The organism is Escherichia sp. E4702, assembly GCF_963883545.1.
In the GTDB taxonomy this organism is placed as follows: Bacteria; Pseudomonadota; Gammaproteobacteria; order Enterobacterales; family Enterobacteriaceae; genus Escherichia.
The window spans coordinates 1-54,147 of sequence record NZ_CAWORF010000036.1 but is presented as its reverse complement, the minus strand read 5'-3'; the positions used below and the strand labels follow the sequence as shown (position 1 = coordinate 54,147).

Here is a 54,147-nt window from a genome sequence, read left to right as displayed (position 1 = left end):
CAGCATAATCAACAGTACGAGCGCAGCGGTACTGATGATAAAGGTGTAGCATAGATATTTACTCGGCGATTTCAGGATCTTATCTGAAATCATGCCACCAATCGGTCCACCAATCATTTTCAGACAGTATTGGTTAATGATGCCGTAAGCCCCCACCAGCGCAACGGGCAATAGATAGATGTTTTTCAGGAATGGAATGAAGAATGTCAGGCCACAGTAAACCGCGTAAACGAAGAAGACGTTGAAAGCGATAAGCCAGATAGTTTTGTCTTTCAGCACCGAGGTCATACTGGTGTTTTGCGATGCTCCGTCTTCTTTTTTCACCTCAACGGACGGTGCCTCTTCTTTGTCATTCAGGACAAAGAAAATAATAATGCCTACGGCAATCACAATAAGGGAATAGAACCAGATACCCGCTTTAAAGCCCAATAAGCCACTGCCAAACCAGGTAAATACTGCCAACGCAGAAAATGCCACCACAGTATCGACAATGCCACGCCCTGTTTCGAAGAAGCCAAACAAACGACCTTGTTGTTCGCTATTGCCCAATCGACTTACCGACTTGAGCAAGACAGGCCAGTTCATCATGTCGCAGGTAACGCCAAATAGCGCCCAGACAAAGAGGATGCCCCAATACCCCGGCATTGTCGTCAAATAAACACCCAGTAATCCCGTCGCAATGAGGGAGAATGACATGGTGTATCTGCGCGGTAGTTTATCGGCAAAATAAATAGACAGAAAAAAGCCCACTGTGGTGACAAATGAGTTTACCGACATAGCATTACCAATTTGACCATTAGTCAAATGGAAATATTCCTGCATCGGGATATAAAACGCATCTTTCAGCGACGGTAATTTATAAATTGTACCGCCACACAGTGTTAATAGACTAAATAACGCCCATTTCTTTTTCGTGAGCATAACATCCCCTAAGCGATTTTTAAAATCACTGTTTTAAAGGCAATAAGATATCGACCATTCTTATGGAATGGTTTTATTAACTGCGTATGAGTTAAAACTTATTAGTGGTTCAGAAGATGGCTTGCCTCTTGTTTGATTTGTTGTAGTACGTTACGCACATGATTTATCTGATTAATCGCATCTTCTTTTTCTTTACGTAACCGCGCATCCAGTAAATGATTTTCTGGTAGTGGTGTTTCACTCATCTGGCGATAAGGGATCCACGGATTATCATCTTCGTCTTCAAAGCGGAACGCCGGAGCATAATAATCAACCTCTTCTTCCAGGCCATATGCCGTCACCTGCGGCTCATCATCGCCCAGGCAGATAAGGTGCGTTAATAACGCTTTGAATGGCATATCTCCCTGACCTGAAATACAGGCTTTATGGCCCAGACCACCCTGTTCTTTAACAATCAATGCATCTTTGATATGCACCTGGGTAATATGTGGCGCCATCGTTTTTAAAGCGTCGATGGGATGCTCATTTGCATTGATCATGTTCGCAAAATCAAACAGTAAGGAAAGAGACTCCATCTCACTTTCTTTGACCAGCGACACCAGCTCATGGCTTTTTAAATCTTCATGCTGCTCGATCGTAAAGGTCAGGCCGCTGTCCTGATACGTTTCCCGTACATAGGCAATGTCGTTAGCGATGATCGATAATACGTCGCGCAAATTACCTTCATAACGTGGATAAAAACGTACGGACGATGCCCCAGTTTTCAACGCGATGGCGACGGCTTCGTCAATAGATGCCTTATCTGAGGCGCTGGTTTCAATATGAATATCAAGGTTCAGACGGCGGGCTTTATCACCAAAGGCAGAGAGTTCTTTATCGTCCATATTGCCAAGAGAAAAACGCTCGCCATCCAGAACATGAATTTTGACGCCCCGCAGATTATTTTCACTCGCGATATCAAGTAAATCAGCAGGCAATACTCTTTCCAGCCGCATATTTAAATGAAAGGCATAAGCATGTAAATAAAGAGGAAGAGTATCGACACGTTGTAGAATCTTTCTTGCGTTATTTGTTGTCACCATAAAACACCTACAGATTAATGATGAGGTCTACGGCCTCAAATCGCCAATATTCAATATCTATCTGGACAATATTGCCTTGCTGGTCGGCGCGATGCTTTTCAATTAAGATCGCTGGCATACCCGCAGAACCGCCAAGATACTTGCTGATATCGCCCGGCATTCTGACGGGTTTGAAAATCAATTTTTTTACTACCGTCTCTTTTTGGTAGCACTTTTCCCAGACTGCAGAAAATGAGTGGTTTTCAAGTTGTTCAATAAAACCTGGGGCAACTTCAGGATTAATATATGTTTCGTGATAGAAAACTTTATGTCCTTCCAGCGCCCCCCAGCCGGTAATACGATAGAGTTCGGTTGATGGCGTCACTGCAATCAGTGGCGCAAGCGTCTGGGGAATGTCGCTGGTACGGCTTTTCTCGGTAAACCCCCAGGAAGGTTCCCGCCCTTGCTCAATTGCGGCCCGCTGAAAGCTCGCCGACAGCTCCGGGCTGTAATTAAATCTCGGCTGAGTCACGAACCACCCTTTACGATCCTTTCGGAAGATTTTGGATTCTGCCTCGAGGTTCAGCAACGCCTGGCGCAGCGTCATACGTTTAATGCCCAGCAGCTCTCCCAGCTCTCTTTCTGAAGGGAGTTTTCCACCCGGCGTAGTGATGCCATCTTTTAACCACCGATCCAGTTTCTCTTTTGCATTTTCTACGGTGGATTGATTTCCCGTCATTGTTTAATCCTTTTGGTTTAAACCAGATGAGGCATCTTACGCTTACGCCAAAAAAGAAAGCAATTAACGGCGTATGACTTTGCAGATAATTGTGACAAAGCTCTCTATTGACGTAACCACAGACTTATAAGGGAGATACTCGCATTGGTGAGTGCTCACGACAGGCAAAAAAAAACCTGCCATCGCTGGCAGGTTTTTTATGACTAAAAAACGAAATTAATCGTCTTTCGGTGCGCGGTTAGCGCGACGACGATCGTTTTCCGTCAGGTGACGTTTACGAATACGGATAGAGGTCGGAGTCACTTCTACCAGTTCGTCATCATCGATGAACTCCAGAGCTTGTTCCAGAGTCATGCGGATAGGCGGAACCAGAACAACGGCTTCGTCAGTACCGGAAGCACGCATGTTGGTCAGTTTCTTACCGGTCAGGCAGTTTACAGTCAGGTCGTTAGAGCGGCTGTGAATACCGATAATCTGACCTTCGTAAACTTCTGCACCGTGACCGAGGAACAGCTTACCGCGATCCTGCAGACCAAACAGCGCGAACGCTACCGCTTTACCCTGACCGTTAGAGATCAGTACGCCGTTCTGACGCTGACCTACTTCACCCGGACGAACGTCGTCGTAGTGGCTGAAGGTGGAGTACAGCAGACCTGTACCGGAAGTCATGGTCATGAACTCAGAACGGAAGCCAATCAGACCACGGCTTGGGATCACGTAGTCGAGACGTACGCGGCCTTTACCGTCTGGATTCATGTTTTTCAGGTCGCCTTTACGTTCGCCCAGCGCCTGCATCACAGAACCCTGATGCTGTTCTTCAACGTCCAGAGTCACGTTTTCATACGGCTCTTGTTTACGACCGTCGATTTCACGGAAGATAACTTTCGGACGGGATACCGCCAGTTCGAAACCTTCACGACGCATGTTTTCGATCAGAACAGACAGGTGCAGTTCGCCACGACCAGAAACGCGGAACGCATCGGCGTCTTCGGTTTCTTCTACGCGCAGCGCAACGTTGTGTACCAGTTCTTTGTTCAGACGATCCAGGATCTGACGAGACGTTACGAACTTACCTTCTTTACCGCAGAACGGCGAGGTGTTAACGCAGAAGAACATAGAAACGGTCGGCTCATCAACGGAGAGTGCCGGCAGCGCTTCAACGTTTTGCGTGTCGCAAACGGTGTCAGAAATGTTCAGTTCGCCCAGGCCCGTGATCGCCACGATATCGCCAGCTTCCGCCAGATCGGTTTCGATACGTTCCAGACCGAGGTGGCCCAGCACTTTACCGACTTTAGCGTTGCGGGTTTTGCCTTCGCTATCGATGATAGTAACTTGCTGGTTCGGCTTCACTTTACCGCGCTTGATGCGGCCAATGCCGATAACACCAACATAGCTGTTGTAATCGAGCTGAGAAATCTGCATCTGGAACGGACCGTCAAGGTCAACGTCCGGCGCAGGAACGTGGTCAATAATCGCCTGATACAGCGGGGTCATGTCTTCCGCCATATCTTCGTGGTCCAGACCCGCGATACCGTTCAGCGCAGAAGCGTAAACGATCGGGAAGTCCAGCTGCTCGTCGGTCGCGTCGAGGTTTACGAACAGGTCGAATACCTGATCCACAACCCAGTCAGGACGCGCGCCAGGGCGGTCAACTTTGTTGATAACAACAATCGGCTTCAGGCCGTAAGCAAACGCTTTTTTGGTTACGAAGCGCGTTTGCGGCATCGGGCCGTCAAATGCGTCAACCACCAGCAGCACTGAGTCTACCATGGACATTACACGTTCAACTTCACCACCGAAGTCGGCGTGCCCCGGGGTATCAACGATATTGATACGGTAATCATTCCATTTGATAGCGGTGTTTTTCGCGAGGATGGTAATCCCACGCTCTTTCTCCAAATCGTTGGAGTCCATCACGCGCTCTTGGGTTTCGGCACGAGAGTCGAACGTACCGGATTGTTGGAGCAGCTTGTCTACCAGGGTGGTTTTACCATGGTCGACGTGCGCGATGATGGCGATATTACGCAATTTTTCGATCACAACTTTGCCTCAGGCATTAGAAATAGCGCGTTATTGTACACGGATTAATCGCACTACAAAACAGGATCACAAACATCCTCCGCAAACAAGTATTGCAGAGTCCCTTTGTGATCGCTTTCACGGAGCATAAAAAGGGTTATCCAAAGGTCATTGCACCAACATGGTGCTTAATGTTTCCATTGAAGCACTATATTGGTGCAACATTCACATCATGGTGCAGCCCTTTTGCACGATGTTAAGCATGATAACGCCTTTTAGGGGCAATTTAAAAGTTGGCACAGTTTTCGCTTTATCTTTTTTACGGCGACACGGCCAAAATAATTGCAGATTTCGTTACCACGACGACAATGACCAATCCAGGAGAGTTAAAGTATGTCCGCTGAACACGTACTGACGATGCTGAACGAGCACGAAGTGAAGTTTGTTGATTTGCGCTTCACCGATACCAAAGGTAAAGAACAGCACGTCACTATCCCTGCTCATCAGGTGAATGCTGAATTCTTCGAAGAAGGCAAAATGTTTGACGGCTCCTCGATTGGCGGCTGGAAAGGCATTAACGAATCCGACATGGTGCTGATGCCAGACGCATCCACTGCAGTGATTGACCCGTTCTTCGCCGACTCCACCCTGATTATCCGTTGCGACATCCTTGAACCTGGCACCCTGCAAGGCTATGACCGTGACCCGCGCTCTATTGCGAAGCGCGCCGAAGATTACCTGCGTTCCACTGGCATTGCCGACACCGTACTGTTCGGGCCAGAACCTGAATTCTTCCTGTTCGATGACATCCGTTTCGGATCATCTATCTCCGGTTCTCACGTTGCTATCGACGATATCGAAGGCGCATGGAACTCCTCCACCCAATACGAAGGTGGTAACAAAGGTCACCGTCCGGCAGTGAAAGGCGGTTACTTCCCGGTGCCTCCGGTAGATTCTGCTCAGGATATCCGTTCTGAAATGTGTCTGGTGATGGAACAGATGGGTCTGGTGGTTGAAGCCCATCACCACGAAGTAGCGACTGCGGGTCAGAACGAAGTGGCTACCCGCTTCAATACCATGACCAAAAAAGCTGACGAAATTCAGATCTACAAATATGTTGTGCACAACGTAGCGCACCGCTTCGGCAAAACCGCGACCTTTATGCCAAAACCGATGTTCGGTGATAACGGCTCCGGTATGCACTGCCACATGTCGCTGTCTAAAAACGGCGTTAACCTGTTCGCGGGCGACAAATACGCAGGTCTGTCTGAACAGGCGCTGTACTACATTGGCGGCGTAATCAAACACGCTAAAGCAATTAACGCCCTGGCAAACCCGACCACCAACTCTTACAAGCGTCTGGTCCCGGGCTACGAAGCACCGGTAATGCTGGCTTACTCTGCGCGTAACCGTTCTGCGTCTATCCGTATTCCGGTGGTTTCTTCTCCGAAAGCGCGTCGTATCGAAGTGCGTTTCCCGGACCCGGCGGCTAACCCGTACCTGTGCTTTGCTGCCCTGCTGATGGCCGGTCTTGATGGCATCAAAAACAAGATCCATCCGGGCGAAGCCATGGACAAAAACCTGTATGACCTGCCGCCAGAAGAAGCGAAAGAGATCCCACAGGTTGCAGGCTCTCTGGAAGAAGCACTGAACGAACTGGATCTGGACCGCGAGTTCCTGAAAGCCGGTGGCGTGTTCACTGATGAAGCGATCGATGCGTACATCGCTCTGCGTCGCGAAGAAGATGACCGCGTGCGTATGACTCCGCATCCGGTAGAGTTTGAGCTGTACTACAGCGTCTAATAGTTGAAGTTGTACTACCCGGCGCGAACAACGCCGGGATTTAGTTGCCGTGGAAACTTTCAGCCCATCTCTGCATGGGCTTTTTTCTCCGTAACTTCTGTGATGCTTCGCGCTTTTTATCCGTAAAAAGCTATAATGCACTAAAATGGTGCAACCTGTTCAGGAGACTGCTTTATGGCAACAGGCACGCAGCCCGATGCTGGGCAGATCCTCAACTCGCTGATTAACAGTATTTTGTTAATTGATGACAACCTGGCGATCCATTACGCCAACCCCGCCGCGCAACAACTGCTCGCCCAAAGCTCCCGCAAATTGTTTGGTACACCGTTACCGGAACTATTGAGCTACTTCTCATTAAATATCGAGCTGATGCAAGAAAGTCTGGAGGCGGGGCAAGGTTTTACCGATAACGAAGTGACGCTGGTCATCGACGGTCGCTCGCATATCCTTTCTGTGACGGCTCAGCGCATGCCAGACGGCATGATCCTGCTGGAGATGGCACCGATGGATAACCAGCGCCGCTTAAGTCAGGAACAGCTACAGCACGCCCAGCAGGTTGCTGCCCGTGATTTAGTGCGCGGCCTGGCGCATGAGATTAAAAATCCGCTTGGCGGTTTACGTGGCGCGGCGCAGCTGCTCAGCAAAGCGTTACCTGACCCGTCGCTGCTGGAATATACCAAAGTGATTATCGAACAGGCGGACCGGCTGCGAAATCTGGTCGACCGTCTGTTGGGGCCGCAGCTGCCCGGTACGCGCGTTACCGAAAGTATTCACAAAGTGGCTGAACGCGTGGTGACGCTGGTGTCGATGGAACTGCCGGACAACGTGCGGTTGATTCGTGATTACGACCCCAGCCTGCCGGAACTGGCGCACGACCCGGATCAAATTGAGCAAGTGCTGCTGAATATTGTGCGCAATGCGCTACAGGCGCTGGGGCCGGAAGGTGGTGAAATCATTCTGCGTACCCGCACCGCGTTTCAACTGACCTTACACGGCGAACGCTATCGGCTGGCGGCGCGGATTGATGTGGAAGACAACGGGCCGGGCATTCCGCCTCATTTGCAGGATACGCTGTTTTACCCGATGGTCAGCGGCCGCGAAGGTGGCACCGGGCTTGGCTTATCCATCGCCCGTAATTTGATTGATCAGCATTCAGGCAAAATTGAATTTACCAGTTGGCCAGGTCATACCGAGTTCTCGGTTTACCTGCCTATCAGGAAATAAAGGTGACGTTTATGCAACGAGGGATAGTCTGGGTAGTCGATGACGATAGTTCCATCCGTTGGGTGCTTGAACGTGCGCTCGCTGGGGCAGGTTTAACCTGTACGACGTTTGAGAACGGCGCGGAGGTGCTGGAAGCACTGGCGAGCAAAACGCCGGATGTGCTGCTTTCAGATATCCGTATGCCGGGAATGGACGGGCTGGCGCTGCTCAAGCAGATTAAACAGCGCCATCCGATGCTTCCGGTCATCATTATGACCGCACATTCCGATCTGGATGCTGCCGTCAGCGCCTATCAACAAGGGGCGTTTGATTATCTGCCTAAACCGTTTGATATCGACGAAGCCGTGGCGCTGGTTGAGCGCGCCATCAGTCATTACCAGGAACAGCAGCAGCCGCGTAATGTTCAGCTTAACGGCCCAACGACCGATATCATCGGCGAAGCGCCAGCCATGCAGGACGTGTTCCGTATTATCGGTCGGCTTTCGCGCTCTTCCATTAGCGTGCTGATCAACGGCGAATCCGGCACTGGTAAAGAACTGGTTGCTCATGCCCTGCATCGCCACAGCCCGCGAGCCAAAGCGCCGTTTATCGCGCTCAATATGGCTGCTATCCCGAAGGATTTGATCGAATCAGAACTGTTCGGTCACGAGAAAGGCGCGTTTACCGGCGCGAATACCATTCGTCAGGGGCGTTTTGAACAGGCCGATGGCGGCACGTTATTTCTCGATGAAATTGGCGATATGCCGCTGGATGTGCAGACGCGTTTGCTGCGCGTGCTGGCAGACGGTCAGTTTTATCGCGTTGGCGGCTATGCGCCGGTGAAAGTGGATGTGCGGATTATTGCTGCCACTCACCAGAATCTCGAACAGCGGGTGCAGGAAGGCAAGTTCCGTGAGGATTTGTTCCACCGCCTGAACGTTATCCGTGTTCATCTGCCGCCGCTGCGTGAGCGTCGGGAAGATATTCCCCGTCTGGCACGCCATTTTTTACAAGTTGCCGCTCGCGAGCTGGGCGTAGAGGCAAAGTTGCTGCATCCGGAAACTGAAGCCGCTCTGACGCGTCTGGCGTGGCCAGGCAACGTGCGCCAGCTGGAAAACACCTGCCGCTGGCTAACGGTAATGGCTGCCGGACAGGAAGTGTTGATTCAGGATTTGCCTGGCGAACTGTTTGAATCAACCGTACCGGAAAGCACTTCACAAATGCAGCCGGACAGTTGGGCAACGCTGTTAGCACAGTGGGCAGACAGAGCGCTACGTTCCGGTCATCAAAACTTGCTGTCTGAAGCGCAACCAGAGTTGGAGCGGACGTTACTGACTACCGCGTTGCGACATACGCAGGGGCATAAACAGGAAGCAGCGCGCTTGCTTGGCTGGGGGCGTAACACCCTGACGCGTAAGTTAAAAGAGCTGGGAATGGAGTGATTCTGGCTCGCCATGTAAAGATTGATTATTGAGCGCAAATTGCTGTTATTTTGCGCTTTACTGTTCCGGTAAGTTCAGTATGATCATGCCCGAAAAACGGGGGGAGTGTCATTATGCTGGAATCAATAATTAATCTGCTATCAAGTGGCGCAGTTAACAGCCACACGCCGCAAACTGCCGTTGCTGCCGTGCTGTGTGCCGCAATGATTGGGCTGTTTAGCTGAGTTTCAGATTGCTGATGAAGTGCTCTTTGTTCATGCCGGATGCGGCGTGAACGCCTTATCCGGCCTACAAAAGCAATAATTTCAACAGGTTTTGCAGGCCTGATAAGCGTAGCGCATCAGGCAATCTTGTTCTCAGCACATTGATGGCGCTCTCGTTTTCTACCTTATAAACGAAGCGCCATTCACTATTTAAATCACCCGTGAGAACTGCTGCATTCGCGCTTTCTGGCGCAGATAAGTATCAAAGCACATGCAAATGTTGCGGATCAGCAAGCGACCTTTCGCCGTCACCTGAATCCCCTTCTCATCCACATCCACCAGCCCATCTTTTGCTAATGGGGCCAGCAGCTTGAGATCTTCCGCAAAGTAATCAGCGAAGTGCAAATCCCACTGTTGCTCAATGGGGGCGTAATCCAGACGGAAGTTGCAGATGAGCGACTTAATCACATCGCGGCGAATACAGTCATCACGCGTTAGCGCAATACCACGCCACAGCGCATTACCTTGTTCATCCACCTGCTGATAGTACTGCTTCAACTCTTTCTGGTTCTGCGCGTAGCAGTCACCAATCATGCTGATGGCGGAAACGCCCATCCCCAACAGATCGGTATCGCCCTGGGTGGTGTAGCCCTGGAAGTTACGATGCAGCACGCCTTCACGCTGGGCCACCGCCAGCTCGTCATCCGGGCGAGCAAAGTGATCCATACCGATAAACTGATAGCCCGATTGTGTCAGGAAGGCGATGGTTTCCTGCAGAATATCGAGTTTTTGTTGCGGACTCGGCAAGTCAGCATCTTTGATTTTGCGCTGGGCGGCAAAAATAGTTGGCAGATGCGCGTAGTTAAAGACGCTCAGACGGTCAGGGTTCAGTTCCGCCACGCGTTTCAGGGTAAAAGCGAAACTCTCCGGCGTCTGTTTCGGCAGGCCGTAAATCAGGTCAATGTTGGTGGAGGTAAAGCCAATCTCACGCGCATGGTTAAGCAGCGCAAAGATGAACTCTTCATCCTGCTCGCGGTTAACCAGACGCTGTACTTCTTTGTTGAAGTCCTGCACGCCCATGCTCAGGCGATTAAAGCCTTCCGCGCGTAAATGATCCAGTACATCCAGTTCGATTTCGCGCGGATCGACTTCGATCGAGATTTCCGCATCGGCATTGAACTGGAAGTTTTCGCGCAACAGCTTCATCAGGCGGCTGATTTGCGCTTTATTCAGGTATGTTGGCGTTCCACCGCCCCAGTGCAGCTGGCTCACCTTGCGCCCGGCAAAAAGCGGAGCACGATGAACGATTTCTTGCTCAAGCACGTCCAGATACTGGTCGGCCTTGTGCTGCTGGCGAGTCACAATCTTGTTGCAACCGCAGAAGTAGCAAAGTTTGTGGCAGAACGGAATATGTACGTAGAGAGATAAGGGACGCTCTGGGTAGCGCGCCACGGCTTGTAAAAACGCCTGTTCACCGAAGTCTTCTGAAAACTCCAGCGCGGTCGGGTACGAGGTGTATCGTGGCCCGGAATAGTTATATTTCTGGATCAGGGCCAGGTCCCAGTCGATTTGCTGTACAGACATGCTCACTCCTTCCGATGGCGTCTCTGGCGGCTACGGCGTACCGGCGGATGCCCGTTTCGGGTCATCAGCCGGTTGCGCAGCCACTTTTGTCGCCGCGACAACCGCTGTAGTTTAACGAATAACCACACCAGATAACATATAACCGGAAGGGTTATCAGCAGAACGGGAAGGCCCACGGCGGCAATCCGTTAGTTGCCCCGCAGCAGACGCATCATGTCTTCTTGCTTCTCGTCTTCTTCCTCTTCTTCGTCGTCGTCATAAGAGAGGCCGAGTTTCTGCATCAGCTCATCAATACGATCCAGCTTGGCATCTACCCAGGATTGCTCTTCGGCACTCAGGGTTTCGCCTGCTTCCAGACGTTCCAGCAGCGCATCCAGACGCTCATCCGTCTCCAGTAACTCCAACTCCGCCTGCGGTGAAAGCATAGGTTTCTCACTCTTCGGTTTGTGCTGTTTGGTGACTTTTTCAGTCACGCCCAATGGAATAGGGGTTTTACTGCCAATACGTGGATCTTTCGGTGCATTCTGGCCTTTGCTACCCGAAGTAGTGCTACCGCCCGCTGCGCGGCTGCCTGGTGCATGACCACGACGTTTTTTCTGGCGCTTGCGATCACGAGCTTCCTGATTCAGCTCTTCGCGGGTTTTACGACGCGCTTTTGCATGACCTTTGCTGCGTGAGTTTGAAGATGATGGTTTCATATCAATTCGTCTTTTAGCCGTTTTATTTAGTATAGATTTGCGGCGGAATCTAACAGAAAGCAAGCAAAGAAAAAAGGCGACAGATTACTCTGTCGCCTTTTTTCCTGACTCACAACCCTTAACGGGTCTTACAATCCTTGCAGGCCGCCAACACACCCTGTTTTTCCATTAGCCGGAACATTCCGTGTTGATTCCATTTCCCTTTAGTGACGTCTCCGGACGTTTGTCTTCCTGACAATCCTCTGTCTTCGCCTCCTGGCGCTCCTGACCCTCATCCTGAGTCATCGTTCCTGTTAGCGTCCTCGCTCTATGGGTGCTACTTTACGCTTCTGTGTTAAACAAACAATAAACTATCATCAGTATTTACTCATTTTCAGATTATTGTATAAAACTAATCACATGATTTATTTAGCCTATTTGACATGCGTCGCAGAAATTTCTCTTCGATTTCTCATAAAAACAATCGGCAATGTCTCACAAAGTACATGGTATTTACTTACACCGTTCACGCCGAAAAATCCGTCTTTTATTGTGGTTCAGGTATAATCGCCGCAAAGCTTTGACTGACGGAGACGACCGCTTTGACTAATTTGAATTATCAACAGACGCATTTTGTGATGAGTGCGCCTGATATTCGCCACTTACCTTCCGATACCGGGATCGAAGTGGCTTTTGCAGGCCGTTCCAACGCAGGTAAATCCAGCGCGCTGAACACGCTGACTAACCAGAAAAGCCTGGCGCGTACCTCGAAAACACCAGGACGTACCCAGCTTATCAACCTGTTTGAAGTGGCTGAGGGCAAACGTCTGGTCGACTTGCCTGGCTATGGCTACGCGGAAGTTCCTGAAGAGATGAAGCGCAAATGGCAGCGCGCGCTCGGTGAGTACCTCGAAAAACGTCAGAGTCTACAAGGCCTGGTCGTGCTGATGGATATTCGCCATCCGCTGAAAGATCTCGACCAGCAGATGATTGAGTGGGCGGTGGACAGCAATATCGCCGTACTGGTGTTGCTGACCAAAGCGGATAAACTGGCGAGCGGTGCACGTAAAGCGCAATTGAATATGGTGCGTGAAGCAGTGCTGGCGTTTAACGGTGATGTGCAGGTAGAGACATTCTCTTCTCTGAAGAAGCAAGGTGTGGATAAGCTGCGGCAGAAACTGGATACCTGGTTCAGCGAGATGCAGCCTGTAGAAGAAACGCAGGGCGGCGAATAATTTTCTAGCCCTTACGCATGTGCCGGATATCGCGTATCTGGCACATAAAATCATGCAAATTCAATGAGCTATTTTTCTACCGTAGGCCTGTTAAGCACAACGTATCCGGCAATACGGATCTTTTCTTTCGCACAATAAAAAACGCCCCAGTCATTACTGACTGGGGCGGCTAAAAAATTCAGCCAAATCCGATTACGTGAAGTAAAAGGTCTGAAAGATAGAACATCTTACCTCTGTACCCTACGCGACTAACTTTACTCTTTTTTGTTCAGTTCAGAAAGCACTTTTTGTAATTTTTTTTCAGTTGTTGCATAGGAATTTCTAATACCCATCACAAATCGTGGCTGGTTATGTTGCTTAGTTACGAAAAAAAGGCTTGTTAAGGCAAATCTTAGTGCGCCTGATCCCAGTTTTCGCCACTACCCACTTCCACCAGCAACGGCACATCCAGGCGGGTACAGTTTTCCATCAACTGATGGATTTTCTTCGCTACCGCATCGACATCATCTTTATGAACTTCAAACACCAGTTCATCGTGTACCTGCATGATCATACGCACGCGCGGTTGCTCTTCCTGTAGCCAGGCATCAACGGCAATCATAGCCCGTTTGATGATATCCGCAGCGGTTCCCTGCATTGGTGCGTTAATGGCTGCACGTTCAGCCGCAGCACGGCGTGCACCGTTGCTGGATTTGATATCCGGCAGATAAAGGCGACGTCCGTCCAGGGTTTCAACGTATCCCTGCTCTTTCGCCTGAGCACGAGTGCGTTCCATATACTCCAGTACGCCTGGGTAGCGTTCGAAGTAAAGGTCCATGTACTTCTGTGCTTCTTTACGTGGAATGTTCAATTGCCGTGCCAGACCGAAAGCACTCATGCCATAAATCAGACCAAAGTTGATCGCTTTCGCGCTACGGCGTTGTTCGCTGGTGACAGTTTCCAGTGGCAAACCAAACACTTCTGCAGCCGTTGCCCGGTGGATATCTTTTCCTTCTGCAAATGCGGTCAGCAAGCCTTTGTCTCGTGAAAGATGCGCCATAATGCGCAGTTCAATCTGCGAGTAGTCCGCCGAGACAATCACGTAATCCTGCGGCGCAATAAACGCCTGGCGGATACGGCGGCCTTCTTCGTTACGCACCGGAATGTTTTGCAGGTTAGGATCGGTTGAGGATAAACGCCCCGTTGCAGTTACTGCCTGGTGATAGGAAGTATGCACGCGCCCGGTTTTCGGGTTGATCATCAGCGGCAGCTTGTCGGTGTAGGTCGATTTCAGCTTCGCCAGACCACGATACTCCAGAATCACTTTTGGCAACGGATAGTCCAGTGCCAGCTCTTCCAGTACCTCTTCCGACGTTGACGGCGCACCGCCCGGCGTTTTCTTCAGCGGTTTAATACCCTGTTTTTCAAAAAGAATAGTTTGCAGTTGCTTGGTGGAAGAAAGGTTAAATTCTTCACCTGCAATTTCATGCGCTTTCTTTTCCAGCTCAGCCAGACGCAGGGTGAGTTCTTCAGAATGATTGTGCAGCACTTTCGGGTCAATCTTCACACCGTTACGTTCGATGCGCGAAAGTACCGGTACCAGCGGCATTTCGATGTTTTCGAAGACGTTTAGTGGCCCTTTGTGTTTTTGCAGATCCGGCCACATTTTCAGATGCAGCTGCAAGGTGACATCTGCATCTTCGGCGGCGTAACGTCCGGCCTCTTCGAGGGCAATCTGGTTAAAGGTCAGTTGATTTTTGCCTTTACCAGCAATCTCTTCAAAAGTGATGGTTTTATGTTTCAACCAACGTTCCGCGAGGCTGTCCATATCGTGGCGACCGGCAACGCTGTTGAGAATGTAGGACTCGAGCATGGTATCAAAGGCAATCCCCCGCAGCTCAATGCCGTAATTCGCCAGAATACCGCGATCGTATTTCAGGTTTTGCCCGACCTTCAGCGCCTTTTCATCTTCCAGCAGCGGCTTTAGCAGCTCGAGTGCACGCTCGCGGGAGATCTGATCGGGCGCATCAAGATAATCATGAGCAACCGGAATATAGGCCGCTACGCCTGGCTCGATAGCAAAAGAAAGCCCTACCAGGTTGGCTGAGATGTTATCGAGGCTGTCGGTTTCGGTATCAAACGCAAATACAGGCGCTTTTTCCAGCTTCGTAATCCATGCTTTTAGAGTTTCTTCGTCCAGAATAGTGACGTAGTTATCGTAAGAAATCGCTGTTGCAGTCACTTCGGGTGTTTCGTCGACAACAATGGTTTCCTGCGGCTTCGCAGCTGGTTTTGCCCCTTTGGCCTGTAACCATTTGCCCGCTTCGACATCAGCAGTCCAACGCTTGAACTCATACTTTTTGAACAGCCCCAACAACTCTTCAGCCGCCGGTTGTTGTACTTCCAGTTGTTCGCAGGTCAGTTCCAGTTCAACGTCGGTTTTAATCGTCGCCAGCTGGTAAGAGAGATAGGCCACCTCTTTATTTTGCTCAAGCTTCGCCGCCATTGTTTTCGCGCCACGGAAGCTCAATCCAGCAATTTTTTCCGGCTCGGCATACAGCGTATCCAGGCCGCCAAGACCTTGTAGCAGCGCCTGCGCGGTTTTTTCGCCGACGCCCGGTACGCCAGGAATGTTATCAGAGGAGTCGCCCATCAGCGCGAGGAAGTCGATGATCAGTTCTGGCGGTACGCCGTACTTATTCACCACCTCTTCCGGGCCGAGGATGGTATTCGTCATGGTGTTGATAAGCGTAATATTTGGCGTCACCAGCTGCGCCATATCTTTATCACCGGTGCTGATCAATACCGGACGCCCGGCTTTTTCGGCTTCGCGCGCCAGAGTACCGATAACGTCGTCTGCTTCTACGCCAGAAACGGCCAGCAGAGGCAGCCCCATCGCTTTTACCATAGTGTGCAGGGGTTCGATCTGCGCGCGCAAATCGTCCGGCATTGGCGGGCGATGTGATTTGTAATGTTCAAACAGTTCATCACGAAAGGTTTTTCCCTTGGCGTCAAAGACCACCGCTGCATGCGTCGGTTGGTATTGCATGATCAGACTACGCAGCATGTTGAGGACACCGTACATCGCACCGGTTGGCTCGCCTGCGCTGTTAGTCAGCGGCGGAAACGCGTGATATGCGCGATAAAGATAAGATGAACCATCTACAAGGATTAGTGGGTTTTGGGGGATCTGAACCATAATGTCCGTGCCTGTTTATCAGATTATGCGTAAAGGATGCCACAGACAGGATGAAAACATGAGTTTTTCACCGCTTTTCGTGAAAATCTTTTGTAGATCTTCTGGATCGCTCGCAAATCGTCATGTGGATAACTTTGTGTATAAATTATTTACATCACTTTTAATTTATTATCATGCTTGTTACAGCATTATATTTGTTGTTGTTTTTCATAAAGTTAAAAATAAAAACATTGCTGGTGATTGAGTAATAGGGATTTTTTCTAATGTGGATAGATATGAATTATTTTTCTATCTAAGGATCATCCGTTATTTGGGCCGTTTTCTGCTAAAATCTGCGCCTTGCGCTTCTTTAGCGCACTGTCTATGGCTAACCTTTTGAATAATTTAATTATGACGAGAATACTCGCTGCGATAACACTTTTGGTGAGTATCGTATTGACCATTTTGGTCACCATTTTTTGTTCTGTCCCGATCATCATTGCCGGGATCGTAAAACTATTGTTACCTGTGCCAGTGATTTGGCGAAAGGTATCACTTTTTTGTGATTTTATGATGTATTGCTGGTGTGAAGGATTAGCGCTATTACTGCACCTTAACCCACACCTGCAATGGGAAGTTCGCGGACTGGAAGAGCTAAGTAAAAAGAACTGGTATCTGCTTATTTGTAACCACCGCAGTTGGGCTGATATTGTTGTACTGTGCGTGTTGTTTCGTAAGCATATTCCAATGAACAAATATTTTCTCAAGCAGCAACTGGCCTGGGTGCCTTTCCTTGGCCTGGCATGCTGGGCGCTGGATATGCCATTTATGAAGCGCTATTCCCGCGCTTATTTGATACGTCATCCGGAACGGCGCGGTAAAGATGTTGAAACCACTCGCCGATCTTGCGAAAAGTTTCGCCTGCATCCCACCACGATTGTGAATTTTGTTGAAGGCTCCCGTTTTACTGAACAGAAACACCAGCAAACCCACTCGACATTTAAAAACCTCCTGCCTCCCAAAGCCGCCGGTATCGCGATGGCGCTGAATGTACTGGGTAAACAATTCGATAAACTACTCAATGTTACGCTGTGTTATCCGGACAATAACCGCCAGCCATTCTTCGATATGTTAAGTGGCAAACTGACGCGGATTGTCGTGCATGTGGATTTACAACCCATTGCTGAAGAGTTGCATGGCGACTATATCAATGACAAAAGCTTCAAACGTCATTTTCAGCAGTGGCTGAACACACTGTGGCAGGAAAAAGACCGACTTCTGACTTCACTGATGTCATCACGGCATCAGGATAAGTAGTTATAACTCGCCTCCGTATTAGCAGAGGCGAGTTATCATTTTAATGCACTAAACGTCCGGCACGAGACATAAATTCTTCTTCGCTCATCTCCTGACCGTTAAAAACAACTTTACCTGGCAAATAATGCAGTTGCAGCGAGGCAATATTGTTGTCAACTGTGATTAACTGAAACATCTTACCTAATGTTGCCATTCCGCCGATTTGTTTATCAGCCAGCTTTTGAGCTTTTTCAGCATCCATTCCTTCAGATAAATTAAGCTGTTTAGCTATTTCAGTGACGACATTAATCGGTACATTCATATCCAGATTGAACGATTTAATATCTTTGTTTGTGGATGATGAAGATTTGGCTGGATCGACAATACTAATATCCAGATTAGCATTTAGTTCACCGACAGCGTTCTTCCAGCTTACAGGTAGTTTAATGATCGGCTCACTTTTTTGTAATAACGGTAAATACTCTTTGAACAATGCAGTATTCATTGCTTCCAGTGCATCTTCATCATTTGCTAACTCAGGGTGTGCTGCAAGTTGCTTCTGCGTCGCAATGTTGTACTGGATGATAAACTGGCGAACTGCTAAGGGATCAATAGATTCAGCAATCAATGACCACTGACCGCTACCGAGTTGTTGATTCCCTTTTGTTAACTTATCAAGTTCGTAAGTCAGATTGACATTGATATAATCTTTATCTTTTACGCGCTCTAGTGTGGTTTTCGCGACGAAAGCGTCGAGTTTGGCAACTTCGTTACCGTGATTGACAATGCTAATCTGATTAAATTTCGACTCGCTTTCACCAACCGGACATTTCTTTTCTTCTAATCGCGTCAGAGAATTAATGGTAAAACTTTTCGCCGTGACTTTGTTCATTGGCGATAATTCCAGAACAATATCTTCGACTTTGCCTTCAACATCCAGATTAGACAATGAACTGTCATCACCATTAAAAGTAAACTGACCTTCACCAAAGGAGAGTTTTCCATACTCTGCAGGGGCAACGTCCAGAGTTGTAGAGAAAGAACCGCCAAAGGCGAATCGCAATGTCGCTTCGACGGGCGCTCTATCTTTTGCAGCAATAAATAGCGACTGTGTCAGTTCATTATTGACTAATTTAACTTTTGCTGCCGCCATAGCAGGTAAGATATTGCCGCTTTTTAACATTGATAGCGGCAAGGGACCATGATCGACATCCACATCAAATGCAATACCTTGTCCTGGCTTGATATTGAGATCTGGCGCACCTTTATCAAAGGTAATAAGCATTTGAAAATGAGAGCTAAAAAAACCTTTGTCAAAGTTTTTATAGCTGGCGGTCATATCATAGGCATGCTCTCCCTTCTTTTTACTGTCGTTAAAATCTTTAATAAATTTTTCGACGCCAGACTGGATTTGAGTCCCTTCATACCATGTTCCACCGCCCCAGATAATGGCTAATGCAACAATAACACCTGTGGCTGACTTACGTATCATTTCTATTATTCCCTGATAAAACAGCAAAACTTTTAATATCCGCGCTTGATATTAAAATGTCCAGAAACGAGGTGAATTATCAGAAAGTATTTATATTGATTAAACAACAAAAAAAGCCCGTGAATATTCACGGGCTTTATGTGAATTACAATAAATTATTTTTTCTCAGACAGATATTTCACTGTATCAGCATACTGCTGAACAAAAACATCCATATTGCTGGTATCCATACCCTGCGGATTCAGCTGATATTTACCGTTAACAAACATCGCTGGAACGCCACGCAATTGTACATCTGCAGCCGCTTTTTCTTGCTGAGCGACCAGAGATTTAACAACAAAGCTGTTCCATGCTGCATCATACTCTTCACCTTTGATACCTGCGTTGATGAAGACATCACGAATGTCGGACGTAGAGCGAATGGTCTGTGTTTTCTGTACGCCTTCAAACAGTGGTACAGTCACTTTATCTTCTACGCCCAGCGCCATCGCCACAGCCCACGCTTGTGTCAGAGATTGCCCCAGCTCCCCGCCCATGAAGTTGACGTGGTATTTAGTCATCTTCACACCTTCCGGTAGTTTTTTCTTCACATTCTCAGAAATATGCAGAACTTCTTCAAACTGATAGCAGTGTGGGCAGAAGAAAGAGAAAAACTCCAGCACTTGCGGTGCGCCAGCAACCGGCTTTTCCAGCGTGGTGTATTGTTTACCATCTTCATACTGCGCCGCCGATGCGCTAAACGCTAAAACCAAACCAGCCAGCGCCAGCCAAATCTTTTTCATGATCTACTCTCTCCGATTAATACATAGGTGTTAATTGCAAAGGGGGTTCTTGTAGAACTTTTGCCTGTTCTATAAAAGTTGCCGTCTGTCGCAGCCAGTAATCTTCCCCGGTTAACCACGGGAAATTTTTCGGGAACGCCGGATCAGCCCAACGCCGCATTAGCCAGGCAAGATAATAAACCAAACGCATGGCGCGTAAAGGTTCAATCAGTCCGATTTCAGCGGTGTCGAACTCGCTAAATTCTTCATAAGCTTCAATAATAGTTACTAACTGCATCCGCTGCTCAGCTTTATCGCCATTCAGCAACATCCACAGGTCCTGAATTGCAGGGCCATTACGCGCATCATCCAAATCGACAAACATTGGGCCATCGCGCCAGAGAATATTTCCGGCATGGCAGTCACCATGTAATCGCAGAACGGTGAAGTCCTCCCGCCAGTGTGCTGTAACGGCGGTAATAAGCTCATCCGTTGCCTTAAGGAAGGCCGCTTTCAGCCCAGAAGGTATCAGCGTAGCATTTTCAAACAGCTTGCGTGGCTCAATGAGATATTCATTCAGACCGATGGTCGGGCGATGGATAAAAAGCTGTTTGCGCCCCGTCTGGTGCATACGCCCTAAATAACGCCCAACCGCTTCCATCTGATCGATATTATCAGCTTCGAACTGGCGACCACCGACGCTTGGAAAAACGGCAAAATAAAATCCCTGATGATTCAATAAAGTTTGACCGTTAAAGGCCACAGGTGCTGCGACCGGAACTTCATCGCTTACCAGCTGCAACGCAAATTGATGTTCTTCGAGGATTTGATCAGCTGTCCAACGTTCAGGGCGATAAAATTTGACGACAAAACGTCGACGATCTTCGTCCTGAAATTGATAGACACGGTTTTCATAGCTGTTAAGCGGAGTAAGACCGGAATCCACCCGGATCCCATGCTCAAACAGAGCGTCCATGATGGTATCCGGGTGTAGTGTCTGGAAAGTAAAAGCGCTGTTGTTCATCCCATCATCCGGAAAACATTACGAATGATGAAGGATATCATTTCACAATGATTTTGTTGGTAGCGCTTACAAGCTTTTACTCTTTAATTACGCCACGCGCGCGTAATAGCGCCGTTTTGAAGTCTTCTTCATAATCTTTCTGCAACCCAGGGATCACCGCATCTTTCGCGGAATCGCGCATTTTCAGGTGATAGATCAGAATATCATCCGTCAAATCCGCCAGTTCGCCGTCAAAACCTGACTCTTTCGCCAGTTTCTGCAAAAATTGCAGCAGGTTAAGGTCTGGCTCTTTTTGCCAGGCTGGCTGGAGGAGTTCAATAACTTCATTCAGACGTTTACATTTCATAGTAATGCTCCTTACTCTTGAGACAGACACGTTAGCAGGGTCAATCCCACAATAAAAGAGGCGATATCGGTGAATCTGATGACGACGATAACAGGCGTTATACTGGCGGGCGGTAAAGCCAGACGAATGGGCGGCGTAGATAAAGGATTGCTTGAATTAAACGGCAAACCATTATGGCAACATGTCGCTGACGCGCTTATGACGCAGCTCTCTCACGTCGTGGTTAATGCCAATCGTCATCAGGAAATCTATCAGGCCAGTGGTCTGAAAGTAATAGCGGATTCACTGGCGGATTATCCTGGCCCGCTGGCGGGAATGCTTTCGGTAATGCAGCAGGAAGCAGGTGAGTGGTTTCTGTTTTGTCCGTGCGATACGCCTTATATTCCCCACGATTTAGTCTCCCGGCTTAATCATCAGCGCAAAGATGCACCTGTTGTGTGGGTCCATGACGGTGAACGCGATCATCCAACTATTTCTCTGGTAAATCGCGCTATTGAACCTTTATTGCAGGAATATCTACAAGCAGGAGAACGCCGGGTAATGGCATTTATGAATCTTGCTGGCGGTCACGCGGTTGATTTTAGCGACTGTAAAGAAGCATTTGTGAACGTGAATACGCCAGAGGAGCTTGCCCGATGGCAGGAAAAACAATGATACCGCTACTCGCCTTTGCCGCGTGGAGCGGCACCGGAAAAACGACGCTGTTGAAAAAACTTATCCCGGTATTATGCGCCAGAGGGATCCGCCCGGGGCTGATTAAACATACGCATCATGATATGGATGTCGATAAACCGGGCAAAGATAGCTATGAGCTGCGCAAGGCTGGCGCGGCACAAACCATCGTTGCCAGCCAGCAACGATGGGCCTTGATGACGGAAACACCAGACGAAGAAGAGCTGGATCTACATTTTCTCGCAAGTCGAATGGATACCTCAAAGCTGGATTTGATTCTGGTCGAGGGGTTTAAGCATGAAGAGATCGCAAAGATTGTGCTGTTTCGCGATGGAGCCGGACATCGACCGGAAGAATTAGTGATAGACAGGCATGTTATTGCTGTAGCCAGTGATGTGCCGCTTAATCTTGATGTCGCGTTACTGGATATTAATGATGTTGAGGGGCTGGCTGATTTTGTGGTGGAGCGGATGCAAAAGCAGGACGGATAGGCAAGAGCAGGCTGGAGAAGACGCGCCAGCGTCGCATCCGGCATTTTTTTTGCACCAACGCAAAAAGGCCATCCGTCAGGATGGCCTTCTGCTTTATCTGATGCCTGGCAGTTCCCTACTCTCGCATGGGGAAACCCCACACTACCATCGGCGCTACGGCGTTTCACTTCTGAGTTCGGCATGGGGTCAGGTGGGACCACCGCGCTACGGCCGCCAGGCAAATTCTGTTTTATCAACACGTCCTGTTCTGACCTGTCGATTTAATCTGTATCAAGCTTACTTATCGATGTCTCATCCGCCAAAACATCTTCGGCGTTGTAAGGTTAAGCCTCACGGTTCATTAGTACCGGTTAGCTCAACGCATCGCTGCGCTTACACACCCGGCCTATCAACGTCGTCGTCTTCAACGTTCCTTCAGGAGACTTAAAGTCTCAGGGAGAACTCATCTCGGGGCAAGTTTCGTGCTTAGATGCTTTCAGCACTTATCTCTTCCGCATTTAGCTACCGGGCAGTGCCATTGGCATGACAACCCGAACACCAGTGATGCGTCCACTCCGGTCCTCTCGTACTAGGAGCAGCCCCCCTCAGTTCTCCAGCGCCCACGGCAGATAGGGACCGAACTGTCTCACGACGTTCTAAACCCAGCTCGCGTACCACTTTAAATGGCGAACAGCCATACCCTTGGGACCTACTTCAGCCCCAGGATGTGATGAGCCGACATCGAGGTGCCAAACACCGCCGTCGATATGAACTCTTGGGCGGTATCAGCCTGTTATCCCCGGAGTACCTTTTATCCGTTGAGCGATGGCCCTTCCATTCAGAACCACCGGATCACTATGACCTGCTTTCGCACCTGCTCGCGCCGTCACGCTCGCAGTCAAGCTGGCTTATGCCATTGCACTAACCTCCTGATGTCCGACCAGGATTAGCCAACCTTCGTGCTCCTCCGTTACTCTTTAGGAGGAGACCGCCCCAGTCAAACTACCCACCAGACACTGTCCGCAACCCGGATTACGGGTCCACGTTAGAACATCAAACATTAAAGGGTGGTATTTCAAGGTCGGCTCCATGCAGACTGGCGTCCACACTTCAAAGCCTCCCACCTATCCTACACATCAAGGCTCAATGTTCAGTGTCAAGCTATAGTAAAGGTTCACGGGGTCTTTCCGTCTTGCCGCGGGTACACTGCATCTTCACAGCGAGTTCAATTTCACTGAGTCTCGGGTGGAGACAGCCTGGCCATCATTACGCCATTCGTGCAGGTCGGAACTTACCCGACAAGGAATTTCGCTACCTTAGGACCGTTATAGTTACGGCCGCCGTTTACCGGGGCTTCGATCAAGAGCTTCGCTTGCGCTAACCCCATCAATTAACCTTCCGGCACCGGGCAGGCGTCACACCGTATACGTCCACTTTCGTGTTTGCACAGTGCTGTGTTTTTAATAAACAGTTGCAGCCAGCTGGTATCTTCGACTGATTTCAGCTCCACGAGCAAGTCGCTTCACCTACATATCAGCGTGCCTTCTCCCGAAGTTACGGCACCATTTTGCCTAGTTCCTTCACCCGAGTTCTCTCAAGCGCCTTGGTATTCTCTACCTGACCACCTGTGTCGGTTTGGGGTACGATTTGATGTTACCTGATGCTTAGAGGCTTTTCCTGGAAGCAGGGCATTTGTTGCTTCAGCACCGTAGTGCCTCGTCATCACGCCTCAGCCTTGATTTTCCGGATTTGCCTGGAAAACCAGCCTACACGCTTAAACCGGGACAACCGTCGCCCGGCCAACATAGCCTTCTCCGTCCCCCCTTCGCAGTAACACCAAGTACAGGAATATTAACCTGTTTCCCATCGACTACGCCTTTCGGCCTCGCCTTAGGGGTCGACTCACCCTGCCCCGATTAACGTTGGACAGGAACCCTTGGTCTTCCGGCGAGCGGGCTTTTCACCCGCTTTATCGTTACTTATGTCAGCATTCGCACTTCTGATACCTCCAGCATGCCTCACAGCACACCTTCACAGGCTTACAGAACGCTCCCCTACCCAACAACGCATAAGCGTCGCTGCCGCAGCTTCGGTGCATGGTTTAGCCCCGTTACATCTTCCGCGCAGGCCGACTCGACCAGTGAGCTATTACGCTTTCTTTAAATGATGGCTGCTTCTAAGCCAACATCCTGGCTGTCTGGGCCTTCCCACATCGTTTCCCACTTAACCATGACTTTGGGACCTTAGCTGGCGGTCTGGGTTGTTTCCCTCTTCACGACGGACGTTAGCACCCGCCGTGTGTCTCCCGTGATAACATTCTCCGGTATTCGCAGTTTGCATCGGGTTGGTAAGTCGGGATGACCCCCTTGCCGAAACAGTGCTCTACCCCCGGAGATGAATTCACGAGGCGCTACCTAAATAGCTTTCGGGGAGAACCAGCTATCTCCCGGTTTGATTGGCCTTTCACCCCCAGCCACAAGTCATCCGCTAATTTTTCAACATTAGTCGGTTCGGTCCTCCAGTTAGTGTTACCCAACCTTCAACCTGCCCATGGCTAGATCACCGGGTTTCGGGTCTATACCCTGCAACTTAACGCCCAGTTAAGACTCGGTTTCCCTTCGGCTCCCCTATTCGGTTAACCTTGCTACAGAATATAAGTCGCTGACCCATTATACAAAAGGTACGCAGTCACCCCATAAAAGAGGCTCCCACTGCTTGTACGTACACGGTTTCAGGTTCTTTTTCACTCCCCTCGCCGGGGTTCTTTTCGCCTTTCCCTCACGGTACTGGTTCACTATCGGTCAGTCAGGAGTATTTAGCCTTGGAGGATGGTCCCCCCATATTCAGACAGGATACCACGTGTCCCGCCCTACTCATCGAGCTCACAGCATGTGCATTTTTGTGTACGGGGCTGTCACCCTGTATCGCACGCCTTTCCAGACGCTTCCACTAACACACACACTGATTCAGGCTCTGGGCTGCTCCCCGTTCGCTCGCCGCTACTGGGGGAATCTCGGTTGATTTCTTTTCCTCGGGGTACTTAGATGTTTCAGTTCCCCCGGTTCGCCTCATTAACCTATGGATTCAGTTAATGATAGTGTGTCGAAACACACTGGGTTTCCCCATTCGGAAATCGCCGGTTATAACGGTTCATATCACCTTACCGACGCTTATCGCAGATTAGCACGTCCTTCATCGCCTCTGACTGCCAGGGCATCCACCGTGTACGCTTAGTCGCTTAACCTCACAACCCGAAGATGTTTCTTTCGATTCATCATCGTGTTGCGAAAATTTGAGAGACTCACGAACAACTTTCGTTGTTCAGTGTTTCAATTTTCAGCTTGATCCAGATTTTTAAAGAGCAAAACTTCGCAGTGAACCTTTGCAGGTACACTCTGAAGTATTTTTTATTTAATCACTACAGAGATGGTGGAGCTATGCGGGATCGAACCGCAGACCTCCTGCGTGCAAAGCAGGCGCTCTCCCAGCTGAGCTATAGCCCCATAACATGTAGTTAAAACCTCTTCAAATTTGCCGTGCAAATTTGGTAGGCCTGAGTGGACTTGAACCACCGACCTCACCCTTATCAGGGGTGCGCTCTAACCACCTGAGCTACAAGCCTGTAGAGGTTTTACTGCTCATTTTCATCAGACAATCTGTGTGAGCACTGCAAAGTACGCTTCTTTAAGGTAAGGAGGTGATCCAACCGCAGGTTCCCCTACGGTTACCTTGTTACGACTTCACCCCAGTCATGAATCACAAAGTGGTAAGCGCCCTCCCGAAGGTTAAGCTACCTACTTCTTTTGCAACCCACTCCCATGGTGTGACGGGCGGTGTGTACAAGGCCCGGGAACGTATTCACCGTGGCATTCTGATCCACGATTACTAGCGATTCCGACTTCATGGAGTCGAGTTGCAGACTCCAATCCGGACTACGACGCACTTTATGAGGTCCGCTTGCTCTCGCGAGGTCGCTTCTCTTTGTATGCGCCATTGTAGCACGTGTGTAGCCCTGGTCGTAAGGGCCATGATGACTTGACGTCATCCCCACCTTCCTCCAGTTTATCACTGGCAGTCTCCTTTGAGTTCCCGGCCGGACCGCTGGCAACAAAGGATAAGGGTTGCGCTCGTTGCGGGACTTAACCCAACATTTCACAACACGAGCTGACGACAGCCATGCAGCACCTGTCTCACGGTTCCCGAAGGCACATTCTCATCTCTGAAAACTTCCGTGGATGTCAAGACCAGGTAAGGTTCTTCGCGTTGCATCGAATTAAACCACATGCTCCACCGCTTGTGCGGGCCCCCGTCAATTCATTTGAGTTTTAACCTTGCGGCCGTACTCCCCAGGCGGTCGACTTAACGCGTTAGCTCCGGAAGCCACGCCTCAAGGGCACAACCTCCAAGTCGACATCGTTTACGGCGTGGACTACCAGGGTATCTAATCCTGTTTGCTCCCCACGCTTTCGCACCTGAGCGTCAGTCTTCGTCCAGGGGGCCGCCTTCGCCACCGGTATTCCTCCAGATCTCTACGCATTTCACCGCTACACCTGGAATTCTACCCCCCTCTACGAGACTCAAGCTTGCCAGTATCAGATGCAGTTCCCAGGTTGAGCCCGGGGATTTCACATCTGACTTAACAAACCGCCTGCGTGCGCTTTACGCCCAGTAATTCCGATTAACGCTTGCACCCTCCGTATTACCGCGGCTGCTGGCACGGAGTTAGCCGGTGCTTCTTCTGCGGGTAACGTCAATGAGCAAAGGTATTAACTTTACTCCCTTCCTCCCCGCTGAAAGTACTTTACAACCCGAGGCCTTCTTCATACACGCGGCATGGCTGCATCAGGCTTGCGCCCATTGTGCAATATTCCCCACTGCTGCCTCCCGTAGGAGTCTGGACCGTGTCTCAGTTCCAGTGTGGCTGGTCATCCTCTCAGACCAGCTAGGGATCGTCGCCTAGGTGAGCCGTTACCCCACCTACTAGCTAATCCCATCTGGGCACATCCGATGGCAAGAGGCCCGAAGGTCCCCCTCTTTGGTCTTGCGACGTTATGCGGTATTAGCTACCGTTTCCAGTAGTTATCCCCCTCCATCAGGCAGTTTCCCAGACATTACTCACCCGTCCGCCACTCGTCAGCGAAACAGCAAGCTGTTTCCTGTTACCGTTCGACTTGCATGTGTTAGGCCTGCCGCCAGCGTTCAATCTGAGCCATGATCAAACTCTTCAATTTAAAAGTTTGATGCTCAAAGAATTAAACTTCGTAATGAATTACGTGTTCACTCTTGAGACTTGGTATTCATTTATCGTCTTGCGACGTTAAGAATCCGTATCTTCGAGTGCCCACACAGATTGTCTGATAAATTGTTAAAGAGCAGTTGCGACGCGGCTTTCAGCTCACTGTCGCGAGGTGGCGTATATTACGCTTTCCTCTTTCAGAGTCAACCCTGAATTTCAGGATTTTTCTCTTTATTGTTACGACCATCTTGTGAAGCGTTTCACGTTGTCGTCTCAACGGAGGCGCATTATAGGGATCCCAATTTTTTGCACAAGTACTTTTTTGATCTTTTTTTCTGTTTGTTGTTTTTTCACCCTTTTTGCTGCATTCACACACAAAACGGTGCTTTTTTGCATACTAAAAGACTTGCACAAGGCCAATAATGCACCCAAAGTCATTAGTAAATCATTTATTGTTGAGGTAAGTATGTCTGATGTTTTACGCCCATACCGCGATCTTTTTCCACAAATCGGTCAGCGCGTAATGATCGACAGTAGTAGTGTGGTTATTGGTGACGCCCGCCTGGCTGATGATGTGGGGATCTGGCCGCTCGTTGTGATTCGTGGCGATGTGAATTATGTACAAATCGGTGCCCGCACTAATATTCAGGATGGTAGCGTCTTACACGTGACCCATAAATCAACGGCTAATCCACAAGGCAATCCGCTGATCGTCGGTGAAGACGTTACGGTTGGACATAAAGTGATGCTCCACGGCTGCACCATTGGCAATCGAGTTTTGGTTGGGATGGGCTCAATTTTACTTGATGGCGCAATAGTAGAAGATGATGTAATGATTGGTGCGGGTAGCCTGGTCCCACAAAATAAACGGCTGGAGAGCGGATATCTGTATCTCGGTACCCCCGTCAAACAGATCCGCCCGTTAAGTGATGAAGAGAAGGCTGGGTTACGCTATTCCGCAAATAATTACGTGAAATGGAAGGACGAATATCTGGATCAGGGTAACCAGACCCAACCTTGATCATCTTCACTTTGTTCCTGAATTAAGTTTTCCGCTTCTTCCTCCAGGTCCCAGCGATGCTGACGAAAACTCGCTAACCACTGTTCTGGCGTATCTCCTGCAAAGCGGTTCGCCAGACTCTCTCCAGTAATAGCGCAAGTGAGCTGCATACCATTTACAAGAGCTGGAAAACAAACGCATTTTTTACTCTCGTTCCACTCTTCCCTGTCTGGAAACTGGGTGGCCTGATTCACGCGGACAACTCCTCCTGCAATTGCTTTATAACTGGTGCTACGTCAGGCAGAACACCGTGCCAGAGAAGAAAGGCATGAGCCGCCTGCGCCACTAACATCCCCAATCCATCCGCATTACGTTTTGAGCCTTGCTGTTCACACCATGCCAGAAAGGGCGTTTTTCCCTTCTGGTAGAACATGTCATAACAACAAATACCTGAATGGACGAGCGATGCCGGGATCGCCGGAACATCTCCACTAATGCCACTGGATGTCGCGTTAATAATAAGATCGAACTCGTGGCCTTCCAGTTCGTCCATACCCAACGCCTGAACACTTCCAGTGTGCGCAAACAATTTAGCCAACTCTTCCGCGCGAGAAACCGTTCGGTTAGTGATTGTCACCGCACAGTCCAGAGAGAGAAGCGGCAGTAATACCCCACGAGATGCCCCACCAGCGCCGATAAGCAGAATACGTAAACCGGAGCGAATAAAAGACAGACGTTCCAGATCGCTTAACAAGCCTACACCATCGGTATTGTCACCCAGCAGGCGTCCATCTTCTAACCGCTTGAGGGTATTAACAGCACCAGCCAACGCTGCCCGTTCAGTAAGCTCATCTGCTCTGGCAAAAGCCTCTTCTTTAAAAGGCACTGTCACATTCGCACCTTTACCACCAGCACTAAAGAAAGCGTTTAGCGTGTTGATGAAATCATTGATGGGTGCCAGCACGCGGCCATAGGGATGTTCAATATTCAGTTGCTGAGCAAATTGCTGATGAATGAATGGCGATTTGCTGTGGGCTATCGGATTACCAAAAACAGCATAGGTTTCCATTATGTTACCCCTGTCGAAACAGTTCACCCGTCAGGGCATCACGAATTTCTGAAGGATTTAAACGACCGCCCGTTTCACCTCGCACAACCGGGAAATCAGCACCAAACTGTGCGTGAACTTCCTCTATTGTTCGACAAGGTGGCAATCCACTCAAGTTGGCACTGGTAGAAACCAGCGGTTTACCATAAGCCTGGCACAAAGCAACCACCAATGGATGGTCGGTGACTCGTACAGCAAGCGAATCAAAGCGGCCCGTCAACCATCGTGGTGTTGTCGCAGGCGCGGGAAAGACAAAGGTGACAGGACCAGGCCAGCGAGAAAAAATGGTTTCACGCTGCGCGCCAGTCAGCATGCTGTCATCAATATAGGGTTTAAGCTGCTCGTAATTTGCCGCGATTAAAATCAGCCCCTTATCAACCGGACGCTGTTTTAATTCCAACAGCCGCATCACTGCTGTTTCGCTATCAGGATCGCACCCGACACCAAAAACAGCTTCCGTTGGATAGGCGATGACACGTTCTTCATTGAGGACATCTATCGCAGCTGCGATAGCGTCTCCTTGCAGGTTATTATTCACGTTATTATTCCGCCGAAACCGGCTTTCCACATTGTTTACTGGCACAGAAATGTTTAACACCCTGCGCGGTTTTCTTTTCGATGAGTAGCGGATAATGACACTCAGGGCACTCTCCGGCTATTGGTTTGAAGTTAATAGCAAATTGACACTCAGGGTAGCGATCACAGGAGTGAAATGTTTTGCCATAACGGGAGCGGCGCTGGACCAGATGGCCCGTCCGACATTGAGGACAGGTAATTGCTGTTTCGTCCGGTTTATCGATAAGCTCGGTATGTTCGCATTCAGGGTAGTTACTGCAACCAATAAACATACCAAAGCGTCCCTGGCGTAATACCAGATTTGCTCCGCATGCAGGGCAAACCTGCCCCTCCAGAACTTTGACGATATGCCCATCCGCTGAAGATTTCAGAGGACGGACGTAGTCACACGCCGGATACTGTGAGCACCCAAGAAACGGACCGTGTTTCCCGGATCGAATAACCAGTTCAGCCCCGCACTTTGGGCAGGACTCATTATTACGCACCGTGAACAGTGCTGATTTCGCCATAACAACTTATGCTGAATTAAAGAAATGATTAATGCAGCATACCTTCATTCACTTCAAAGAGTAATTCTTCCATTTGCTGGTACGCATTTTCGCAGCCCGGGATGTTGAACAACACCATCAGGATCACCCATTTCAGATCATCCAGTTCGAACTCTGCGTTATCCAGCGCGAGCACTCGCTCTATCACCATTTCACGGGTTTCAAGGTTGAGCACCTGAATCTGCTCAAGGAAAAGCAGAAACCCACGGCAGCTGGCATCCAGTCGTTCACACTCTTCCGGTGTATAAATACGCATGGAGAGAGGATCCGAGGCCAGTTGCATCGGTTCTGCCAACCCTTCCTGATAATCAGCAAGTTTTTCCAGCCATAGCAGGGCATTGTAGATATCTTCTCGCTCAAAACCTGCGTCGGTAAGATCCTGTTCAAGTTTGTCTTGATCCACACGCAACTCAGCTTCAGTGTGAATATAGGTTTCAAACAAATACATTAGTACGTCGAACATGGCATGCCCTCCTCAATCGGACATAGCCGCCGGGTACAGCTGCGATCCATCCTGCTAACTCCAGTTCAAGTAGTTGAGTAACTACCTCTGGCACAGGTTGGCCGGCACGTTCAGCGACGACGTCAACAGGTGTTACCTCATCTCCTACGTTAGCCAGGAGCTCAGGAAATGGCAATGCCACGTCTTCCTGATCTGATGAATAAAATGATTTTTCATGGGCATCTGGCAACCAGTGCAATCCATATTGCAAATTTTCCAGAATTTCTTCCGGTTCCGTCACAAGAATCGCACCTTGTTTTATAAGCCAGTGGGGGCCTTCACTTCCGGGACTCCCTAATGGACCGGGCAAAGCAAAGACTTCACGTCCCTGCTCAAGCGCACAACGCGCTGTCACCAGTGAACCACTGCGCAAAGCCGCTTCCACCACCAGTACACCTTTACTTAGACCACTAATAATGCGATTTCTTCGCGGGAAATTGTAAGCAAGAGGAGGGGTATCAAGGGGAAACTCCGAGACAAGAGCCCCACCATGTTCAAGCAGACTGGTAGCAAGTCGGGCATGGCGACGCGGATGAATGGTATTTAGCCCATTCCCCAGCACAGCAACACTGACACCATTTACCTGCAAGGCCGCTTTATGCGCTACACCATCGATTCCGCGCGCCAGCCCACTGGTAATTGTCACGCCTCGCGCCGCCAGCGCCTCACATAACAGCCGCCCCCACCGTTCGCCATACCATGAATGCGCCCGGCTTCCCACTACGGCCAACTGAAATGATTGCAGCGCTTGTAGATCACCAGCAACAAACAGTGCACCTGGATAATCAGCCGTTGCAATAAGTTGAGGAGGATAAAATTCACTGTCCGCTGGGATTAAATGATGGTTAGGTTGCTCCAGCCAACAAAGTGAGCTTTCAATACTCTGCTGTGAAAATGTAAGAAAGCGTTGTGCCTGTCGCGATGAAAGCCCTGTTTGCTGCAGTACAACTGCATCAATATTTGGCTGTTCTACCAGCCAGTGAGCAATGCGGACCATATCATCGCCGTACAAGCTGCTGATGCTCATTAAACGCAGCCAAATTTCGGTATCGACCATCCTTATCTCCCTGCCATAAGCAGCCTTAGCAATCTTTGCGATTGGTCAGTGATGCTGTCAATCAGAGGGGGATTTGTCTAGAATAGAAGAAATAATCTTTCTAACTCCTGAACACATCTCTGGAGATTTATGTCAGTTTTGCAAGTGTTACATATTCCGGACGAGCGGCTTCGCAAAGTTGCTAAACCGGTAGAAGAAGTGAATGCAGAAATTCAGCGTATCGTCGATGATATGTTCGAGACGATGTACGCGGAAGAAGGTATTGGCCTGGCGGCAACCCAGGTTGATATCCATCAACGTATCATTGTTATTGATGTTTCGGAAAACCGCGACGAACGGCTGGTGTTAATCAATCCGGAGCTTTTAGAAAAAAGCGGCGAAACAGGCATTGAAGAAGGTTGCCTGTCGATCCCTGAACAGCGTGCTTTAGTGCCGCGCGCAGAGAAAGTGAAAATTCGCGCCCTGGACCGCGATGGTAAACCATTTGAACTGGAAGCTGATGGTCTGTTAGCCATCTGCATTCAGCATGAGATGGATCACCTGGTCGGTAAACTGTTCATGGATTACCTGTCACCGCTGAAACAACAACGTATTCGTCAGAAAGTTGAAAAACTGGATCGTCTGAAAGCCCGGGCTTAAGGATAAGAACTAACGTGTCAGAATCACTACGTATTATTTTTGCGGGAACACCTGACTTTGCAGCGCGTCATCTCGACGCGCTGTTGTCTTCTGGTCATAACGTCGTTGGCGTGTTCACCCAGCCAGACCGACCGGCAGGACGCGGTAAAAAACTGATGCCCAGCCCGGTTAAAGTTCTGGCTGAGGAAAAAGGTCTACCCGTTTTTCAACCTGTTTCCCTGCGTCCACAAGAAAACCAGCAACTGGTCGCCGATCTGCAGGCTGATGTTATGGTCGTCGTCGCCTATGGGCTGATTCTGCCTAAAGCGGTGCTGGAAATGCCGCGTCTTGGATGCATCAATGTTCATGGTTCACTGCTGCCGCGCTGGCGCGGCGCCGCGCCAATCCAACGTTCGCTGTGGGCGGGTGATGCAGAAACTGGTGTGACCATTATGCAAATGGATGTTGGTTTAGACACCGGTGACATGCTCTATAAGCTCTCCTGCCCGATTACCGCAGAAGATACCAGCGGCACGTTATATGACAAACTGGCAGAGCTTGGCCCACAAGGCCTTATCGCCACATTGAAACAACTGGCAGACGGCACGGCGAAACCAGAAATTCAGGATGAAACTCTTGTTACTTACGCCGAAAAGTTGAGTAAAGAAGAAGCGCGTATTGACTGGTCACTTTCGGCAGCACAGCTTGAACGCTGCATTCGCGCTTTCAATCCATGGCCAATGAGCTGGCTGGAAATTGAAGGACAGCCGGTTAAAGTCTGGAAAGCGTCGGTCATTGATACGGTAACCAACGCTGCCCCAGGAACGATCCTTGAAGCCAACAAACAAGGCATCCAGGTTGCGACTGGTGATGGCATCCTGAACCTGCTCTCGTTACAACCTGCGGGTAAGAAAGCGATGAGCGCACAAGACCTCCTGAATTCTCGTCGGGAATGGTTTGTTCCGGGCAAGCGTCTGGCCTGATAGTCCACTCTTCTAAGCCCGGTCTTGCCGGGCATTTTTATACTTATGAAAAAACAACGTAATTTACGTAGCATGGCGGCCCAGGCCGTTGAACAAGTCGTCGAGCAAGGGCAATCATTAAGCAACATTTTGCCAGCGCTCCAGCAAAAGGTTTCCGATAAAGACAAAGCACTTCTTCAAGAGTTGTGCTTTGGCGTACTGCGCACGCTTTCACAGTTAGACTGGCTGATTAATAAGTTAATGGCCCGTCCGATGACCGGCAAACAGCGGACCGTGCATTACCTGATTATGGTTGGTTTGTATCAACTGCTTTATACCCGCATTCCACCGCATGCTGCGCTGGCTGAAACGGTTGAAGGCGCTGTCACAATTAAGCGCCCGCAACTTAAAGGGTTGATTAACGGCGTATTACGTCAGTTCCAGCGTCAGCAAGAAGAGTTATTAGCCGAGTTTAATGCCAGTGATGCACGTTATCTGCATCCCTCCTGGTTGCTGAAGCGTCTGCAAAAAGCGTATCCAGAGCAGTGGCAATCCATCGTCGAAGCCAATAACCAGCGTCCGCCAATGTGGCTGCGCGTTAATCGTACGCATCATTCCCGCGACAGCTGGCTTGCATTGCTGGATGAAGCAGGAATGAAAGGTTTCCCGCATGCGGATTACCCTGATGCTGTACGTCTGGAAACACCTACACCTGTTCATGCGCTACCTGGTTTTGAAGACGGATGGGTTACCGTTCAGGATGCATCAGCACAAGGTTGCATGACCTGGCTTGCGCCACAAAACGGTGAACACATTTTGGATCTCTGTGCCGCCCCCGGCGGTAAAACAACGCATATCCTTGAGGTGGCACCAGAAGCGCAGGTTGTTGCGGTTGATATTGACGAACAGCGTCTCTCTCGCGTTTACGACAATTTAAAACGCCTTGGTATGAAGGCGACCGTGAAACAAGGTGATGGCCGCTCCCCTTCCCAATGGTGTGGCGAGCAACAGTTCGATCGCATTTTATTAGATGCGCCTTGTTCAGCAACGGGTGTGATTCGTCGCCATCCGGATATCAAGTGGTTACGTCGCGATCGCGATATCCCGGAACTCGCGCAACTGCAGTCTGAAATTCTCGACGCCATCTGGCCACATTTAAAATCTGGCGGAACGCTGGTTTATGCCACCTGCTCGGTGTTACCGGAAGAGAATAGCCAGCAGATTAAAGCCTTCTTGCAACGCACCGCTGATGCCAAACTTTGCGACACCGGAACACCAGAACAACCGGGTAAGCAAAATCTGCCTGGTGCTGAAGAGGGCGACGGCTTCTTTTACGCTAAGCTAATCAAAAAGTGATGAGATAACGGGTCGCGACTGATGAAAATTATCATTCTGGGTGCCGGTCAGGTTGGCGGCACACTGGCGGAAAACCTGGTTGGCGAGAACAACGATATTACTGTTGTCGATACCAACGGTGAGCGTCTGCGGACCTTGCAGGATAAATTTGACCTGCGAGTCGTGCAGGGGCATGGCTCTCATCCACGCGTATTGCGGGAGGCAGGTGCCGACGACGCCGATATGCTGGTTGCTGTAACCAGTTCAGATGAAACCAATATGGTTGCCTGCCAGGTAGCCTACTCACTTTTCAACACCCCTAATCGCATCGCTCGTATCCGCTCACCAGACTACGTGCGCGATGCCGATAAGCTATTTCATTCAGATGCTGTACCGATTGATCATCTGATCGCACCAGAGCAGTTGGTTATCGATAATATTTACCGACTGATTGAGTATCCCGGCGCATTGCAGGTGGTGAACTTCGCTGAGGGCAAAGTGAGCCTTGCAGTGGTAAAAGCCTATTATGGTGGCCCGCTTATTGGTAATGCGCTTTCGACCATGCGCGAGCATATGCCACATATCGATACCCGCGTGGCGGCAATTTTCCGCCACGACCGTCCTATCCGCCCGCAAGGTTCGACTATTGTTGAAGCCGGTGATGAAGTATTCTTTATTGCCGCCTCGCAGCATATACGCGCGGTGATGAGTGAATTACAGCGACTGGAAAAACCGTATAAGCGGATCATGCTGGTTGGTGGCGGTAATATCGGTGCAGGGCTGGCGCGTCGTCTGGAAAAAGATTACAGCGTCAAACTCATCGAACGTAATCAGCAGCGCGCTGCCGAACTGGCGGAAAAGTTGCAGAATACGATCGTCTTTTTTGGTGATGCGTCGGATCAAGAACTGCTGGCCGAAGAACATATCGATCAAGTTGATCTGTTTATTGCCGTCACCAACGATGACGAGGCCAATATCATGTCAGCCATGCTCGCCAAACGTATGGGTGCGAAAAAGGTGATGGTATTGATCCAGCGTCGCGCTTATGTGGATCTGGTTCAGGGGAGCGTGATCGATATTGCGATTTCACCACAACAAGCAACTATTTCTGCGTTGCTTAGTCATGTGCGAAAAGCAGATATTGTTGGTGTTTCCTCATTGCGCCGCGGCGTAGCAGAAGCTATTGAAGCCGTTGCTCACGGTGATGAAAGCACCTCGCGCGTTGTCGGCAGAGTCATTGATGAAATCAAGCTACCGCCGGGAACGATTATTGGAGCGGTGGTACGTGGAAACGACGTGATGATTGCCAATGACAATCTGCGCATTGAGCAAGGCGATCACGTAATTATGTTCCTCACAGATAAAAAGTTTATTACCGACGTCGAAAGACTCTTCCAGCCAAGTCCTTTCTTTTTGTAATTAATAAGGCGTCTAATGACGCCTTATTATTTCCCTTTGAATATCAAGGATTAATTAAATTCATTCCTGGCAGGAAAATAGCTTAACATTTGTTAGACTTATGGTTGTCGGCTTCATAGGGAGAATAACATGAGCATTATTAAAGAATTTCGCGAATTTGCGATGCGCGGGAACGTGGTGGATTTGGCGGTGGGTGTCATTATCGGTGCGGCATTCGGGAAGATCGTCTCTTCGCTGGTTGCCGATATCATCATGCCACCTTTGGGCTTATTAATTGGCGGGATCGATTTTAAACAGTTTGCTGTCACGCTACGCGATGCGCAGGGGGATATCCCTGCTGTTGTGATGCATTACGGTGTCTTCATTCAAAACGTCTTTGATTTTCTGATTGTGGCCTTTGCCATCTTTATGGCGATTAAGCTAATCAACAAACTGAATCGTAAGAAAGAAGAACCTGCAGCAGCACCTGCACCAACTAAAGAAGAAGTATTACTGACAGAGATTCGTGATTTGCTGAAAGAGCAAAATAACCGATCTTAACAAGCGCCTGAAAGCAGAAGGCCAGTGGTAAAAAAGTGATTTACTTTCTTGCCACTGGCCTCCCAGTTACCCCGATTGCCATGTTTTCCTTTTCGCATATAACTGCCTTTCCCTTTTTTATTTTTTTCTACACGCTGTCTGAACAAAGGGTCATGTAGTAATGCTTCAATCGCATTATCCTTTATCTGCCCTTTCGTATGCTGATATCGGCTCATAAAAACTCCAGTTGGTTATTTAACGGCGCGAGTGTAATCCCGTCAGTGCAAAAAATCAACAACCTGCTTTGACACCGCTGGCTCCTTGTTCAAGAGCTTCAAGGATAGAGCAATAAACGCTGCTATGGGCGCTACCACAACAGGCATCGTTAAGACGTTGCAAGGAACGCTGCATGCTCTGCAACTCGGCTATCCGCGCTTCCACTTCCTGTAATCTTTCCTGCACAATACCTTTTGATTCCTGACAAGTATGATGTTCAGGATCGATACGGATCGACAGCAACTCACGGATCGACTCCAGACTGAAACCAAGTTGTCTGGCATGCCTAATAAATTTCAACCGTTGGAGATCGCGTTCGGTATACAGACGAAAGCCTCCTACCGTACGAACTTCATGATCCATCATCTGCTGTTTTTCGTAATAACGTATTGTGTCGGGCGTAACTTCTGCCAGTTTTGCCAACTCACCAATGCGATACATAAATTATCTCTCAGTTGTCATTAATTTTATTCAGAAGCTTATCTGCATATTCGCCACGTAAAAATTCAGTGCTCAAACCTGCCTGCCGCAGTTTTAACTCCAGTAAAGATAACTGGCGGCTAACCTCTTGATATTTCGGATCATCCTGACGAATGCCTCTGAGAATATCCAAAAGCTGAATTGCTTCCTTCCGCTGCTCAAGTTCTGGCGGTAAACAGCCGGAATTCTTTAACAAGCGATAGCCCGCACGCAGTTCCGGCGGCACGTGTGTGTCATCTTCCAGGATTAATGGTTCACCACTGCCTGGGAGATTTTCAAACTCACCTTTAGCCTGTGCTTCAGTAATATGGCGCTCTGCCCACTGGTCAAGTAACCACATAAATACTCCAGGGGATGAACAAAAAGAGTACAGCTATTGTAGATAAGTGGGGATACTACAGATATAAAAAAACCCGCCGGGGCGGGTTTTTTTACGTTGCTTCAGATTACTCTGCAGCAGCTTCTGCTTTCTCTGAACGATCAACCAGCTCGATGTAAGCCATCGGCGCGTTGTCGCCTGCACGGAAGCCACACTTCAGAATACGAGTGTAACCACCGGCACGGCTCGCGAAACGCGGGCCCAGTTCGTTAAACAGTTTTGCCACGATCTCGTTATCACGAGTACGGGCGAATGCCAGACGACGATTAGCAACGCTATCAGTCTTGGCAAGAGTAATCAGCGGCTCAACTACGCGGCGCAGCTCTTTCGCTTTAGGCAGAGTCGTCTTGATGATTTCATGACGAACCAGTGAACCTGCCATATTGCGGAACATAGCCTGGCGATGGCTGCTGTTGCGGTTCAGTTGACGACCACTCTTACGATGGCGCATGACCTTATCCTTCTCAGTAAAACCTTAACCTGTGATCCGGTTACTCGTCAGCGATGCTTGCCGGTGGCCAGTTTTCCAGGCGCATACCCAGAGACAGTCCACGGGAAGCCAGCACGTCTTTAATCTCAGTAAGAGATTTTTTACCAAGGTTAGGCGTTTTAAGGAGCTCAACCTCGGTACGTTGTACCAGATCACCGATATAGTGGATAGCTTCTGCTTTAAGGCAGTTAGCAGAGCGGACAGTCAATTCCAGATCGTCAACAGGGCGCAGCAGGATCGGATCGAACTCTGGTTTCTCTTCTTTCACTTCCGGCTGACGTACATCACGTAAGTCAACGAAAGCTTCCAGTTGTTCAGCCAGAATGGTTGCCGCACGACGAATCGCCTCTTCAGGATCGATTGTGCCGTTGGTTTCCATTTCGATGACCAGCTTGTCCAGGTCGGTACGCTGTTCTACACGCGCTGCTTCAACATTGTAGGCAATACGCTCTACAGGGCTGTAGCATGCGTCGACCAGCAGACGGCCGATTGGGCGCTCATCTTCTTCCGAATGAATTCGGGTAGAAGCCGGCACATAACCACGACCGCGCTGAACTTTGATACGCATGCTAATAGACGCGTTCTCATCGGTCAGGTGGCAGATCACGTGCTGCGGCTTGACGATTTCGACATCACCGTCGTGGGTGATATCGGCTGCAGTCACAGGGCCAATGCCAGATTTATTCAAGGTAAGAATAACTTCATCTTTGCCCTGAACTCTCACCGCCAGCCCTTTCAGGTTGAGCAGGATTTCCAGGATATCTTCCTGAACGCCTTCTTTGGTGCTGTACTCATGTAGTACACCATCAATCTCAACCTCGGTCACCGCGCAACCCGGCATCGATGAGAGCAGAATACGGCGCAGTGCGTTACCCAGAGTATGGCCAAAGCCACGCTCTAAAGGCTCAAGGGTCACCTTGGCGTGCGTCGAACTCACTTGCTCGATATCAACCAGGCGCGGTTTTAGAAACTCTGTCACAGAACCCTGCATTGTGTCCTCTCTTTGGTACTAAGCTTTACTTGGAGTAAAGCTCGACGATCAGGTGTTCGTTAATGTCCGCAGACAGATCAGAACGCTCCGGCTTACGCTTAAACGTACCTTCCATCTTGCCAGCATCAACTTCCAGCCAGGTTGGCTTTTCACGCTGCTCAGCCAGCTCCAGAGCGGCTTTCACGCGAGACTGCTTCTTCGCTTTCTCACGAATGCTTACAACGTCATTCGGACTAACCTGATAAGAAGCGATGTTAACAACACGACCGTTTACCATAATTGCTTTATGGCTAACCAGCTGACGTGCTTCTGCACGAGTGGCACCGAAGCCCATACGGTATACAACGTTGTCCAGACGACCTTCCAGCAGAGCCAACAGGTTTTCACCGGTGTTGCCTTTCAGACGTGCTGCTTCTTTGTAGTAGTTACGGAACTGACGCTCCAGCACACCATAGATACGGCGAACTTTTTGCTTTTCACGCAACTGCACACCATAGTCAGACAGACGCGGTTTACGCGCACCGTGCTGGCCAGGAGCTTGTTCAATTTTACACTTGGTATCGATCGCGCGAACGCCAGACTTAAGGAATAAGTCGGTGCCCTCACGACGGCTCAGCTTGAGCTTAGGACCCAAATATCTTGCCATTTTCTTTCTCCAACAAACCTGGAAAACGAAGCGTTATACGCGACGTTTTTTCGGCGGACGACAACCGTTATGAGGGATCGGAGTCACATCAGTAATGTTAGTGATGCGGAAACCTGCGGCGTTCAGAGCACGAATAGTAGATTCGCGGCCTGGACCCGGACCTTTAACCATAACTTCCAGATTCTTGATGCCGTATTCTTTCACGGCGTCAGCGCAACGCTCTGCTGCAACCTGAGCTGCAAACGGAGTGGATTTGCGAGAACCACGGAAACCGGAACCACCGGCTGTTGCCCAACCCAACGCGTTACCCTGACGATCAGTGATAGTCACGATGGTGTTGTTGAAAGAAGCATGGATATGAGCCACGCCGTCAGAGACTTGTTTTCTTACACGTTTACGTGCACGAATTGGTGCCTTTGCCATTATTCAATCACCCCGATTATTTCTTGATCGGTTTGCGCGGACCCTTACGGGTACGTGCGTTGGTCTTGGTACGCTGACCGCGAACCGGTAGACCACGACGATGACGCAAACCGCGATAGCAACCAAGATCCATCAGGCGCTTGATGCTCATGCTGATTTCACGGCGCAGATCACCTTCAACGACAAATTTGGCAACTTCGTCACGCAGCGTGTCGATTTGTCCTTCAGACAGCTCACTGATCTTAACATCTTCAGCGATACCCGCTGCAGCCAGGATGGCTTTAGAACGGGTCTTGCCGACGCCATAAATCGAAGTTAATGCGATTACGGCATGCTTATGATCAGGAATGTTAATGCCTGCTATACGGGCCACTATGCACTCCTACTATTTAATATGTACGTTCCATGCTGAAAAGCCCGTTTTCAGGATACTCAAATGGAAACGCACAGACATACAAAAGATTGGCTGGCTAATCTAGCCAGCTCAACCCAACTTTGCAAGAAAAATATGCGAATAAATCAGCCTTGGCGCTGTTTATGCTTCGGCTCGGCACTGCAAATCACACGGATGACACCATCACGCTTAACGATTTTGCAGTTACGGCATAATTTCTTGACGGAAGCACGAACTTTCATTTTTACTCTCCGTAACTTCTCGGGCGACCAATTATCGGCCGTAGCCTTTCAGGTTCGCCTTCTTCAATGCAGACTCATACTGACTGGACATCATCAGAGTTTGCACTTGAGCCATAAAGTCCATAATCACGACAACAACGATAAGCAGTGAGGTCCCACCGAAGTAGAACGGTACTTTCATTGCATCACGCATGAACTCCGGGATCAGGCAGATAAAGGTAATGTACAGCGCACCAACCAGGGTCAGGCGGGTCATTACTTTATCGATATACTTCGCCGTTTGCTCTCCCGGACGAATTCCTGGTACAAATGCACCGGACTTCTTCAGGTTATCTGCTGTTTCACGCGGGTTGAAAACCAACGCCGTGTAGAAGAAACAGAAGAAGATGATTGCAGACGCATAGAGTAACACATAAAGCGGTTGCCCAGGCTGCAAATACAGCGAAATTGTTGTCAGCCAGTTCCAACCAGTACCGCCCCCGAACCATGACGCGATGGTAGCCGGGAACAGAATAATACTGGAAGCGAAGATTGCCGGGATTACCCCCGCCATATTCACTTTCAGCGGTAAATGTGTGCTCTGTGCAGCATAGACACGACGACCTTGCTGACGTTTTGCGTAGTTTACCACAATGCGGCGTTGACCACGCTCAACAAATACAACAAAGAACGTCACTGCAAATACTAATACTGCAACCAACAGCAACACGAGGAAGTGCAGGTCGCCTTGACGCGCTTGCTCGATAGTATGGGCAATGGCTGGCGGGAGTCCCGCGACAATACCGGCGAAGATAATGATTGAAATACCGTTGCCGATACCTCGTTCAGTGATCTGTTCGCCCAACCACATCAGGAACATCGTTCCTGTGACCAGACTTACAACAGCGGTGAAGTAGAATGCAAAGCCCGGGTTAATAACCAAGCCTTGCATACCAGGCATATTCGGCAGACCGGTAGCAATACCGATCGACTGGAATATTGCCAGCACCAGAGTACCGTAACGGGTGTACTGGCTGATCTTACGACGACCAGACTCCCCTTCTTTCTTAATTTCTGCCAACGTTGGGTGAACCACCGTCAGCAGCTGGATAATGATCGACGCCGAAATATACGGCATGATCCCCAGAGCAAAGATAGAAGCACGGCTGAGAGCACCACCAGAGAACATGTTAAACATCTCAATGATGGTGCCTCGCTGTTGCTCAAGCAGTTTGGCAAGTACAGCGGCATCAATACCAGGGATCGGAATAAAAGAGCCAATACGGAACACAATCAGCGCACCGATAACAAACAGCAGTCTGCGTTTCAGCTCGCCTAAGCCACCTTTGGCACTTTGAAAATCTAATCCCGGTTGTTTAGCCATCTGCTACTTATTCCTCGATTTTACCGCCAGCAGCTTCGATAGCAGCACGAGCGCCTTTCGTAACACGCAGGCCACGAACAGTTACCGGAGTCGTTACTTCGCCAGCCAGGATCACTTTCGCGAACTCGATCTGGATACCGATAATGTTAGCCGCTTTCAGCGTGTTCAGGTCTACAACACCGCCTTCTACTTTAGCCAGGTCAGACAGACGAACTTCGGCTGTAATCGCTGCTTTACGAGAAGTGAAGCCGAATTTCGGCAGACGACGGTACAGAGGCATCTGACCACCCTCGAAACCGCGACGTACGCCACCGCCAGAACGAGATTTCTGACCTTTGTGACCACGACCACCGGTTTTACCGAGGCCAGAACCGATACCACGACCCAGGCGTTTACCCGCCTTTTTGGAGCCTTCGGCCGGAGACAGAGTATTTAAACGCATCTCTTACTCCTCAACTTTAACCATGAAGGAAACCGCGTTGATCATACCGCGAATAGCAGGAGTATCCTCGCGCTCTACGGTGTGACCAATACGACGCAGACCCAGGCCAAGCAGCGTTGCCTTGTGTTTCGGCAGACGACCGATTGCACTGCGGGTTTGAGTAATTTTAATAGTCTTTGCCATGGTTTATTTCCCCAGAATTTCTTCAACGGATTTACCACGCTTGGCAGCGACCATTTCTGGAGAATTCATATTTTCCAGGCCATCGATAGTTGCACGAACCACGTTAATCGGGTTGGTGGAACCATACGCTTTAGCCAGAACGTTATGAACCCCAGCGACTTCCAGAACGGCGCGCATTGCACCACCGGCGATGATACCGGTACCTTCGGAAGCCGGCTGCATGAATACGCGAGAACCCGTATGAACACCTTTAACAGGGTGTTGCAGAGTGCCGTTATTCAGCGCGACGTTAATCATATTGCGACGGGCTTTTTCCATCGCTTTCTGGATCGCTGCTGGAACTTCACGCGCTTTACCGTAACCAAAACCAACGCGACCGTTACCATCGCCAACTACAGTCAGAGCTGTGAAGGAGAAAATACGACCACCTTTAACGGTTTTAGATACGCGGTTTACCGCGATCAGCTTTTCCTGCAGTTCGCCAGCTTGTTTTTCGATGTGAGCCATCTTACACCTCTACCTTAGAACTGAAGGCCAGCTTCACGGGCAGCATCTGCCAGTGCCTGGACACGACCATGATATTGGAACCCGGAACGGTCAAAGGATACATCTTTGATGCCTTTTTCCAGAGCGCGTTCAGCGACAGCTTTACCCACAGCTGCAGCCGCGTCTTTGTTACCGGTGTACTTCAGTTGTTCAGCGATAGCTTTTTCTACAGTAGAAGCAGCTACCAGAACTTCAGAACCGTTCGGTGCAATTACCTGTGCGTAAATGTGACGCGGGGTACGATGTACCACCAGGCGAGTTGCGCCCAGCTCCTGGAGCTTGCGGCGTGCGCGGGTCGCACGACGGATACGAGCAGATTTCTTATCCATAGTGTTACCTTACTTCTTCTTAGCCTCTTTGGTACGCACGACTTCGTCGGCGTAACGAACACCCTTGCCTTTGTAAGGCTCAGGACGACGGTAGGCGCGCAGATCCGCTGCAACCTGGCCGATCATCTGCTTATCAGCGCCTTTCAGCACGATTTCAGTCTGAGTCGGACATTCAGCAGTGATACCCGCAGGCAGCTGATGGTCAACAGGATGAGAGAAACCCAGAGACAGGTTAATCACATTGCCTTTAACCGCTGCACGGTAACCTACACCAACCAGCTGCAGCTTCTTAGTGAAGCCTTCGGTAACACCGATAACCATTGAGTTCAGCAGGGCACGCGCGGTACCAGCCTGAGCCCAACCGTCTGCGTAACCATCACGCGGACCGAAGGTCAGGGTATTATCTGCATGTTTAACTTCAACAGCATCGTTGAGAGTACGAGTCAGCTCGCCGTTTTTACCTTTGATCGTAATAACCTGACCGTTGATTTTTACATCAACGCCGGCAGGAACAACGACCGGTGCTTTAGCAACACGAGACATTTTTTCCTCCGATTAGGCTACGTAGCAGATAATTTCGCCACCAAGACCAGCCTGGCGCGCTGCACGATCAGTCATAACACCTTTAGAGGTAGAAACAACTGCGATACCCAGACCCGCCATAACTTTCGGCAGCTCATCTTTACGTTTATAGATGCGCAGACCTGGGCGGCTGACACGCTGAATGCTTTCTACAACAGCTTTGCCCTGGAAATACTTCAGAGTAAGTTCCAGTTCAGGCTTGGTGTCGCCTTCAACTTTAAAATCTTCAATAAAACCTTCTTCCTTCAGCACGTTGGCGATTGCCACTTTCAGCTTGGAGGAAGGCATGGTGACCGCAGCTTTGTTCGCGGCCTGACCGTTACGGATACGGGTCAGCATATCCGCGATCGGATCTTGCATGCTCATCTGTCTTTACTCCCGTGATTCAATTGGTGACAATTACCAGCTAGCCTTTTTCAGACCCGGGATTTCACCGCGCATAGCGGCTTCACGGACCTTAATACGGCTCAACCCGAACTTCCGCAGGAAACCATGCGGACGACCTGTTTGACGGCAGCGGTTACGCTGACGAGACGGGCTGGAATCACGCGGCAGAGTCTGCAGCTTGAGAACAGCATTCCAACGATCTTCGTCGGAAGCGTTCACATCAGAGATGATCGCTTTCAGTTCAGCGCGTTTCGCGAAGTATTTATCAGCTAAAGCTACGCGTTTAACTTCGCGTGCTTTCATTGATTGCTTAGCCATTTAGTAACCCTACCTTACTTGCGGAACGGGAAGTCAAAGGCAGCCAGCAGAGCACGGCCTTCTTCGTCAGATTTCGCAGTAGTGGTAATGGTAATATCCAAACCACGAACGCGGTCGACTTTATCGTAGTCGATTTCTGGGAAGATGATCTGCTCACGGACACCCATGCTGTAGTTACCACGACCGTCGAAAGACTTAGCGGACAAGCCACGGAAGTCACGGATACGCGGTACAGCAATAGTGATCAGGCGCTCAAAGAACTCCCACATGCGTTCGCCACGCAGAGTTACTTTACAGCCGATCGGATAGCCCTGACGGATTTTGAAGCCTGCAACAGATTTGCGTGCTTTGGTGATCAGCGGTTTTTGACCGGAGATTGCTGCCAGGTCTGCTGCTGCGTTATCCAGCAGTTTTTTGTCAGCGATCGCTTCACCAACACCCATGTTCAGGGTGATCTTCTCGACCCGAGGGACTTGCATGACAGAATTGTAGTTAAACTCAGTCATGAGTTTTTTAACTACTTCGTCTTTGTAGTAATCATGCAGTTTCGCCATCGTACTACTCCAAATTACTTGATAGTTTCGCTGTTAGACTTGAAGAAACGGACTTTTTTGCCGTCTTCGAATCTAAAGCCTACACGGTCAGCCTTGCCGGTTGCCGCATTGAAGATTGCTACGTTGGAAACCTGAATAGCGGCTTCTTTTTCAACGATGCCACCTGGTTGGTTCAGGGCCGGAACCGGCTTCTGATGTTTCTTAACCAAGTTGATACCTTCAACAATGACCTTGCCGGAAGACAGGACATTCTTAACTTTACCGCGTTTACCTTTATCTTTACCGGTTAACACGATAACTTCGTCATCACGACGGATTTTCGCTGCCATGATTCGCTCCTTAGAGTACTTCTGGTGCCAGAGAGATAATTTTCATGAACTTCTCACTACGAAGCTCACGAGTTACCGGCCCAAAAATACGCGTACCGATAGGCTGCTCGCTGTTGTTGTTCAGAAGAACACAAGCATTACCATCGAAGCGAATGACAGAACCGTCCGGGCGACGAACACCCTTCTTGGTGCGCACCACTACCGCCTTCAGCACATCACCTTTTTTGACCTTACCACGCGGAATTGCTTCTTTGATGGTGATCTTGATGATGTCGCCTACGCCTGCGTAGCGACGGTGCGAGCCACCCAGAACCTTGATACACATTACGCGACGTGCACCGGAGTTGTCGGCGACGTTCAGCATAGTCTGTTCTTGGATCATTTTAGTGCTCCGCTAATGTCAACTACTACTGAGACCCGAAAATCAGGTCGTTAAAAATCCCCATATCGAGGGCGCGGCATTATAACACCGCTTCAAGGATATGGGTAGAAAAAATAAACGGCTCATTTCTGAGCCGTTTATTCGTATCGAGAGAGTGTACTGTATTACAGAACCGCTTTCTCTACAACGCGAACCAGCGTCCAGGATTTAGTCTTGGACAGCGGACGGCATTCGCGGATTTCAACCACGTCACCGATACCGCATTCGTTGTTCTCGTCATGTACGTGCAGTTTGGTCGTACGCTTGATGAATTTACCGTAGATCGGGTGTTTCACAAAACGTTCGATAGCAACAACAATGGATTTCTCCATTTTGTCGCTAACAACGCGACCTTGCAGAGTACGGATTTTATCGGTCATTACGCACCCGCCTTCTCGTTCAGTAAAGTCTTAACGCGTGCGACATCGCGACGCACTTGCTTCAACAGGTGAGACTGTTGCAGCTGGCCACTTGCAGCCTGCATACGCAGGTTGAACTGCTCACGCAGCAGGTTCAGCAGCTCGGTGTTCAGCTCTTCAACGCTCTTCTCACGCAGCTCTTTTGCTTTCATTACATCACCGTCTTAGTTACAAAGGTGGTTTTAATCGGCAGTTTCGCTGCTGCCAGCTTGAATGCTTCACGGGCCAGCTCTTCCGGAACACCGTCCATTTCATACAGGACTTTACCCGGCTGAATCAAGGCAACCCAATACTCCACGTTACCTTTACCTTTACCCATACGCACTGCCAGCGGCTTTTCAGTGATCGGTTTGTCCGGGAACACACGGATCCAGATCTTACCTTGACGCTTAACTGCACGGGTCATAGCACGACGTGCTGCTTCGATCTGACGTGCAGTCAGACGACCACGGCCAACAGCTTTCAGACCGAAGCTGCCGAAGCTAACATCCGTACCCTGCGCCAGACCGCGGTTACGGCCTTTGTGCATTTTACGGAATTTTGTACGCTTTGGTTGTAACATCAGCGACGCTCCTTATTTACGGCCTTTACGCTGCTGCTTTTTAGGCTGAGCAGCCGGTTTTTCCGGTTGTTCAACAGCAGCCATACCACCCAGGATCTCGCCTTTGAAGATCCACACTTTAACGCCGATTACACCGTAAGTGGTGTGCGCTTCAGAGGTGTTGTAGTCGATGTCAGCACGCAGAGTGTGCAGCGGTACGCGACCTTCGCGGTACCATTCGGTACGTGCGATTTCCGCGCCGCCCAGACGGCCGCTAACTTCAACTTTAATACCTTTAGCGCCCAGACGCATTGCGTTCTGTACAGCACGCTTCATAGCACGACGGAACATAACGCGACGTTCCAGCTGAGAAGTGATGCTGTCAGCAACCAGTTTTGCGTCCAGTTCAGGCTTACGAACTTCGGCGATGTTGATCTGTGCAGGAACGCCAGCGATGTCCGCTACGACCTTACGCAGTTTTTCTACGTCTTCACCTTTTTTACCGATAACGATACCCGGGCGAGCAGTGTGAATGGTTACACGAATGCTCTTAGCCGGACGCTCGATAACGATACGAGATACAGACGCTTTAGCCAGTTCCTTTGTCAGGTACTGACGTACTTTAAAATCGCTGTCCAGGTTGTCAGCGAATTCTTTGGTGTTCGCAAACCAGGTAGAGTTCCATGGTTTTACAATACCCAGGCGAATACCATTAGGATGTACTTTCTGACCCATTGCTAGTCTCCAGAGTCTCAGCGATCGGACACAACCACAGTGATGTGGCTGGTGCGCTTCAGGATGCGATCTGCACGACCTTTTGCACGCGGCATAATGCGCTTCATGCTCGGGCCTTCGTCTACGAAAATTTTCGTAACTTTCAGATCGTCAATGTCAGCGCCATCGTTGTGTTCAGCGTTAGCAATGGCAGATTCCAGAACTTTCTTGACCAGTACAGCCGCTTTCTTGTTGGTGTAGGTCAAAATATCCAGAGCCTGCGACACTTTCTTACCGCGAATCAGGTCAGCAACAAGGCGAACCTTCTGAGCAGAAGAACGAGCATGGCGATGTTTAGCGATAGTTTCCATCTCTTCCTCCTACCTTATTTCTTTTTCGCTTTTTTATCAGCAGCGTGGCCGCGATAAGTACGAGTCGGTGCGAATTCACCCAGTTTGTGGCCGACCATTTCGTCGGTTACAAATACCGGAACGTGCTGACGACCATTATGGACAGCGATGGTCAAACCGATCATGTTAGGAAAGATCGTTGAACGACGGGACCAAGTGCGCAGGGGCTTCTTGTCTCCGCTTTCCACCGCTTTCTCTACCTTCTTCAGCAAGTGCAGGTCAATAAAAGGACCTTTCTTGAGAGAACGTGGCATGGCTTATCCTCTAAAATTATTTGCTACGGCGACGTACGATGAATTTATCAGTACGCTTGTTGCTGCGGGTCTTCTTACCTTTGGTCTGAACGCCCCACGGAGTTACCGGGTGCTTACCAAAGTTACGACCTTCACCACCACCATGTGGGTGGTCTACCGGGTTCATCGCGGTACCGCGAACGGTCGGACGAACACCACGCCAGCGTGCAGCACCTGCTTTACCCAGAACGCGCAGCATATGCTCAGCATTGCCAACTTCGCCCAGAGTTGCACGGCAGTCTGCTTCTACTTTACGCATTTCACCAGAACGCAGACGCAGGGTGACATAAGCACCATCACGAGCAACGATCTGAACGTAAGTACCAGCGGAACGTGCCAGCTGACCGCCTTTACCTGGTTTCATTTCTACGTTGTGAACAGTAGAACCAACCGGGATGTTGCGCATCGGCAGGGTGTTACCTGGTTTGATTGCAGCATCAACGCCAGACTGAATCTGGTCGCCAGCTTTCAGGCCTTTAGGGGCCAGGATGTAACGGCGTTCACCGTCTTTGTACAGAACCAGCGCGATGTTCGCGGAACGGTTCGGATCGTACTCAAGACGTTCAACAACTGCCGGGATACCGTCTTTGTTGCGTTTGAAGTCAACAATACGGTAAGCCTGCTTGTGGCCACCACCGATATGACGAGTGGTGATACGGCCATTGTTGTTACGACCACCGGATTTGCTGTTTTTTCCAGCAACGGAGCAAAAGGTTTGCCCTTGTGCAGCTCAGGGTTAACCACTTTAACAACGTGGCGACGACCCGGAGATGTCGGTTTACATTTAACAACTGCCATTGTATTACTCCTCCGACTTACTCAGCGCCGCCAACGAAGTCCAGATTCTGGCCTTCTTTCAGGGTGACGTAAGCTTTTTTCCAGTCGCTACGACGACCGATACGCTGTCCGTGACGTTTAACTTTCCCTTTAACTACCAGGGTGTTAACGACTTCGACTTCGACTTCAAACAGTTTCTGCACAGCAGCTTTGATTTCTGCTTTGGTCGCGTCTTTAGCAACTTTGAGTACGATGGTGTTGGATTTTTCCATCGCAGTAGACGCTTTTTCAGAAACGTGCGGTGCACGCAGCACCTTCAGCAGACGTTCTTCACGAATCATGCCAGCATCTCCTCAACTTGCTTAACAGCATCAGCAGTCATTACGACTTTGTCGAAGGCGATCAGGCTAACCGGGTCGATACCAGTTGCATCGCGTACGTCAACCTTGTGCAGGTTGCGCGCAGCCAGGAACAGGTTCTCGTCCAGCTCACCGGTGATGATCAGCACATCTTCCAGAGCCATGTCTTTCAGTTTCTGTGCCAGCAGCTTGGTTTTCGGTGCTTCTACAGAGAACTTCTCGACAACGATCAGACGATCCTGACGTACCAGTTCGGACAGGATGCTTTTCAGCGCGCCGCGGTACATCTTCTTGTTAACTTTTTGACTGTGGTCCTGCGGACGAGCAGCGAAGGTCACGCCACCAGAACGCCAAATCGGGCTCTTGATAGAACCAGAACGCGCACGGCCGGTGCCTTTCTGGCGCCACGGTTTTTTACCGGAACCAGTTACTTCAGCACGAGTCTTCTGAGCACGAGTACCCTGACGAGCACCGGCTGCATAAGCAACAACAACCTGGTGAACCAGCGCTTCGTTGAAATCACGACCGAAGGTAGTTTCGGAAACAGTCAGCGCGCTCTGCGCGTCTTTCAATACTAATTCCATTGCTATCTCCTTACGCCTTCACAGCTGGTTTAACGATCAGGTCGCTACCGGTTGCACCCGGGACAGCACCTTTAACCAGCAGCAGGTTGCGCTCAGCGTCAACGCGTACTACGTCAAGGCTCTGAACGGTTACACGTTCGTTACCCATCTGACCTGCCATTTTCTTGCCTTTGAACACTTTGCCCGGAGTCTGGTTCTGACCGATAGAACCCGGAACGCGGTGAGACAAGGAGTTACCGTGGGTTGCGTCCTGGGTACGGAAGTTCCAGCGCTTAACGGTACCTGCGAAACCTTTACCTTTAGAGGTGCCAGTTACGTCAACTTTTTTAACGTCAGCAAACAGTTCAACGCTAATGCTCTGACCTACAGTGAACTCTTCGCCTTCAGCCAGGCGGAATTCCCACAGACCACGGCCAGCTTCTACGCCAGCTTTAGCGAAGTGGCCAGCTTCAGGCTTGGTCACACGGTTAGCTTTTTTAGCACCGGTGGTTACCTGAATAGCACGGTAGCCATCGTTAGCCAGGTCTTTAACCTGAGTAACGCGGTTTGCTTCAACTTCGATTACGGTTACTGGGATAGAAACGCCGTCTTCTGTGAAGATACGGGTCATACCCACTTTTTTACCGACTAAACCAATCATTGTTTCAACCTCTCAATCGCTCAATGACCTGATTAACCCAGGCTGATCTGCACGTCTACACCGGCAGCCAGATCCAGACGCATCAGAGCATCAACGGTTTTCTCGGTTGGCTCAACGATGTCAACCAGACGCAAGTGAGTACGGATTTCGTACTGATCGCGCGCGTCTTTGTTGACGTGCGGAGAGATCAGAACAGTGAAGCGCTCTTTGCGTGTCGGCAGCGGGATCGGACCACGGACCTGCGCACCAGTGCGCTTGGCAGTCTCGACGATTTCCGCGGTTGCTTGATCGATCAGACGATGATCAAACGCTTTCAGGCGGATACGGATTCTTTGGTTCTGCATGAGACCAGAGCTCCAATTATTTTATAAACGAAAATGATTACTCCTCAGACCCATTACGATTGATGGGAGAGTGTAACCGTTCTTACGTAGCCCCCCGATTGGGAGCATTGTTAGGTAGCCAAATTCGGCTAACTGAGGTTCAGATTGAACCTGCTGTCAACTACGACAAGCCCGCGTATTATACGCAAATCTGAGATTGACGCAAGCATCGGGTAGAAATTAATCGCAACGCACAGATTGCGAGCTGCATTCCACGAAATTTGTAAGGTCGTGAAGATAGCGTTTTTCACCGGAACCTGGTTAACAAATCAGCGATTTCTCTGTTGCTGAGTATCCGGAGTTATTCGATGGTGATACTCCAATTACAGAGGATGTTTTATGGTCGCTACCCTTCCCTTTCTGATTTTGTACGTTTGCTTATCAGTCCTACTTTTTTTCTGGGATGCAAAGCATGGCTTGTTACCTGACAGGTTTACCTGCCCGCTACTCTGGTCAGGTCTTTTGTTCTATCAGGTTTGTCATCCTGACGGTTTAGCCGATGCGTTATGGGGGGCGATTATTGGTTACGGCACATTCGCTGTCATTTACTGGGGATATCGCATACTGCGTCATAAAGAAGGATTAGGCTATGGTGATGTGAAGTTTCTCGCCGCCCTTGGCGCCTGGCATACATGGGCCTTCTTGCCACGGCTGGTTTTCCTTGCCGCCTCATTCGCTTGTGGAGCCGTAGTTATTGGTCTGCTCATGAGAGGAAAAGAATCATTAAAAAACCCGCTGCCTTTTGGGCCATTTCTGGCAGCTGCGGGTTTCATTGTAGGCTGGGATAGTCTGCTGTCAGGCTATTAATCTTTAACTTTAATTTGTGATTGCAGATAATTTTGCAGGCCGATTTTACCGATGAGATCCAGTTCAGTTTCGAGCCAGTCGATATGACCTTCTTCATCAGCAAGGATTTCGATCATCATATCGCGGCTAACATAGTCATGAACGCTGTCGGCATAAGCGATAGCCTCACGAAGATCCTTCGCACCTTCCAGCTCTAATCGCAGGTCGGATTGCAGCATCTCTTCGACATCTTCACCGATCCCTAGCTTGCCTAAATCCTGTAAGTTAGGGATCCCTTCTAAGAACAAAATACGCTCGATATATTTATCGGCGTGCTTCATCTCATCGATAGATTCATGGTATTCGACATCATTAAGGCGCATCAGGCCCCAGTTTTTAAACATACGGGCATGAAGAAAATACTGGTTGATCGCGACAAGCTCATTTCCCAATAGTTTATTGAGATAATTTATGATTTTAACATCACCTTTCATTTTATAGTCCCTCCGCTTCCACTATTAGAGCGTAGATGGGGCTAGCGGGATGTCAAAAAATAAGCGTGAGCTTCAGGCAATCTCTTTAAATTCGGGCATCTGCATCAACTCGTCCTGCATCACTTCGCGTGCGGCGCGAATGCACTTACCGCATTGATTTCCCACAGGAATAAACTTGCGTAATTGTTGGAAAGACTGAGGATGAAACTGACGGACTGCCTGGCGAATTTTTTTGTCACTTACACCATTACACAAACAAACGTACATGATCACTCCCGTTCAAATTCTGCGCAAAGTGTAAATGAGAATAGTTATGATTACAATAGCACAGTTTTATTTGCGCCACAGTTCAGCCAGCGAAATTACGACGAAATATTTCGAGCTCAAATTACGGGCAGCAAAAAGGGCGCCGAAGCGCCCTTTTTAATTCGAAACTAATTAACGCGTAATTAGCTCAGAACTTTAGCAACAACGCCCGCGCCAACGGTACGGCCGCCTTCACGGATTGCGAAACGCAGACCGTCGTCCATCGCGATCGGGTGGATCAGGGTAACAACCATTTTGATGTTGTCGCCCGGCATTACCATCTCTACGCCTTCCGGCAGTTCGATGGTACCAGTCACGTCAGTAGTACGGAAGTAGAACTGCGGACGGTAGCCTTTGAAGAACGGAGTATGACGGCCGCCTTCATCTTTGGACAGAATGTACACTTCAGATTCGAACTTGGTGTGCGGCTTGATGGTGCCCGGCTTAGCCAGTACCTGACCACGTTCGATTTCTTCACGTTTGATACCACGCAGCAGAACACCTACGTTCTCACCAGCACGGCCTTCGTCCAGCAGTTTGCGGAACATTTCAACGCCAGTACAGGTAGACTTCTGAGTCTCTTTGATACCAACGATTTCAACTTCTTCACCAACTTTGATGATACCGCGTTCTACACGACCGGTAACAACGGTACCACGACCGGAGATGGAGAATACGTCT

The 54,147-nt window shown here is 49.6% G+C and carries 66 protein-coding genes, 2 tRNA genes, 3 rRNA genes and 2 pseudogenes (1 of these 73 only partly in view); 15 read left to right on the top strand and 58 right to left on the bottom strand.

The window, feature by feature from the left end:
• The 4 genes from AACU94_RS21440 to typA form a co-directional block, all read right to left on the bottom strand.
• Positions 1–921, bottom strand: partial view of an MFS transporter gene (locus AACU94_RS21440; RefSeq protein WP_000956318.1) — the 5' portion only. It extends 345 nt beyond the left edge of the window; 921 of the gene's 1,266 nt are visible here — the first part of the coding sequence; the start codon lies at positions 919–921; its stop codon lies beyond the left edge, outside the window.
• 101 nt (positions 922–1,022) lie between these two features.
• Positions 1,023–2,003, bottom strand: a complete 981-nt coding sequence (locus AACU94_RS21435) for a sugar phosphate isomerase/epimerase family protein (RefSeq protein ID WP_130216175.1) — start codon at positions 2,001–2,003, stop codon at positions 1,023–1,025.
• Positions 2,004–2,010: 7 nt separating this feature from the next.
• Positions 2,011–2,721, bottom strand: a complete 711-nt coding sequence (locus tag AACU94_RS21430) for a GntR family transcriptional regulator (RefSeq protein ID WP_000147433.1) — start codon at positions 2,719–2,721, stop codon at positions 2,011–2,013.
• A 216-nt stretch (positions 2,722–2,937) separates the two neighbouring features.
• Complete coding sequence (gene typA, locus AACU94_RS21425) at positions 2,938–4,761, bottom strand: ribosome-dependent GTPase TypA (protein ID WP_001514692.1); 1,824 nt, start codon at positions 4,759–4,761, stop codon at positions 2,938–2,940.
• A 372-nt stretch (positions 4,762–5,133) separates the two neighbouring features.
• On the opposite strand from typA, the gene glnA reads away from it, so the two are divergent.
• From glnA to AACU94_RS21405, 4 genes are all read left to right on the top strand, one after another.
• On the top strand, positions 5,134–6,543 hold the full coding sequence (gene glnA, locus AACU94_RS21420) for a glutamate--ammonia ligase (protein ID WP_001271717.1): 1,410 nt from the start codon (positions 5,134–5,136) through the stop codon (positions 6,541–6,543).
• A 174-nt stretch (positions 6,544–6,717) separates the two neighbouring features.
• Positions 6,718–7,767, top strand: coding sequence for a nitrogen regulation protein NR(II) (glnL, locus tag AACU94_RS21415; protein ID WP_000190577.1), 1,050 nt, complete (start codon positions 6,718–6,720; stop codon positions 7,765–7,767).
• Positions 7,768–7,778: 11 nt separating this feature from the next.
• Positions 7,779–9,188, top strand: coding sequence for a nitrogen regulation protein NR(I) (gene glnG / locus AACU94_RS21410; RefSeq protein ID WP_088563506.1), 1,410 nt, complete (start codon positions 7,779–7,781; stop codon positions 9,186–9,188).
• Positions 9,189–9,301: 113 nt separating this feature from the next.
• Positions 9,302–9,412 carry a YshB family small membrane protein gene (locus AACU94_RS21405; protein ID WP_064527982.1) on the top strand — a complete coding sequence of 37 codons (111 nt, stop codon included), beginning with the start codon at positions 9,302–9,304 and terminating at the stop codon, positions 9,410–9,412.
• 189 nt (positions 9,413–9,601) lie between these two features.
• Here the strand turns inward: AACU94_RS21405 and hemN are convergent, their stop codons facing one another.
• From hemN to AACU94_RS21390, 3 genes and pseudogenes are all read right to left on the bottom strand, one after another.
• A complete protein-coding gene (hemN, locus tag AACU94_RS21400) occupies positions 9,602–10,975 on the bottom strand; it encodes an oxygen-independent coproporphyrinogen III oxidase (protein WP_130216173.1) in 1,374 nt (457 codons plus the stop codon).
• Positions 10,976–11,163: 188 nt separating this feature from the next.
• On the bottom strand, positions 11,164–11,673 hold the full coding sequence (yihI, locus tag AACU94_RS21395; protein WP_130216171.1) for a Der GTPase-activating protein YihI: 510 nt from the start codon (positions 11,671–11,673) through the stop codon (positions 11,164–11,166).
• Between the two features lie 118 nt (positions 11,674–11,791).
• Positions 11,792–12,020: pseudogene (locus AACU94_RS21390) on the bottom strand (hypothetical protein).
• A gap of 234 nt (positions 12,021–12,254) precedes the next feature.
• On the opposite strand from AACU94_RS21390, the gene yihA reads away from it, so the two are divergent.
• Entirely contained in the window at positions 12,255–12,887 is a 633-nt protein-coding gene (yihA, locus tag AACU94_RS21385) for a ribosome biogenesis GTP-binding protein YihA/YsxC (RefSeq protein WP_130258776.1), read from the top strand.
• Between the two features lie 178 nt (positions 12,888–13,065).
• Here yihA and AACU94_RS24805 read toward each other — a convergent pair whose 3' ends face one another.
• Positions 13,066–13,113 (bottom strand): spot 42 RNA, inhibition of DNA synthesis, encoded by a 48-nt coding sequence (locus AACU94_RS24805; RefSeq protein ID WP_071892919.1) that lies wholly within the window; start codon positions 13,111–13,113, stop codon positions 13,066–13,068.
• A 165-nt stretch (positions 13,114–13,278) separates the two neighbouring features.
• A complete protein-coding gene (polA, locus tag AACU94_RS21380) occupies positions 13,279–16,065 on the bottom strand; it encodes a DNA polymerase I (protein ID WP_130209966.1) in 2,787 nt (928 codons plus the stop codon).
• A 363-nt stretch (positions 16,066–16,428) separates the two neighbouring features.
• Between polA and AACU94_RS21375 the strand changes: the two genes are divergently transcribed.
• A complete protein-coding gene (locus AACU94_RS21375; protein WP_130216165.1) occupies positions 16,429–17,361 on the top strand; it encodes an acyltransferase in 933 nt (310 codons plus the stop codon).
• A 40-nt stretch (positions 17,362–17,401) separates the two neighbouring features.
• On the opposite strand, the gene AACU94_RS21370 is transcribed toward AACU94_RS21375, so the two are convergent.
• The 4 genes from AACU94_RS21370 to AACU94_RS21355 form a co-directional block, all read right to left on the bottom strand.
• On the bottom strand, positions 17,402–18,832 hold the full coding sequence (locus AACU94_RS21370) for a DUF945 family protein (protein WP_135488572.1): 1,431 nt from the start codon (positions 18,830–18,832) through the stop codon (positions 17,402–17,404).
• 155 nt (positions 18,833–18,987) lie between these two features.
• Positions 18,988–19,614, bottom strand: coding sequence for a thiol:disulfide interchange protein DsbA (dsbA, locus tag AACU94_RS21365; protein ID WP_135488571.1), 627 nt, complete (start codon positions 19,612–19,614; stop codon positions 18,988–18,990).
• A gap of 16 nt (positions 19,615–19,630) precedes the next feature.
• Complete coding sequence (gene srkA, locus AACU94_RS21360) at positions 19,631–20,617, bottom strand: stress response kinase SrkA (RefSeq protein WP_135385315.1); 987 nt, start codon at positions 20,615–20,617, stop codon at positions 19,631–19,633.
• Between the two features lie 76 nt (positions 20,618–20,693).
• Positions 20,694–20,963 carry a YihD family protein gene (locus tag AACU94_RS21355; RefSeq protein WP_001295263.1) on the bottom strand — a complete coding sequence of 90 codons (270 nt, stop codon included), beginning with the start codon at positions 20,961–20,963 and terminating at the stop codon, positions 20,694–20,696.
• 69 nt (positions 20,964–21,032) lie between these two features.
• Here AACU94_RS21355 and mobA point away from each other — a divergent pair, with 69 nt between their 5' ends.
• Both mobA and mobB read left to right on the top strand, forming a co-directional pair.
• Complete coding sequence (mobA, locus tag AACU94_RS21350) at positions 21,033–21,617, top strand: molybdenum cofactor guanylyltransferase MobA (protein WP_135488570.1); 585 nt, start codon at positions 21,033–21,035, stop codon at positions 21,615–21,617.
• On the top strand, positions 21,599–22,126 hold the full coding sequence (gene mobB / locus AACU94_RS21345) for a molybdopterin-guanine dinucleotide biosynthesis protein MobB (RefSeq protein WP_135488569.1): 528 nt from the start codon (positions 21,599–21,601) through the stop codon (positions 22,124–22,126). Before mobA ends, mobB begins: the two co-directional genes overlap by 19 nt.
• Before the next feature lie 102 nt (positions 22,127–22,228).
• Here the strand turns inward: mobB and rrf are convergent.
• The 5 genes from rrf to AACU94_RS21320 all read right to left on the bottom strand — a co-directional run bounded on the left by rrf (position 22,229) and on the right by AACU94_RS21320 (position 27,336).
• A 5S ribosomal RNA gene (rrf, locus tag AACU94_RS21340) occupies positions 22,229–22,344 on the bottom strand.
• A 101-nt stretch (positions 22,345–22,445) separates the two neighbouring features.
• Positions 22,446–25,349: ribosomal RNA gene (locus AACU94_RS21335) — 23S ribosomal RNA — on the bottom strand.
• Positions 25,350–25,532: 183 nt separating this feature from the next.
• Positions 25,533–25,608: transfer RNA gene (locus AACU94_RS21330), tRNA-Ala, on the bottom strand.
• A 42-nt stretch (positions 25,609–25,650) separates the two neighbouring features.
• Positions 25,651–25,727 (bottom strand) — tRNA-Ile (locus AACU94_RS21325).
• Positions 25,728–25,795: 68 nt separating this feature from the next.
• Positions 25,796–27,336, bottom strand: a 16S ribosomal RNA gene (locus AACU94_RS21320).
• The 16S, 23S and 5S rRNA genes sit together here with 2 tRNA genes alongside, the layout of an rRNA operon.
• Positions 27,337–27,807: 471 nt before the next feature.
• Here AACU94_RS21320 and AACU94_RS21315 point away from each other — a divergent pair.
• Positions 27,808–28,362, top strand: a complete 555-nt coding sequence (locus tag AACU94_RS21315) for a gamma carbonic anhydrase family protein (RefSeq protein ID WP_135488568.1) — start codon at positions 27,808–27,810, stop codon at positions 28,360–28,362.
• Here the strand turns inward: AACU94_RS21315 and AACU94_RS21310 are convergent.
• The 6 genes from AACU94_RS21310 to dprA are packed head-to-tail and all read right to left on the bottom strand — an operon-like array spanning position 28,338 to position 32,132.
• Entirely contained in the window at positions 28,338–28,595 is a 258-nt protein-coding gene (locus tag AACU94_RS21310; protein WP_135488567.1) for a DUF1488 family protein, read from the bottom strand. The genes AACU94_RS21315 and AACU94_RS21310 overlap by 25 nt on opposite strands.
• Complete coding sequence (gene aroE, locus AACU94_RS21305) at positions 28,592–29,410, bottom strand: shikimate dehydrogenase (RefSeq protein WP_130217596.1); 819 nt, start codon at positions 29,408–29,410, stop codon at positions 28,592–28,594. The genes AACU94_RS21310 and aroE overlap by 4 nt, the downstream gene beginning before the upstream one ends.
• A 4-nt stretch (positions 29,411–29,414) precedes the next feature.
• A complete protein-coding gene (tsaC, locus tag AACU94_RS21300; protein WP_135488566.1) occupies positions 29,415–29,987 on the bottom strand; it encodes an L-threonylcarbamoyladenylate synthase type 1 TsaC in 573 nt (190 codons plus the stop codon).
• Between the two features lie 4 nt (positions 29,988–29,991).
• Complete coding sequence (locus AACU94_RS21295) at positions 29,992–30,534, bottom strand: DNA topoisomerase family protein (RefSeq protein ID WP_001129723.1); 543 nt, start codon at positions 30,532–30,534, stop codon at positions 29,992–29,994.
• 28 nt (positions 30,535–30,562) lie between these two features.
• Entirely contained in the window at positions 30,563–31,036 is a 474-nt protein-coding gene (gene smg, locus AACU94_RS21290) for a DUF494 family protein Smg (RefSeq protein WP_000460680.1), read from the bottom strand.
• Positions 31,008–32,132, bottom strand: a complete 1,125-nt coding sequence (dprA, locus tag AACU94_RS21285) for a DNA-protecting protein DprA (protein WP_130206875.1) — start codon at positions 32,130–32,132, stop codon at positions 31,008–31,010. The genes smg and dprA overlap by 29 nt, the downstream gene beginning before the upstream one ends.
• A 129-nt stretch (positions 32,133–32,261) precedes the next feature.
• Here dprA and def point away from each other — a divergent pair, with 129 nt between their 5' ends.
• The 5 genes from def to mscL all read left to right on the top strand — a co-directional run bounded on the left by def (position 32,262) and on the right by mscL (position 37,006).
• On the top strand, positions 32,262–32,771 hold the full coding sequence (gene def, locus AACU94_RS21280; RefSeq protein WP_000114984.1) for a peptide deformylase: 510 nt from the start codon (positions 32,262–32,264) through the stop codon (positions 32,769–32,771).
• 14 nt (positions 32,772–32,785) lie between these two features.
• Entirely contained in the window at positions 32,786–33,733 is a 948-nt protein-coding gene (gene fmt / locus AACU94_RS21275; protein ID WP_135488565.1) for a methionyl-tRNA formyltransferase, read from the top strand.
• 45 nt (positions 33,734–33,778) lie between these two features.
• Positions 33,779–35,068 (top strand): 16S rRNA (cytosine(967)-C(5))-methyltransferase RsmB, encoded by a 1,290-nt coding sequence (gene rsmB / locus AACU94_RS21270; RefSeq protein ID WP_135488564.1) that lies wholly within the window; start codon positions 33,779–33,781, stop codon positions 35,066–35,068.
• A gap of 21 nt (positions 35,069–35,089) precedes the next feature.
• Positions 35,090–36,466, top strand: a complete 1,377-nt coding sequence (gene trkA, locus AACU94_RS21265; RefSeq protein ID WP_000691382.1) for a Trk system potassium transporter TrkA — start codon at positions 35,090–35,092, stop codon at positions 36,464–36,466.
• A 129-nt stretch (positions 36,467–36,595) separates the two neighbouring features.
• Positions 36,596–37,006 (top strand): large-conductance mechanosensitive channel protein MscL, encoded by a 411-nt coding sequence (gene mscL / locus AACU94_RS21260; protein WP_000022442.1) that lies wholly within the window; start codon positions 36,596–36,598, stop codon positions 37,004–37,006.
• Here mscL and arfA read toward each other — a convergent pair.
• The 31 genes and pseudogenes from arfA to rpsJ all read right to left on the bottom strand — a co-directional run bounded on the left by arfA (position 37,003) and on the right by rpsJ (position 51,841).
• The gene (gene arfA / locus AACU94_RS21255; RefSeq protein WP_000092696.1) at positions 37,003–37,221 is read right to left on the bottom strand and encodes an alternative ribosome-rescue factor ArfA; all 219 of its coding nucleotides are present in this window, start codon (positions 37,219–37,221) and stop codon (positions 37,003–37,005) included. The two genes, mscL and arfA, sit on opposite strands and share 4 nt — an antisense overlap.
• Before the next feature lie 55 nt (positions 37,222–37,276).
• Positions 37,277–37,702, bottom strand: coding sequence for a Zn(2+)-responsive transcriptional regulator (zntR, locus tag AACU94_RS21250; RefSeq protein WP_135488563.1), 426 nt, complete (start codon positions 37,700–37,702; stop codon positions 37,277–37,279).
• A 10-nt stretch (positions 37,703–37,712) separates the two neighbouring features.
• Positions 37,713–38,081, bottom strand: coding sequence for a DnaJ family domain-containing protein (locus AACU94_RS21245; protein WP_130217608.1), 369 nt, complete (start codon positions 38,079–38,081; stop codon positions 37,713–37,715).
• 106 nt (positions 38,082–38,187) lie between these two features.
• Complete coding sequence (gene rplQ, locus AACU94_RS21240; protein WP_001216368.1) at positions 38,188–38,571, bottom strand: 50S ribosomal protein L17; 384 nt, start codon at positions 38,569–38,571, stop codon at positions 38,188–38,190.
• Between the two features lie 40 nt (positions 38,572–38,611).
• Positions 38,612–39,601, bottom strand: coding sequence for a DNA-directed RNA polymerase subunit alpha (locus tag AACU94_RS21235; RefSeq protein ID WP_001162094.1), 990 nt, complete (start codon positions 39,599–39,601; stop codon positions 38,612–38,614).
• Positions 39,602–39,626: 25 nt separating this feature from the next.
• Positions 39,627–40,247 carry a 30S ribosomal protein S4 gene (gene rpsD, locus AACU94_RS21230; protein WP_000135224.1) on the bottom strand — a complete coding sequence of 207 codons (621 nt, stop codon included), beginning with the start codon at positions 40,245–40,247 and terminating at the stop codon, positions 39,627–39,629.
• A 33-nt stretch (positions 40,248–40,280) separates the two neighbouring features.
• Positions 40,281–40,670, bottom strand: a complete 390-nt coding sequence (rpsK, locus tag AACU94_RS21225; protein ID WP_001029684.1) for a 30S ribosomal protein S11 — start codon at positions 40,668–40,670, stop codon at positions 40,281–40,283.
• A gap of 16 nt (positions 40,671–40,686) precedes the next feature.
• Positions 40,687–41,043, bottom strand: a complete 357-nt coding sequence (rpsM, locus tag AACU94_RS21220; protein ID WP_000090775.1) for a 30S ribosomal protein S13 — start codon at positions 41,041–41,043, stop codon at positions 40,687–40,689.
• A 146-nt stretch (positions 41,044–41,189) separates the two neighbouring features.
• Positions 41,190–41,306, bottom strand: coding sequence for a 50S ribosomal protein L36 (rpmJ, locus tag AACU94_RS21215; protein WP_000868187.1), 117 nt, complete (start codon positions 41,304–41,306; stop codon positions 41,190–41,192).
• Between the two features lie 31 nt (positions 41,307–41,337).
• Positions 41,338–42,669 (bottom strand): preprotein translocase subunit SecY, encoded by a 1,332-nt coding sequence (gene secY, locus AACU94_RS21210; RefSeq protein WP_001118861.1) that lies wholly within the window; start codon positions 42,667–42,669, stop codon positions 41,338–41,340.
• 7 nt (positions 42,670–42,676) lie between these two features.
• Positions 42,677–43,111 carry a 50S ribosomal protein L15 gene (gene rplO / locus AACU94_RS21205; protein WP_001238917.1) on the bottom strand — a complete coding sequence of 145 codons (435 nt, stop codon included), beginning with the start codon at positions 43,109–43,111 and terminating at the stop codon, positions 42,677–42,679.
• A 3-nt stretch (positions 43,112–43,114) separates the two neighbouring features.
• A complete protein-coding gene (gene rpmD, locus AACU94_RS21200) occupies positions 43,115–43,294 on the bottom strand; it encodes a 50S ribosomal protein L30 (RefSeq protein ID WP_001140433.1) in 180 nt (59 codons plus the stop codon).
• 3 nt (positions 43,295–43,297) lie between these two features.
• Complete coding sequence (rpsE, locus tag AACU94_RS21195; protein ID WP_000940121.1) at positions 43,298–43,801, bottom strand: 30S ribosomal protein S5; 504 nt, start codon at positions 43,799–43,801, stop codon at positions 43,298–43,300.
• A gap of 14 nt (positions 43,802–43,815) precedes the next feature.
• Positions 43,816–44,169 (bottom strand): 50S ribosomal protein L18, encoded by a 354-nt coding sequence (gene rplR / locus AACU94_RS21190; protein ID WP_000358960.1) that lies wholly within the window; start codon positions 44,167–44,169, stop codon positions 43,816–43,818.
• Positions 44,170–44,178: 9 nt separating this feature from the next.
• Complete coding sequence (rplF, locus tag AACU94_RS21185) at positions 44,179–44,712, bottom strand: 50S ribosomal protein L6 (protein ID WP_064524927.1); 534 nt, start codon at positions 44,710–44,712, stop codon at positions 44,179–44,181.
• A 12-nt stretch (positions 44,713–44,724) separates the two neighbouring features.
• Entirely contained in the window at positions 44,725–45,117 is a 393-nt protein-coding gene (gene rpsH, locus AACU94_RS21180) for a 30S ribosomal protein S8 (RefSeq protein WP_000062611.1), read from the bottom strand.
• A gap of 33 nt (positions 45,118–45,150) precedes the next feature.
• Positions 45,151–45,456, bottom strand: a complete 306-nt coding sequence (gene rpsN / locus AACU94_RS21175; RefSeq protein ID WP_001118930.1) for a 30S ribosomal protein S14 — start codon at positions 45,454–45,456, stop codon at positions 45,151–45,153.
• A 14-nt stretch (positions 45,457–45,470) separates the two neighbouring features.
• Positions 45,471–46,010, bottom strand: a complete 540-nt coding sequence (gene rplE / locus AACU94_RS21170) for a 50S ribosomal protein L5 (protein ID WP_001096200.1) — start codon at positions 46,008–46,010, stop codon at positions 45,471–45,473.
• A gap of 14 nt (positions 46,011–46,024) precedes the next feature.
• Complete coding sequence (gene rplX / locus AACU94_RS21165) at positions 46,025–46,339, bottom strand: 50S ribosomal protein L24 (protein ID WP_000729185.1); 315 nt, start codon at positions 46,337–46,339, stop codon at positions 46,025–46,027.
• Positions 46,340–46,349: 10 nt separating this feature from the next.
• Positions 46,350–46,721, bottom strand: a complete 372-nt coding sequence (gene rplN, locus AACU94_RS21160; RefSeq protein ID WP_000613955.1) for a 50S ribosomal protein L14 — start codon at positions 46,719–46,721, stop codon at positions 46,350–46,352.
• A gap of 164 nt (positions 46,722–46,885) precedes the next feature.
• Positions 46,886–47,140 (bottom strand): 30S ribosomal protein S17, encoded by a 255-nt coding sequence (gene rpsQ / locus AACU94_RS21155; protein ID WP_000130100.1) that lies wholly within the window; start codon positions 47,138–47,140, stop codon positions 46,886–46,888.
• Positions 47,140–47,331, bottom strand: coding sequence for a 50S ribosomal protein L29 (gene rpmC / locus AACU94_RS21150; protein WP_000644741.1), 192 nt, complete (start codon positions 47,329–47,331; stop codon positions 47,140–47,142). The genes rpsQ and rpmC overlap by 1 nt, the downstream gene beginning before the upstream one ends.
• On the bottom strand, positions 47,331–47,741 hold the full coding sequence (gene rplP / locus AACU94_RS21145) for a 50S ribosomal protein L16 (RefSeq protein ID WP_000941212.1): 411 nt from the start codon (positions 47,739–47,741) through the stop codon (positions 47,331–47,333). Before rplP ends, rpmC begins: the two co-directional genes overlap by 1 nt.
• 12 nt (positions 47,742–47,753) lie before the next feature.
• Positions 47,754–48,455 (bottom strand): 30S ribosomal protein S3, encoded by a 702-nt coding sequence (gene rpsC, locus AACU94_RS21140; RefSeq protein ID WP_000529945.1) that lies wholly within the window; start codon positions 48,453–48,455, stop codon positions 47,754–47,756.
• Positions 48,456–48,472: 17 nt separating this feature from the next.
• Complete coding sequence (rplV, locus tag AACU94_RS21135) at positions 48,473–48,805, bottom strand: 50S ribosomal protein L22 (protein WP_000447529.1); 333 nt, start codon at positions 48,803–48,805, stop codon at positions 48,473–48,475.
• A 14-nt stretch (positions 48,806–48,819) separates the two neighbouring features.
• Positions 48,820–49,098, bottom strand: a complete 279-nt coding sequence (rpsS, locus tag AACU94_RS21130; RefSeq protein ID WP_001138117.1) for a 30S ribosomal protein S19 — start codon at positions 49,096–49,098, stop codon at positions 48,820–48,822.
• 16 nt (positions 49,099–49,114) lie between these two features.
• Positions 49,115–49,935, bottom strand: a pseudogene (gene rplB / locus AACU94_RS21125) (50S ribosomal protein L2).
• A gap of 17 nt (positions 49,936–49,952) precedes the next feature.
• Positions 49,953–50,255 (bottom strand): 50S ribosomal protein L23, encoded by a 303-nt coding sequence (gene rplW, locus AACU94_RS21120; RefSeq protein ID WP_000617544.1) that lies wholly within the window; start codon positions 50,253–50,255, stop codon positions 49,953–49,955.
• Positions 50,252–50,857, bottom strand: coding sequence for a 50S ribosomal protein L4 (gene rplD, locus AACU94_RS21115; RefSeq protein ID WP_000424395.1), 606 nt, complete (start codon positions 50,855–50,857; stop codon positions 50,252–50,254). Before rplD ends, rplW begins: the two co-directional genes overlap by 4 nt.
• A 10-nt stretch (positions 50,858–50,867) precedes the next feature.
• Complete coding sequence (gene rplC, locus AACU94_RS21110; RefSeq protein ID WP_000579833.1) at positions 50,868–51,497, bottom strand: 50S ribosomal protein L3; 630 nt, start codon at positions 51,495–51,497, stop codon at positions 50,868–50,870.
• Between the two features lie 32 nt (positions 51,498–51,529).
• Positions 51,530–51,841: a 30S ribosomal protein S10 gene (gene rpsJ / locus AACU94_RS21105; protein ID WP_001181004.1), complete on the bottom strand. Its 312-nt coding sequence runs from the start codon at positions 51,839–51,841 to the stop codon at positions 51,530–51,532.
• 378 nt (positions 51,842–52,219) lie between these two features.
• Between rpsJ and AACU94_RS21100 the strand changes: the two genes are divergently transcribed.
• Positions 52,220–52,687 carry a prepilin peptidase gene (locus tag AACU94_RS21100; RefSeq protein ID WP_130222942.1) on the top strand — a complete coding sequence of 156 codons (468 nt, stop codon included), beginning with the start codon at positions 52,220–52,222 and terminating at the stop codon, positions 52,685–52,687.
• Here AACU94_RS21100 and bfr read toward each other — a convergent pair.
• The 3 genes from bfr to AACU94_RS21085 all read right to left on the bottom strand — a co-directional run.
• On the bottom strand, positions 52,684–53,160 hold the full coding sequence (bfr, locus tag AACU94_RS21095) for a bacterioferritin (protein ID WP_000675515.1): 477 nt from the start codon (positions 53,158–53,160) through the stop codon (positions 52,684–52,686). The two genes, AACU94_RS21100 and bfr, sit on opposite strands and share 4 nt — an antisense overlap.
• Before the next feature lie 72 nt (positions 53,161–53,232).
• Positions 53,233–53,427 carry a bacterioferritin-associated ferredoxin gene (gene bfd, locus AACU94_RS21090; RefSeq protein WP_000289090.1) on the bottom strand — a complete coding sequence of 65 codons (195 nt, stop codon included), beginning with the start codon at positions 53,425–53,427 and terminating at the stop codon, positions 53,233–53,235.
• 182 nt (positions 53,428–53,609) lie between these two features.
• Positions 53,610–54,147, bottom strand: a 538-nt coding sequence (locus tag AACU94_RS21085) for an EF-Tu C-terminal domain-related protein (RefSeq protein WP_077890497.1), incomplete at its 5' end; no start/stop codon positions are given.

What these genes read in the sequence shown, in the direction of transcription:
- hemN (WP_130216173.1), bottom strand. Translation starts at nt 10,975, where the DNA reads ATGTCTGTACAGCAAATCGACTGGGACCTGGCCCTGATCCAGAAATAT.
- def (WP_000114984.1), top strand. Translation starts at nt 32,262, where the DNA reads ATGTCAGTTTTGCAAGTGTTACATATTCCGGACGAGCGGCTTCGCAAA.
- AACU94_RS21405 (WP_064527982.1), top strand. Translation starts at nt 9,302, where the DNA reads ATGCTGGAATCAATAATTAATCTGCTATCAAGTGGCGCAGTTAACAGC.
- rpmC (WP_000644741.1), bottom strand. Translation starts at nt 47,331, where the DNA reads ATGAAAGCAAAAGAGCTGCGTGAGAAGAGCGTTGAAGAGCTGAACACC.
- srkA (WP_135385315.1), bottom strand. Translation starts at nt 20,617, where the DNA reads ATGAACAACAGCGCTTTTACTTTCCAGACACTACACCCGGATACCATC.
- rpsD (WP_000135224.1), bottom strand. Translation starts at nt 40,247, where the DNA reads ATGGCAAGATATTTGGGTCCTAAGCTCAAGCTGAGCCGTCGTGAGGGC.
- AACU94_RS21295 (WP_001129723.1), bottom strand. Translation starts at nt 30,534, where the DNA reads ATGGCGAAATCAGCACTGTTCACGGTGCGTAATAATGAGTCCTGCCCA.
- rplC (WP_000579833.1), bottom strand. Translation starts at nt 51,497, where the DNA reads ATGATTGGTTTAGTCGGTAAAAAAGTGGGTATGACCCGTATCTTCACA.
- rpsJ (WP_001181004.1), bottom strand. Translation starts at nt 51,841, where the DNA reads ATGCAGAACCAAAGAATCCGTATCCGCCTGAAAGCGTTTGATCATCGT.
- AACU94_RS21245 (WP_130217608.1), bottom strand. Translation starts at nt 38,081, where the DNA reads ATGTGGTTACTTGACCAGTGGGCAGAGCGCCATATTACTGAAGCACAG.
- AACU94_RS21375 (WP_130216165.1), top strand. Translation starts at nt 16,429, where the DNA reads ATGGCTAACCTTTTGAATAATTTAATTATGACGAGAATACTCGCTGCG.
- rpsE (WP_000940121.1), bottom strand. Translation starts at nt 43,801, where the DNA reads ATGGCTCACATCGAAAAACAAGCTGGCGAACTGCAGGAAAAGCTGATC.
- rplX (WP_000729185.1), bottom strand. Translation starts at nt 46,339, where the DNA reads ATGGCAGCGAAAATCCGTCGTGATGACGAAGTTATCGTGTTAACCGGT.
- rpsK (WP_001029684.1), bottom strand. Translation starts at nt 40,670, where the DNA reads ATGGCAAAGGCACCAATTCGTGCACGTAAACGTGTAAGAAAACAAGTC.
- rpsN (WP_001118930.1), bottom strand. Translation starts at nt 45,456, where the DNA reads ATGGCTAAGCAATCAATGAAAGCACGCGAAGTTAAACGCGTAGCTTTA.
- rplW (WP_000617544.1), bottom strand. Translation starts at nt 50,255, where the DNA reads ATGATTCGTGAAGAACGTCTGCTGAAGGTGCTGCGTGCACCGCACGTT.
- dsbA (WP_135488571.1), bottom strand. Translation starts at nt 19,614, where the DNA reads ATGAAAAAGATTTGGCTGGCGCTGGCTGGTTTGGTTTTAGCGTTTAGC.
- glnL (WP_000190577.1), top strand. Translation starts at nt 6,718, where the DNA reads ATGGCAACAGGCACGCAGCCCGATGCTGGGCAGATCCTCAACTCGCTG.
- rplF (WP_064524927.1), bottom strand. Translation starts at nt 44,712, where the DNA reads ATGTCTCGTGTTGCTAAAGCACCGGTCGTTGTTCCTGCCGGCGTTGAT.
- rpmJ (WP_000868187.1), bottom strand. Translation starts at nt 41,306, where the DNA reads ATGAAAGTTCGTGCTTCCGTCAAGAAATTATGCCGTAACTGCAAAATC.
- mobB (WP_135488569.1), top strand. Translation starts at nt 21,599, where the DNA reads ATGGCAGGAAAAACAATGATACCGCTACTCGCCTTTGCCGCGTGGAGC.
- AACU94_RS21370 (WP_135488572.1), bottom strand. Translation starts at nt 18,832, where the DNA reads ATGATACGTAAGTCAGCCACAGGTGTTATTGTTGCATTAGCCATTATC.
- rplV (WP_000447529.1), bottom strand. Translation starts at nt 48,805, where the DNA reads ATGGAAACTATCGCTAAACATCGCCATGCTCGTTCTTCTGCTCAGAAG.
- aroE (WP_130217596.1), bottom strand. Translation starts at nt 29,410, where the DNA reads ATGGAAACCTATGCTGTTTTTGGTAATCCGATAGCCCACAGCAAATCG.
- trkA (WP_000691382.1), top strand. Translation starts at nt 35,090, where the DNA reads ATGAAAATTATCATTCTGGGTGCCGGTCAGGTTGGCGGCACACTGGCG.
- bfd (WP_000289090.1), bottom strand. Translation starts at nt 53,427, where the DNA reads ATGTACGTTTGTTTGTGTAATGGTGTAAGTGACAAAAAAATTCGCCAG.
- glnG (WP_088563506.1), top strand. Translation starts at nt 7,779, where the DNA reads ATGCAACGAGGGATAGTCTGGGTAGTCGATGACGATAGTTCCATCCGT.
- AACU94_RS21355 (WP_001295263.1), bottom strand. Translation starts at nt 20,963, where the DNA reads ATGAAATGTAAACGTCTGAATGAAGTTATTGAACTCCTCCAGCCAGCC.
- rplN (WP_000613955.1), bottom strand. Translation starts at nt 46,721, where the DNA reads ATGATCCAAGAACAGACTATGCTGAACGTCGCCGACAACTCCGGTGCA.
- rsmB (WP_135488564.1), top strand. Translation starts at nt 33,779, where the DNA reads ATGAAAAAACAACGTAATTTACGTAGCATGGCGGCCCAGGCCGTTGAA.
- yihI (WP_130216171.1), bottom strand. Translation starts at nt 11,673, where the DNA reads ATGAAACCATCATCTTCAAACTCACGCAGCAAAGGTCATGCAAAAGCG.
- rpsQ (WP_000130100.1), bottom strand. Translation starts at nt 47,140, where the DNA reads ATGACCGATAAAATCCGTACTCTGCAAGGTCGCGTTGTTAGCGACAAA.
- glnA (WP_001271717.1), top strand. Translation starts at nt 5,134, where the DNA reads ATGTCCGCTGAACACGTACTGACGATGCTGAACGAGCACGAAGTGAAG.
- smg (WP_000460680.1), bottom strand. Translation starts at nt 31,036, where the DNA reads ATGTTCGACGTACTAATGTATTTGTTTGAAACCTATATTCACACTGAA.
- rpsH (WP_000062611.1), bottom strand. Translation starts at nt 45,117, where the DNA reads ATGAGCATGCAAGATCCGATCGCGGATATGCTGACCCGTATCCGTAAC.
- rplR (WP_000358960.1), bottom strand. Translation starts at nt 44,169, where the DNA reads ATGGATAAGAAATCTGCTCGTATCCGTCGTGCGACCCGCGCACGCCGC.
- secY (WP_001118861.1), bottom strand. Translation starts at nt 42,669, where the DNA reads ATGGCTAAACAACCGGGATTAGATTTTCAAAGTGCCAAAGGTGGCTTA.
- zntR (WP_135488563.1), bottom strand. Translation starts at nt 37,702, where the DNA reads ATGTATCGCATTGGTGAGTTGGCAAAACTGGCAGAAGTTACGCCCGAC.
- AACU94_RS21315 (WP_135488568.1), top strand. Translation starts at nt 27,808, where the DNA reads ATGTCTGATGTTTTACGCCCATACCGCGATCTTTTTCCACAAATCGGT.
- rplO (WP_001238917.1), bottom strand. Translation starts at nt 43,111, where the DNA reads ATGCGTTTAAATACTCTGTCTCCGGCCGAAGGCTCCAAAAAGGCGGGT.
- AACU94_RS21430 (WP_000147433.1), bottom strand. Translation starts at nt 2,721, where the DNA reads ATGACGGGAAATCAATCCACCGTAGAAAATGCAAAAGAGAAACTGGAT.
- polA (WP_130209966.1), bottom strand. Translation starts at nt 16,065, where the DNA reads ATGGTTCAGATCCCCCAAAACCCACTAATCCTTGTAGATGGTTCATCT.
- AACU94_RS21235 (WP_001162094.1), bottom strand. Translation starts at nt 39,601, where the DNA reads ATGCAGGGTTCTGTGACAGAGTTTCTAAAACCGCGCCTGGTTGATATC.
- dprA (WP_130206875.1), bottom strand. Translation starts at nt 32,132, where the DNA reads ATGGTCGATACCGAAATTTGGCTGCGTTTAATGAGCATCAGCAGCTTG.
- bfr (WP_000675515.1), bottom strand. Translation starts at nt 53,160, where the DNA reads ATGAAAGGTGATGTTAAAATCATAAATTATCTCAATAAACTATTGGGA.
- mscL (WP_000022442.1), top strand. Translation starts at nt 36,596, where the DNA reads ATGAGCATTATTAAAGAATTTCGCGAATTTGCGATGCGCGGGAACGTG.
- rpsC (WP_000529945.1), bottom strand. Translation starts at nt 48,455, where the DNA reads ATGGGTCAGAAAGTACATCCTAATGGTATTCGCCTGGGTATTGTAAAA.
- rpmD (WP_001140433.1), bottom strand. Translation starts at nt 43,294, where the DNA reads ATGGCAAAGACTATTAAAATTACTCAAACCCGCAGTGCAATCGGTCGT.
- rplQ (WP_001216368.1), bottom strand. Translation starts at nt 38,571, where the DNA reads ATGCGCCATCGTAAGAGTGGTCGTCAACTGAACCGCAACAGCAGCCAT.
- arfA (WP_000092696.1), bottom strand. Translation starts at nt 37,221, where the DNA reads ATGAGCCGATATCAGCATACGAAAGGGCAGATAAAGGATAATGCGATT.
- rplP (WP_000941212.1), bottom strand. Translation starts at nt 47,741, where the DNA reads ATGTTACAACCAAAGCGTACAAAATTCCGTAAAATGCACAAAGGCCGT.
- AACU94_RS21435 (WP_130216175.1), bottom strand. Translation starts at nt 2,003, where the DNA reads ATGGTGACAACAAATAACGCAAGAAAGATTCTACAACGTGTCGATACT.
- AACU94_RS21100 (WP_130222942.1), top strand. Translation starts at nt 52,220, where the DNA reads ATGGTCGCTACCCTTCCCTTTCTGATTTTGTACGTTTGCTTATCAGTC.
- rpsS (WP_001138117.1), bottom strand. Translation starts at nt 49,098, where the DNA reads ATGCCACGTTCTCTCAAGAAAGGTCCTTTTATTGACCTGCACTTGCTG.
- rplD (WP_000424395.1), bottom strand. Translation starts at nt 50,857, where the DNA reads ATGGAATTAGTATTGAAAGACGCGCAGAGCGCGCTGACTGTTTCCGAA.
- rplE (WP_001096200.1), bottom strand. Translation starts at nt 46,010, where the DNA reads ATGGCGAAACTGCATGATTACTACAAAGACGAAGTAGTTAAAAAACTC.